Raw genomic sequence first — 55276 nt, forward strand, 5'->3', positions numbered from 1 at the left:
ACTGAGCAAGCCAATGGTCCGGGCATTGTCCCACTCCATCAGCGCCCAGAGGATGCTTCCTGATGCGAAGAGGATGAGTGATACCTCAATGGTCAGCAACTCCACCCCTGGCAGCCGGGCGCTGGTCCGCGCTGCCGGAACCGGAGCTCGATCCCACCATCCATGCCCGCGCCACTGCCGAGCTCCTGTTGGACCGATATGGCGTTGTCACCAGGGGTTCAGTCATGGCCGAGCAGATCCTGGGCGGCTTCGGCCTGATGTACAAGGTGCTGGCCCGGCTGGAGGAAGCGGGGCGCTGCCGGCGGGGCTATTTCATCGAGCATCTGGGGGCGGCCCAGTTCGCCGTGCCGGCCACGGTTGACCGCCTGCGCTCCTACGCCGAGGACACCCAGCTCGCCAAACCGGAGCCGGTTGCCCTGGCCCTCGCCGCCACGGACCCCGCCAACCCCTACGGCGCAGCCCTTCCCTGGCCCGCCCTCCAGGACGACGCCGGAACCGGCCACCGCCCGGGACGGAAGGCCGGGGCGCTGGTGGTCCTTGTGGACGGAGCACTTGTCCTCTACGTGGAACGGGGCGGCAAGACCCTGCTTGCCTTCAGTGATGATGCTGCCGTCCTGGCCGCCGCGGGCGCCGCCCTGGTGGGCGTCGTGACCCGTGGCGCTGTGGACAAGCTGGTCATGGAAAAGGTCAACGGGCACGGCATCCTGGACACCCCGGTGGCGGCCGCCCTGGGTTCCGCCGGAGCCTACTCCACCCCGAAGGGGCTGAGGATCCGTGCCTGAGGGCGATTCCGTGTGGCGGGCAGCCAACCAGCTGCACAAAGCCCTGGCCGGGCAGACGCTGCTGGCCTCCGACTTCCGTGTCCCCCGTTTCGCCACCCTGGACCTTGCCGGGTGGACGGTGGCCGAGGTGGTGCCCCGCGGCAAGCACCTCCTGATGCGGGTAGTGGGGCCGGACGGCAAGCGGCTCACCATCCATTCACATCTGAAGATGGAGGGCACCTGGCAGATCTACCCTCCGGGCGGCAGGTGGCGGAAACCCGGCTACACCGCCCGGTGTGTCCTGCGCACGGCGGCCGCGGACGCCGTCGGCTTCTCCCTGGGCATCGTGGAGGTGGTGGCCACTGCCAATGAAGACTCCATCGTGGGGTTCCTCGGCCCCGACCTCCTGGGCCCGGACTGGGACCTGGACGAGGCCGAACGCCGGATCCGTTCGGCGCCTGATGTTCCGGTGGGCGTGGCACTCCTGGACCAGCGGAACCTCGCCGGGATCGGCAACATCTACCGCTGCGAGGCCTGCTTCCTCTCCGGCGTCCACCCCGCCACTCCTGTTGCGGAGGTGGCGGACGTACGGACCATGATGACGGACGCCAAGCAACTGCTGGAGGTAAACCTCGGGCCCGGCCGCCGCGTCACCATCCTCAACGCCCGCGGCTTGCCGGTGGGACGGATGGCTGGCCGGCCCGGCTATTGGGTATACCGCCGCGAGCACCAGGCGTGCCTGAAATGCGGGATCCCTGTCCGGCGCGGACTGCTGGGCAAGCCGAACGGGGACGAGGAACGCGACATCTACTTTTGCCCCCAGTGCCAGCCGGAACCGAGGTAATCCAGGGCGGGCAAAGGGTTCAGCAAACGGTGGCAGGTGAAGCGCCGGCAGTCTTCGGCAGTGCGGCCGGAACCATGAACCGCGGCAGCAGCAGCTGCACCAGGGGTCCGATGGCCAGTGCGTAGACAACGGTTCCCACACCCACCGAACCGCCCAGGACCCAACCGACGGCCAGGACGGTCACCTCGATCAGTGTGCGGGACAGGCGGACGGACCAGCCGGTACGCCGGGCCAGGCCGGTCATCAGCCCGTCCCTGGCCCCGGGGCCAAAGCGGGCACCGATGTAGCAGGCGGAGGCGATGCCGTTCAGCAGCACAGCGCCGGCAAGCATCCCCACCTGGCCGAAAAGTTGGGACACGGCGGGGATCAGGGCCAGCCCGACGTCGGCGAAGACGCCCACCAGGACGGCGTTGCACAGGGTTCCGAAGCCGGGCCACTGCCGCAGGGGGATCCACAGCAGGAGGACCAGGAAGCTCACGATGATAACCACCATGCCGATGCTCAGCCCGGTCCGGTTCGCCAGCCCTTGGTGAAAGACGTCCCACGGGTCCAGGCCAAGCCCAGCCCGGATGAACATTGCCAGGGAAATGCCGTACATGGCGAGGCCGGTGAAGAGCTGGATCAGTCTGCGGGTCAACATGGAAACAACCCTCCCACGCAACTGGCTTTTGATTACATAGCCAGTTTGAGACACTGGCTGCATGGCCACTTCCCTGAGTTCAGCAGCGCTCGCCCGCCTTCTGGGGCCATGGAACCGCGGGGCCGGACCGGCGTACCGGGAACTGGCCGATGTGGTCCGGCTGCTCATCCTGGACGGCAGGGTGCCCCTTGACACTGCCCTGCCCAGCGAGCGCGCGCTGTCCGTGGCCCTGGATGTCAGCCGGACCACCGTTACGGCCGCGTACGCGATCCTCCGGGAACAGGGTTTCCTCAGCAGCGGACAAGGCAGCCGCGGCAGGACCCGGATCCCCGACCTGGACCCGTTCGGACCGGCGATTTTCGGCCCCGCCACACTCAAGGAAGCCAGTGGGACAGAGGCTGGCAGGACAGGGACTGGTGGAGCAGGGACGGGCCGGAAAAGGGCCGGGGCCATCTCCGCCCCGGGCCTGGCAGCGCCGGAAGGGCTGCTGGACCTGGCATATTCGGCGCTGCCGGCCAGCGGTGAAGTCGTTCACCGGGCTTTCGCCGCCGCACTGACCGAACTTCCGGCCCTGCTGCCGGGCTTTGGCTACGACGCCATCGGCCTGCTTCCGCTCCGCCAGGCGATCGCAGACAGGTACACAGCCACCGGGGTGCCCACCCATGCGGGGCAGGTGATGGTGACGTCAGGCGCCCAGCACGCACTGACCATAGTCCTCCGCACCCTGGCGGACCGTCAGGACCGGGTCCTCGTGGAACACCCCAGCTACCCCAACGCCCTGGACGCAATCCGGGCCGCCAGGTGCCGGCCCGTTCCCGTCGCCTTTGCACCCGGCGGCTGGGACCTGCCAGCACTGGAAACTGTCCTGGCCCAGCAGCGCCCCAAGCTCGCGTATATGGTGCCGGACTTCCACAACCCCACCGGCATGGCCATGCCCGACACCCAGCGCCGGAGGCTGGTCCGCGCCGCCGCGGCCACCGGCACGGTCCTGGTGGCGGATGAGACGCTCCGCGAACTGAACCTCGACGGCGTGGGCACCACTCCCCTGGCAGGCTTCAGCCCCAACGTGGTCACCATCGGCTCACTCAGCAAATCGCACTGGGGTGGCCTGCGGACCGGCTGGATCCGGGCTTCCGAAGCCATGATCGGGCGCTTGGCGGCTGCGCGCACCACCGTTGACTTGGGCGGTCCGATCATGGAGCAGCTCGCGGCCGCACACCTGGTCCGGGCCATGGACGAACCGCTCCCTGCCCGGTTGGCGGCGCTGCGGACCAACAGGGCAGCACTGCTTGAGCTGCTGCGCGAGCATCTGCCCGACTGGGAGACCCCCGTGCCCGCCGGCGGCCTGTCCGTGTGGTGCCGTTTGCCGGCTCCGTCCAGCACCGCGCTGACAGTCCTGGCACCGGAGTTCGGCATCCGGCTGGCCGCCGGGCCGCGGTTTGGAATCGGCGGAGCGTTCGAACGGTTCCTGCGGGTGCCCTTCACCTTGCCGCCTGAGCAGCTGGAAACTGCAGTGCTGGCATTGCGCGCCGCCCAGGACAAGCTCAACGCCGCTCCCCAACTCCGGCGCACCCTCACCACCGCCCCGGCGGTGGCGATCGCGTGAGCGCCACCCCAGGTAGCTAGCGCCAAGTGTCGTTTCGGACGCCCATCACGGTAGTTGGCGCTACCTGGTTGGGGAGGCAGGCAGCTGGGCTCCTGCTGCCGCCCGGTCAGCTGCCTTGTCATTCCGCGGGGCGGCACGGCCCATCCGCTGCTTTGCGGTATTGCTTCCGGGCCCGATGGGAACATGGCTGGTGGCTTTGGCCAGCCCGAACAGCGGCATGCCGCTGTAGACCGCCTCGATCCCGCCAGCGGGCACCTGGTACGTTTCGTGCCAAATGCCGACGTCGCCGCGTCCTGCCATCTCCTTCATGAAACGCCGCCAGGGTTCCAGGTGCGGGGCCTCCCGGTCCGCCGCGAACTTCCTTAGATGCTCGGGACTCTCCCAGTAGCTGACCAGGACCGTGGTCCGCCCCAGCCATTGCTCAAAACCAAGCATTCCGGACTGAGGGTCGGAGGCCAAGTGCCGGAGCATCGGCGGCATGGCCGAGGCGACCTTTCCGACGGCCCCAAGCTTCCACCAGCGGTTTGCCCGCATGCCGATCAGGAAAACAGTGACGGAATCACGGGCGGGGTCGGCGGTGTACCGGCCCGGAAAGACTTCCTGCGCCATGGGGGGCTCCTTCAAGGGGAAGCGAATGGATATTTTGACTCCCGCTGCATTTCATAACACTGTTATGTAACAAGGTTATGAAAGAATTGGGCCCATGGCAAGACCTGTAATGCACACCGATTCCCTCAAACAGCAACTGCTGGAAGTGACTGCCGATCTCGTGGACCGTGAAGGTCCGTCGCGGCTAACCCTCCGCGACGTGGCGGCCGCCGCAGGCACGTCCACTACAGCTGTTTACGCGCTGTTCGGGGGAAAATCCCAGCTGCTGACCGCTGTCATGGACCACGGATTCCGGTCATTCCGTGAGTCCCAGGAGCAGGCGGCCCAGGGAGGGCTCCGTGGGCTCGGAATTGCCTACCGGAGCTGGGCTCTGGAACATACCGCACTGTACCGGCTCATGTTTGGCGGAGCCATGGCGGCCTACGCGGACTGCAAGCCCAGCCCGGAAGCCGCGGCCGGGGCGATGGATCCGCTGATAGGGGCGGTCTCCGCAGCCCAGGCAGCGGGCACGCTGCGTCCTGCGCCGGCGGAGATGGTGGCCGTGGCCATCTGGGCGCAGGTCCACGGCCTGATCAGCCTGGAAGTGGCCCAGATGGGCCCGCCGGACGCACCCTGGGAGGCCGTCTACAGTCTGGCCCTGGAAGCCATCGGCCGCGGCTGGGCCGCCTGACCGTCCAACCGCTTTCGACGCGGCAATTCCTCCGTCCGGCGCAAATCACCTGCCGCGGCGGATACTTCCACTGCGCCAGGTAATGTGCGGGTCACATGGGGTTGTGCGCGTCGAAACCAGTCGGGCCGCCGCTACGCGTACACGCGCTCCAGGAAGCCGCTCCATGCCTTGGCGGTGGTTTCCGAATCCCCCGTGCCGCTGAAGTCGTGGACGGTCATCCCCACGGGGGCGCCCCAGGCGTTGCGGCCAAAGAACCGGAACATCGCGTCGGAGGTGCGCAGGCCCAGGAAGTGCTCGTTCGTGAAGTCCACTTCGCCCGTGAGCCGCCCCACGCCGTCGAGCTCCACATCCACGGCGGAACCCTGCCGGGCGGCTTCGACACCCAGCGCCTTGCGGAGCTGCTCGAACCCGTCCGGGACCTGGGAGGCGGCCGGCCCCTGGACATCGGTGAAGACCACCGGCTTGCCGTCGAAGTGCTGCAGGTACTGGCCCAGCGTGTGCAGGTAGAACTCCGTGTGGCGGCTGGCACCGTCGTACTGCTCGTCCCAGTTGTCCGCGAAGATTCCGCTGTGGACGTAGTGCAGCCGGGCGCGTCCGCCATCGAGGGGTTCCAGGACATGCTCCAGCTGGTTGAACCAGCCGTCGGGGCCGTCCATCCGGGACACCAGGTGGGCGGGGTATTCGTTCACGGTCTTGACGTCCGGCCACTGGTCCGTGGGAAACATCCATGCGGGGGTTCCCGTGGTGACGGCCTCCCACACCCGTTCTGGCGTACCGGGCAGTTCGGTGTCGTAGACGATCTCGAAGTTGCGGTTGTCAGTCATTGTCCTGCTCCTTGCCTGAGGGGGTTTGATTGGTTGTCTTGAGTGCCGGGTGCAAAGCCACCACCAGCCGGTGCCGCCGCCCGCGGGAGGAGGCGTCACCGTCATGGTATTTGTCCACCAGCTGCGTGACAGCCACGCCGAGTTCCTCAGCGAACGCGGCGCGCTCAGCGGCGGTACGGAAGGTGACCTCGCCGTCGATGGCGAATGTGGCGAGCTTCTGGCGGGCAGCCGCGGCCCCGGCGATCAGCTTTCCCACCTCCTGGACCATCCGCCCGGCGAGGGCGAGCAGCCAGAACGCCGAGAACCGGTCCGCGAAGCGGCGGGGGTCCGGGGAAACGGAGGCGAGCGCCGAGGGTGAGATGAGGTAGGAGGCGGCCGTGGCCTGGAGGACGCGTTCGGTCACGTTGCCCTTGCGCCGCTCCTCCACCAGTTCCACCAGTCCGTGCCTTTCGAGGGCCTTGAGGTGGTAGTTGACCTTCTGCCGGGGCAGCCCCACCTTCACGGCCAGCTGCGTGGCGGACCCGGGCGTGCCCAGCTCCCGAAGGATCCGGGTGCGAATGGGATCCAGCGACGCTTCGGCCGCCGCCGGGTCCTCGATCACTTCGATGTCCAACATGCATCCATCCTCTTACCGACAATTTTTATTGTCAAGAATTTTTTTATCGTCGGTCGCGGAAAGGGGATTGGGGCCCGCAAAGTAGAATGGACGGGTGATGCAATCCCCCCTCCCCGTGCGCGACGGCGTCAACGCCACCCGCCTGCGCCTTCCCGAGGAGGGTCCTTGGGACACTGCGATGGACTACATGATGCACCGATGGGGCCACGTCGACCCGCAGGGCATCGAGGACCGCTTCGACGCCGGCGAGATAGTGGGCGAAGGCGGTGTCCCGCTGCACCGCGGCACTCCCCTGCAGGACCACACCTTCATCTGGTACTACCGCACGCTCCCGCCGGAGACCCGGATTCCCGTGGACATCAGCATCCTGCACCAGGACGAGCACCTGCTGGTGGTGGACAAGCCGCACTTCCTGCCCACCACCCCCGGCGGCACGTACATCCAGGAGTCGGCCCTGGTGCGGCTCCGCAACCAGCTCCGCCTGCCGGACCTCATTCCCATGCACCGGTTGGACCGGATGACCGCCGGGGTGCTGCTGTTCTCCACCAATCCGCAGACCCGCGGGAAGTACCAGGTGCTCTTCGAGAAGCGGCAGGTGCAGAAGGAATACGAGTGCGTGTCCGCTGCCGAGCCCGCTCCCGGGCATCCCGCCGTCGAATTTCCCGTTGTGGTGCGCAACCGGATGACCAAGTCCCGCAGCTACCTCCTCGCGGAGGTGGTCGAAGGCGAACCCAACGCCGAAACGCGGATTGAGCGGCTGGAAACGTTCGACGGCGGCCCTGCGGCGGGTGCTCCGGGCACCGCGCGTGGTGGCCGGCTCGCCAGGTACCGTCTGGAACCGCACACCGGCAAGACGCACCAGCTGCGGGTACACATGGCGTCCCTGGGACTGGGAATTGTCAACGACGCCTTTTATCCGGACCTGCTGGACAAAGCCCCGGACGATTACACCAGGCCCCTGCAGCTCCTGGCCCGGGGCATCAGGTTCGTAGACCCGGTCTCAGGGAAGCCGGTGGAGTACCGCAGCGGACTGGAACTCAGCGAGGCCGTCCGCGCACGCGCCTGACGGCCAGACCAGGGCCACTCGCTGCCCGCAAGCGGGAGCGGTCAGTCCGTGGGGTGGTGTCCGTGCCCCATTCGCGGTAGACCAGTCCGTGAAGGAGCGTGGCGAGCATGGACACATTGATCGAGATCCCGGGTGACCGCACAGCCGCCAAATTCGCCTATGCCGCGGCTGGCCTCGGCGTCGTGGGCGTAGCCACCCTTGGGGCGATGTACGCCGTGGAGGTGCCCAAGGGCGGCCCCTTCGTCTTCGGAACGATCAATGACGCCGTGGGCGGAGTCTTCAACCTGGCGGTGATCCCGGTCATCCTCCAGGTGCACCGCCGGATACCGCCCGGCCGCTCCGCGGAAGCAGGCAAGTGGCTGGTGCCGGCAGCATGCGCCGCCGGATCCGCGAGTTCATTCCTCCTTGTGATGAAGAAGCTCGATTTCACTCCCTCGACGGCAATATCTCTGGCCGCGATGACGGTGCAGGGCGGCTGGCTCCTGCTCGCGAACCGTGCCCTGCTTTCGTCAAAGGGCTACCCCGAGGACCTCGCCAGGCTGGGAACCGCCATCGGCGCCGGACTCCTGGGGGCGCTGCCCATAGCAGGCCTTGCCTTCGCGGAGCAGCTTCCGCGCTGGCTCCGCTACCGGGTTGGCGGAGCCGGCGTCGCGGTAGGTGCCGCTGCCTGGACCGCTTGGCCTTACTGGTACTTCCTCGCAGGCAGGCACATGAGCCACGTCCCGGCTGGCCAGCGGAGGCGGCGGGTCGGTCCCTTGCGGCCGAGCGGCTGAGCCCCCTTCGGCAGGGGCCCGGAGTGCGGTACGTTGTGGCCATGGACTTCGGCAGCGCTGCGAGCTGGGGAACGGCCATCTACTTCTGGATCATCCCCATGGTCCTCGGCGACGCCATCTTCCCCCTCATCCCCTCCGAGATGGTGGTGATCACCGGCGGGGCCCTGTCCGCGGATGGCCGGACCAACGTATTCCTGGTGGGGTTCCTTTCCGCAATGGCTTCCTGGATCGGCGACATGGTGGTGTTCCAACTCTTCCGGCGGCGGCTGAGCCACGTGCTGGACCGCTGGGCGTGGGGCCGCCGTGTCCACCGCGGTATCCACGACGCCATAGCCAGGGCCGGGCGGTCCTCAACATATGGGACCATCATCGGCGCCCGGTTCATCCCCGGCGGCCGCCTTGCCACCTCCGCCGCCGCCGGCATCGCCAACGTTGGGGTCCGGGGTTTCAGCCTGTGCGCGGGACTGGGTGCCCTGCTGTGGGCGTGCTGGTTGGTGGGCCTGGGCTACTTCACGGGCTCGGCAACCGGTCTGCCGTTCTGGGCCAGCTCCCTCATTGGGGTTGTGCTCGGCCTGGTGGTGGGGGCCGTCGTCGGGATCATTGCCACCCGCCGGCGGGGGAACCCTTCCCCGGTGGAGGAACCCGAACCGCCGATCGCCTGAGTGAGTCTAGACCGGCAACCACTTCCCGCGGCTGCGGCGGAGCACGCTGAGCTGGCCGGTGAGGGCGACGCGTTCGACGGCGTCGCGCATCATCGCTGCCGATTCCCGCGCCTGCTGGTTCTCGCCCCTGTCCTCGGTCGCCTCCACGAGGAACCGCAGGTTCAGCTGCGGCACCCCGCCGGCGATCTGCAGCTGGTGGGACTCGACGTGGTGGCGCGTTCCGAGGACCTCGACGGCGGTTTCCATGACCGATTCCGGCGGGTTGCCGGGCCGGAGCCCGGTGATCTTCAGGCGCGTCTGGAACGAAGGCATGCCCTCCACCCTATCCAAACCCTCGCGCACTTCTGGCGGCGGATCGAGAGACGCGAGCTCACTTGTGGCGGCCAAAGAACAACGCCCGCTCACTCCCCGACGTGGGAGTGAGCGGGCATTGCCGGGAAACACGCCAGAAGTGAGCGCGGGTTTAGCCGGTGTTGCGCAGGCCGGCGGCCACCCCGTTGACCGTGATGAGCATGGCACGCTGGAGCCGTTCGTCGATCTCGGCCCCGCTGATGCTTCCACTCTCGGCCCGCACGCGGCGCAGCAGCTCCACCTGAAGGTAGCTGATGGGGTCCAGGTACTGGTCGCGGACTTCGAGGGACCGCTTGAGCGTGGGCTGGGCGTCCAGCAGGACGTGCTCGCCGGTGAGGTTCTGCACCTCGGCGACGGTCAGTTCGTACTCCTCCCGGATGGTGCGGAAGATGTGGTGGAGTTCCTTTGGCACCAGGGTGTCCACGTAGTAGCCGGCGATGTCCAGGTCCGTTTTGGCCAGGGTCATCTCCACGTTGGACAGCACGGACCGGAAGAAGTGCCAGTGCTCCATCATCTCCGCGAGCTGCGCCGCGTTGCCGGCTTCCCGGGCGGCCTTCAGGCCGGAGCCGACGCCGAACCAGCCGGGCACGATCTGGCGGGACTGGGTCCAGCCGAACACCCACGGGATGGCCCGCAGGCCGCCCAGGCCCGCACCGGAGTCGGGGCGCTTGGACGGGCGGGATCCGATATTCAGGGATCCGAGCTGCTCTACCGGTGTGGATGCCATAAAGTAGGCCGGCAGGTCCGGGTGGTCAATGAGCTTCCGGTACCGGTCGAACGCGGCGTCAGAGATCGTCTCCATGACGTGCGCGTACCGTTCCCGCTGGTCCTCGGAGGTGCGCGGGTCCCGATGCAGGGCAGAACCCTGCAGCACGGCGGCCAGGGAAAGCTCCAGGTTCTCCCGGGCCAGCTCGGGCAGGGAATACTTGTCCGAGATGACTTCGCCCTGTTCGGTGAACTTGATCTCGCCCTCCAGGACGCCGTTGGGCTGGGCCAGGATGGCGTCGTAGGTGGGCCCGCCACCGCGGCCCACAGAGCCGCCGCGGCCGTGGAACAGGCGCACCCGCACCCCGTGCTTGGCTGCCACGTCGCGGAGCTTGCGCTGGGTCTTGTGGATCTCCCACTGGCTGGTCAGCACGCCGGACTCCTTGTTGGAGTCCGAGTAGCCCAGCATCACTTCCTGGATGTCGCCGCGCAGCCGCACCAGTTCACGGTAGGACGGGTCCGAGAGCAGCTGGTCGATGATCTCCGCCGAGGCGCGCAGCTCCTCCACGGTCTCGAGCAGCGGCGCGAATCCGATCTTTGCGTAGGGCTTGTCGCCGAACAGGTTGACCAGGCCGGCTTCGCGGGCGATGACTGCGGCAGCCAGGACATCGTCCGCGCCGCGGGTCATGGAGATGATGTAGGTCTCGATGACGTCCGGGCCGTACATGCGCAGGGCTCGGCGGATCTCACGGAAGACGTCGTACGTGCCGTCAGCGGCGCCGTCGAGCTTGATCGGGTGGCCGGACAGCGGCCGGCGGGAGGCGAGTTCGGAGCCCAGCACCTCGAAGCGTTCCTTGCGGCTGAGCTCGGCATAGCGGAGCCCGGGCCCGCCGATCCGGTCCATCAGCTGGCCGACGGCGTCGTGGTGGTGGTCTGCGTGCTCCCGGATGTCCAGGGTGGCCAGGTGCAGGCCGAAGGATGCGATGGCACGGCGGACCCGGGCAAGCGCGCCATCCGCGGCAAGGGAGGCGGAGTGGTTGCGGAGCGAGAGTTCCAGCAGCTCAAGGTCGGCCAGCAGTTCGCCGGTTCCGCTGTAGTCCCGGCCGTGCTCGTGGTTGGAGTTGGCGGCCACCCGCTTGCCGGTGTTGATGAGCTTGGCCTTGATGCAGGTCAGCTTCAGCCGGTACGGCTCCTGCGCATTCAGTTCCAGGACCCGCTTGTCCAGGCCGGGCAGCTTCTTCAGGTCGGCGTCGATGGACTCCAGCAGTTCCCGGTCCGCTCCGGCAAGGGCCGTGGAATTGGACAGGATGGAGATCAGCTCGTCGATCATGCCGATGCTGATCCGGATGGCGTGCTGGTTCTGGATCTGCAGAATCTCCCGGGTGACGGCCGCGGTGACGTTGGGGTTACCGTCGCGGTCACCGCCGATCCAGGAACCGAAGCGGATGGGCGCGTCCTTGGACGCGAGCGTGACGCCGTGGTCCCCCAGCAGTTCGGCCAGTTCGGTGAGCATCTCGGGCATGGCGTCGGTGAGGATGCCGCCCAGGTAGTAGATGGCGTTGCGGGCTTCGTCAACGGGGGTGGGCCGGACCTGGCGCAGCTCGTCGGTCTGCCACATCTGGTCGATGATCTCGGCCAGCTGCCGGTCCTGCCGGCGGCGGGCCGTGGTGCCTTCGGCGGTGGGCTGGGCGAGGACGTCGGAAAGCTTGCGGATCTTGTCCAGCACGGAGCGGCGGGACGCTTCCGTGGGGTGGGCGGTGAAGATGGGCCGGACATCCAGCCCGTTGACCACTTCCTGCAGCACAGCCGGCCCGGCCTGGCCGGCGATCTCGGCAACGGTCTTGGCCAGCCAGCCGTCCTTCTCGGCGCGGGTCCGCAGGCCGCGGACGCGGTGGACCTGCTCGGCGGCATTGGCGAGGTGGAAGTAGAACGCGAAGGCGCGGACCAAGTCGGTTGCCTGCTCGATGGGCAGGGAGCCGAGGAGTTCGCGGACCTGGGCGACGACGTCGTGCGCGCTCCAGGGCCCGGTGGCGTCGGCGCCGCCGCGGGCTGCCTCCTTGGACTCCTTGGTGAGGAGCCGGACCTGCTCCACGAGGTCCAGGAGTTCAGGCCCGTGCTGGCGGACCAGGGATTCACCCAGCAGCGTGGACACACGCCGGACGTCCGCCCTCAGTTCGGCGGCAAGGTCGGTTTCGGGATTTGTTGCAGTGTGAGCCATGGAAGCAATCTCTCGAGGGTTTTGGACTTGGCTCGTACACTGCGCTGGATACTGTGAGCCACGTTACTAGCTAAAGATGGTACCCGCAGGGCACGTCGACACGGCAATTTGTCTCAGATAATGTCATCTGCCGGGTAACCTACGTGGCGCTTCACGCGCTCCAGTTCGGCGCGCAGATCCGCCAATTCCGTACGGGCGGCAGCTGCCTCCGCATGACGACGGCGGGACACCGCCGCGTTCACGGCAAGCACCGCTGCGCCTACCGGGACCAGGAGGGCCAGCGCCCAGCCGGCCGCGGCGAAATACTCCAGGGCCACGGGAAGCGCCGCCCGGAAGTCCACGAAGTCATTCACGCCGTCGGCCATTGAGTTCAGCGCCCCGTCCAGCGGGCGCAGGAACTCCCCCACCACCGGGGTCCCGGAGAGCTCCGGCGGGTCCAGCCGGGCTTCCTGGTCTCCACCCCAGCGGCCGTCACCCAGATGGTTCAGCACGTAGATGCCCGCGCCCGTGCTGGCGGCCACAAACGTGACGACGGCAGCGAGCGCCGCCAGGTCCGGCCGGCGCGGCCGCCACAGCAGTACGGCAACACCACACACCAGCGCTGCGATCCAGGTCAGCGCCTTCAACCATTCACTGTTGATTCCGGCAAGAATGTCCACGCAGCCTATTCAACCCCGCGGACCACTTTTATGTTGAAGACCGCCGTGCCCAAAACGCCGGAAAGCCGCAGCCAGAGGGGAAGCCACATTTCCGCTCCCCGGGCCGTGGTGATGTCACCGAGGTCGATGATGTCCCGGTGTCCAAAGGACTCCAGCAGTTCCCGGACAGTCTCCTTGGCCGAAGCGTCGTCGCCGGACAGGAATACCGAGTGGTCGCCGCCGGCCAGCCGGCCGGGATCCACCATCAGGGCGGCGTTCATGGTGTTGAGCGTCTTCACCACCCGCGCGCCGGGGAACGCCTGCTGGATCCGCTCGGCCAGGCTGTCGGTGTTGACCGGGTTCAGGACCGGCGGCACCGAGCGCCGCCAGGGTCCCCGCCCCGCTGGTGGCATTCACCACCAGTTCAGCGGCCTCTGCGGCGCCGGCAAAATCCGCCAGGCCAACATCCGGATGCCTGGCCTGCCATTCGCTGAAAGGGGGCCTGCCCATCCGGTCCGGCCCGGTGCGGGAGGCGGTTTCGCCCGGATCCCGGGTCCCCACCGTCACCTCATGCCCCCGTTCAACCAGGGCGCCCGCCAGCGCGCGTCCCACCGTTCCGGTGCCAAAGACGGCAATCCGCATGTCATCTCCCTCTGTTTGCCGGGCCGCTCCAGACGGCCCGGCACTTGCCCCGTGACTGCTGGTTCTGAGGGTACTCCGCCCGCCGCCCGCGGCAAGCAGGAACGTCCCCCTGCCGCGGAATGAACGGACGCAGGCCGCAGTTGTAGCCGGGGCAGGACAACCGGAAGGAACCATGAACATCCCCACCGCCTCCATCGAGCGCTGGCAGCGCTTCCGCGCCAACCGCGACAAGGCCCTTGCGGCCCGCCACGGCTGGCTGACACTCACGTCCTTCCAGTGGCTGGAGGACGTCCCCTCCGCCGTCGACCTGGCTCCCGGCCTGTGGTCAACGGACGGCACCGGGTCCAGCCAAGGCGCGACGGCGTCACTCACCGCGGTGCCGGCCGACGGCCTGGCGCTCGTGGAGACCGGGGAGCTGCTGGACGGCACCGTCACGGCCGCGCTCGCCGACGAGGAATCGCTGATGTGGGTCCGGTTCGGCGGACCGGACGGTGACCAGGTGGTGGTGGAGCTGGCCATGCGGGCCGGGCGGTACGCGATCCGGACCAGGGACTCGGACTCCCCGGTGCTCGCCGGGTTCGACGGCGTTCCCACCTATGCCTACAACCCCGGCTGGGAGGTGACGGGCCGGTTCGAGCCCTACCCGGAGCCGGTGGATGTCCCCATCGCCACCGCCAACCCGCTGGTGGACGGCGTCCACCGGAGTGTTGGTGAGGTGGTGTTCCGGCTTCCCGGGAGCCCCCATGAATTCCGGCTGCAGGCAGAGGAGGAGAAACTCGGCGCGCTGACGGTCACGTTCCATGACGAGACCAACGGGGACACCACCGACGACTGGCGCAAGCTCTCCACACCCCGGCCGCGGCCCGACGGTTCCGTGGTGCTCGACTTCAACCGGGCCATCAACTACCCCAGCGCCTTCACCCCCTACGGCACCTGCCCCATGCCCGCGAAGAACAACAGCCTGGACATCCGTGTGGAGGCAGGCGAGAAGCTGCCGTATCTGCTGGAATCCTAGGCGATGGCGGACATGCCGGTCACCGCGCGGCCGGCAATCAGGGTGTTGATTTCGAAAGAGCCCTCATATGTGTAGATGGCCTCGGCATCGGAGAAGATCTTCGCCATCCGGTAGTCCGTGACAATGCCGTTGCCACCCAGGATGGACCGGCCCAGCGCCACGGTTTCGCGCATCCGGGCGCTGAGGTAGGACTTCGCCAGGGCAACCTGGGGCATGTCCGCGGCACCTTGGTCCTGCAGCCGGGCGAGCCCCGCCATCATTCCCATGCTGGCCACGGCGTTGCCCAGCATGGTGACCAGTTGCTGCTGGATGAGCTGGAACTGCGCCAGCGGGCGGCCGAACTGGTGCCGTTCGACGGCGTACTGACGGGCGACGTCGAACGCGGCCAGCTGCTGCCCCACGGTCTGCCACGCCACCATGATGCGCGAGCTGCGGAGGAGTTCCTTGGTGTCGTCGAAGCTGCTGATGGCGGCGAACCGGTCCGCTTCGGCCACCCGGACGTCCGTGAACACGATGTCCGCGTTCTGCACCGTCCGCAGCGCAATCTTGTTCTCGATCCTGGTCCGGCTGATTCCGGGCAGGGTGGCGTCCACGATGAACCCGCGGACGGCCCCGTCTGCCTCATCCCGAGCCCACACCAGCATGTAGTCGCAGAACGTCCCGTTGCCGATCCAGCGCTTGGCGCCGTTCAGCACCCAGGTGTCCCCGCCGTCGTCGGTCCTGCCGGTTGTTGACGATATCCGGCGGGCACGGGTTTCCATCCCGCCCGCAACGTCCGAGCCGTGCTCCGGCTCAGTAAGGGCGAAGGCACCTGTGATGCGAAGGTTTGATGCATCGGAGAGCAGGCGCTGCTGCTGTTGCTGGCTGCCGAACGCGTAGAGGGACTCGACGAAGAGGTCGTGGTGGACCAGGAAGAACGTGGCGAGGGACGTATCCACGCGGGTGATCTCGGCGATGACCAGTCCCGCGAACAGGTTGCTGTAGCCGCGCTGGGCCGGCGTGCTCAGTTCGAGGGCGGCCAGTTTGGGCAGGATGTGGGCGGGAAATTCCGCCTTGTTCCACCAGTCCACGGCATACGGCGCGACTTCCGCGGACAGGAACGCCCGCAACTCGGCCAGCTTGTCCCGTTCCGGCTGGTTCAGCAGGGACTCGACGTCGAAGAAGTCGGCTGCGGGCAGGTCCACCTTGCCTCCTGAGGGGGCGGTCACTTTGGCCCCATGCGGATAGCACCGTCCAGGCGGATGGTCTCACCGTTGAGCATCGCGTTGTCGACAATATGGGCCACCAGCCGGGCGTATTCCTGCGGCCGGCCAAGCCTGGACGGATGCGGAACCTGCGCGCCCAGCGAGTCCTGCGCCTCCTGCGGAAGGCCGGCCATCATCGGGGTTTCGAAGATTCCGGGTGCGATGGTGACCACCCGCACCAGCGAGCGCGCCAGTTCCCGGGCGATGGGCAGCGTCATCGCGGCCACCGCACCCTTGGACGCAGCGTACGCCGGCTGGCCGATCTGGCCTTCGAACGCCGCCACCGAGGCGGTGTTGATGATGACGCCCCGCTCTGGACCGCCCAGTTCGGTGACGACGGGCTCGGTGGCCACCATGGCTGCGGCGGCCAGGCGCAGGACGTTGAAGGTGCCCAGCAGGTTGACCTGGACAACGCGGTTGAACGCCTCCAGCGGAAGGATTCCCTCGCGCCCCAGCACCTTGCCGGGAGTGGCGATTCCTGCGCAGTTCACCACGATCCGCAGGGGCCCGAGCCGGCCGGCAGCGTCGACGGCGGCCTGCACCTCCGCTTCATTGGTCACGTCCGCGGGGGCAAAGACGGCGGATTTGCGGGTGCCGCCCAAGCCGCCAGGGCCGCCAGGGCCGCCGGGGCCTGGCCCGGCTTGCCCGGCGTCGGCCGTGGCAGCAGCCTTGTTCAATTCGTCCGCGAGGGCGGCCCCGGCGGAGGACGGTAGGTCAAGGATCACCACGGAGGCACCGGCGTCGAACAGGGTGCGGACGGTGGCGGCACCAAGGCCGGACGCACCTCCGGTGACGAGCGCGACGCTGCCTGCAATGTCCATCCATCCTCCTTGATGTGGCCCCTCAACCGCGGGTGCAGCCGCAGCGTATCAGTTAGTGAATGTTAACTGAAGAGCCGGTCGGTGCGCACCACCCGCCGTTCCCGCCCGGTCCGTGCGCGCCCCGTTAGGGTGGAACCCATGACCTCCCGCCATACCGCTGGTTCGGCCTGGCAGGACCGCGCCACCCATGCCGCACGGTCCGTCACGGCGCTCTTCGGCCGGAAACTGCTCTTCCTGCCAGGCACGCACTTGGCCGCCGTGGCATGGAACCCCCGGCCGCCCGTAGAGACGGGCCCTGCCTGGCGGCATGTCCTGCGGCGGCTGGCCTCCGGCGCCGCCCTGGCCAGCCCGTGGCACTACTGGTGGCAGGCCCATTACGTGGACTGCCTGGTGGACACCGGCCGGCGGGAACTGGGCAGCGGGCCAACACCGGCGGCACGGTTCGACGGCCCGCGCAACCCGAGCGCCGGGCAGCTCGCTTCCAGGCTGGTGACCGGGATCCGGCTGCGCAACGCATTCACCTTCGTCAACAACTACTACGACGACATGGCCTGGCTGGCCCTGGCGACGCTCCGCCTGGATGCCCTCGCCGAGGAGACACGGAAGCCGGGCCGCCGCCGGAATGCCAGGGTCCGCGAAACCCTGGCGCTCCAGTTTGACGCCGCGAGCACGGATGACCTGGGCGGCGGGGTGTTCTGGAGCAAGAAACGGGACTTCAAGAACACGCCCGCCACGGCTCCGGTAGCGCTCTTTTACGCCCGCACCGGGCAGCGCGCCACGGCACAGTCCCTGCTCGACTGGCTGGACCGCACCCTCTTCGACCCGGAGCAGCGCCTGTACCTCGACGGCGCCCGCCTTGATGCCTCCGGGAACGTGACGGTGGACCGGGCTGTCTACACCTACAACCAGGGGCCCGTGCTGGGCGCCCTCCTGGAACTGGGCGGCGATGCCAACCTAGCCCGGGCGGCGGAACTGGTAGACGCCGTGGACCGGCACCTCACCGTGCCGGCCCTGGATGCGGGCGACGCCGGACCCCGCACGGTGCTGCGCTGCGAAGGGACGGGCGACGGCGGCTTGTTCACCGGGATCCTCTGCCGCTACCTGGCCCTGGCCGCAACCGACAGCAGGCTTCCGGAGGCTGCCCGCGCAACGGCGGCGCGCCTGGTGACGGACAGCGCCCAGGCGTTCTGGGACGGACGGCGCACGCTGGACGCCGGAGCAGCGCCCGGCAGCCATCCGGGCCGGAGCGTCTTCTCCGTGCATGCCGCACGGCCGGCGGAGCAGACGTATCCGCCGGGCGCCGCCGTCGAGCTTTCCACCCAGCTGCAGGCCTGGATGACGCTTGAGGCTGCTGCAGCCATCACCGGTTCCTAGCGGATCCCAGCCAGCGGCGTCACGGAACCGCCCTTGAGTGACATCTGCCCGCCCTCTGCTGCCAGCCGCGCTTCCTTCGCCCCGTCGGGCGGGAACACCAGCGACGTCAGGGTTTGCCGGCCGCCGTCCACGAACACTTCCACGGAGGAGCGGTCAACGTAGACGGTGAGGCGGACAGTGTCGCCTGTGGAAGGACCTTCAACCGCCCGCACGTCCCGGTACACGGGATCCACCGCGCCCTTGCCCGCCGGCAGGTCGTCCCTGTCCTTGATGGTTGCGGACACGGCATCGTCCCGGACCACGAAGGCCTTGCCGCTGGCAAAGTCGTAGCCCACGGTGGCGTAGGTCCTGCCGCCGCTTCGCAGGAGCATCCGCGCCTCTCCAGTGTTGGCTGCAGGCCGCTCAAATTCGAACTCGGCCTTGTAGGCGCCGCTCTCCGGTACGGCCAGCGCGGATTCCTCCGTCAGCGGCCCGGCCGGCACCTGCGCCGCTTCGCCTTCCAGCGACCGCAGCGCGGAGGTGGGTGTGGACACCAGGGCCGGGCGGCCGCCGTCGGACTCCAGCCGGAGGTCACGCACCACGGAGGCCGCCCCGAACCAGTTGTCCGTGGGCAGGTTACGGGCGTAGGCCCAGTTGTTCATCCAGCCGATGGCGTGCCGGGAGGCCTTGCGTTGACCGTCCGTCAGGCGCGGATCGTCCCAGGTGACGGCGGCGTAGAAGTCCGATCCGCCGTCGAGCCACTGGTGCCCTCCGTCCGGTGTGAAACCCTTCCCGTCAAAGTCGCCGGTCCAGTACGCCAGGCCGGTGGTCCGGCCCTCGTCCGCGCCGTTGGCGCTGGCGGCCAGCACCCAGGTGCGCTTGGCGGGGTCGCCGTCCACGTCCATCTGGAAGAAATCCGGGCATTCCAGGATGCCGAGGCCGTCCCGCTCAAACGCGGAAACGTAGGTCCAGTCCTTGAGGTCCTTGGACGTGTAGAAGCCGATTTTGTGGCCCTCGGCGAGCAGCATCAGCCACTGGTTGTTGGCCTCATCCCGCACGATCCGAGGATCCCGCCAGTGCTCGGCGCCGGGGTTCTCCATGACCGGATTCTGTTCGTAGTTCTGGAAGCTGTAGCCGTTGTCCGTGGAGTAGAACAGCGACTGCCGCTGGACGCCGTCATGCTGCTGGGTGAGGACGGCGATCACGGCCCCTTTGCCGAAGCCCGCGGTGCCCTCCGTATCCACCACGGCGGACCCCGTTTCAATGTCCCCGAGGCCGTTGCGGAACTTCTCGATAGCCACGCCCTCGTTGTTCCAGTGCACCAGGTCGGTGCTGGTGGCATGGAACCACTCAGTGCCATTCCCCTCGGGGTAGTCCACGTTGTAGAGGTAGTAGTAGTGCCAGAGCCCGTCCAGGAAGAACGGCCGCTGGGGGTCATTCATCCAGCGCTGGTCCGGCGTCAGGTGGTAGGCGGGACGGAACCCGGGGTCCTCCTCCGGCACCTCCAGTGCCGAAGCTTCCGGTTTCGGCCAGGACTTGCCGGCGCCCAGGTCCGTGAGCAGGGCATCGCGGGCTTCCGGGCTGATGCACTCGGGGAGCCGGACTGCCTCAGCGTCCTCTTCCACCTGATCGGAGGCGGCGCTGCTCCGCAGGAAGACCTTGCCTTCCACGCGGACACCAGCCAGCCATCCTGTCCCGCACTCGATGGCGCGGACATCCTCGGCGCCGTCTGCCGGAACGGCCGCGCCGCGTTCAGAGAGGGTCGCATCATTGCCCTGGAGCCACAGCGAGGCGTAGCCGCCGTTGCGGTCCATGGCGGCGGCCTGGGCGGCCGCCACCCCGTCAAGCACGCGTCCGGCTGTGGCGGCAGGGCCAGGCCTGGCGTTGCCGGCGAGCACCAGCGAGACTGCCAGGGCGAGGACAGCCGCGGCAGCTGCCGTCCACACCAGGAGGCGGCGGTTGGCGGCGAAGCGCTTGAGGGCGGGAAGTACCGGTCCGAGGGTATGTCGGGGCATGAAAATTCAATCCGTCGCTGAACGCGCAAGTGCCGTCCCCCGGCTCGGGGAACGGCACCAGTGCAAGTGAGCCATCAATGTTACCGGTTCGTTATGCGGAACCCCAATCGTGACGCACACACCCCTCCCTCAGGGGAGGAGCTTTTGTCCAGATATGGCGGCCTTCGGGCACTGGAAGTCGCCAAATCTGGACAAAAACTCAATAAGGGTGGGGGTTTACCCGGCTCCGCCTGGGCGCTGCTTCTGCGGGTACGGGGCCTCACCGCGGGCCAGCATTTCCACGAAACCCGCGATTTTGCGCTCACGGGTGGCCGGCTGCTTCACTGAGTTCGTCCGGTAAATCAGGGCGAACCGGTTGGTCCTGGTGAGGACATCGAACATGGCCTGGGCTGCCGGAACTGCGGCGATGGCAGCCGCCAGGTCCGCGGGGACTTCCGCCGTCGCCTGCCCCGCGTATGCTTTGTCCCACCGTCCGTCGGCCTTGGCGGCGTCGACGGCGGCCCGGCCGGCGTCGGTCATTTTTCCCGCTTCCTCCAGGCGCGCCACGTAGGTGACGTTCCGGGCCGACCATGCACTGCGGGGACCGCGCGGCGTCATCCGCTGGTAGGAGCTTTCGTCATCCCGGCGCCGGGCCTGGCCGTCGATCCAGCCGAAGCACAGCGCTTCATCGAGGGCCGCGGCGTAGTCGAGTTCGGTGACCTGCCCGCCCTTCTTGTGCAGCACCAGCCACACTCCGGGACTGCTCCCGTGGTTCGCCTCCAGCCAGCTCCGCCAGGCGGCAGCATCGGGCACCAGCAGTTCCTCGAGTTCGATGGCCATGCGCCTATTCTGCCCGTGCTTTGCCGGCGCACAAGCCCCATCCCCTTCGCGCCCCGCCCGTGGCATCATGGGGCTCATCGCACTGTTGCCGAGATGAAGGACAAACCGATGCTCCGCGTCCGTCCCCTGCATTACACGTCCAACATCGAGTCCTGGGACCGGCTGCTGACCGCCCTGGGCCTGGTCCTGACGGAGGGCGACGGCGGCTTCCGTGTCTACGACGCCGGGGCCGGCAGGCTGGCCCTGCACGAGGTTCCCCAAGGGGCTGCGGAAGACGGGACCACGGCGCTGGCAGTGGAAGCCGGCGACCTGGCCGAGTTCGCCCGCCGCACCAACCTCGCGGCCCAGGACGACGGAACAGCACCCGCCGAACTGGTCACCGAATCCCACGGCGATGCCTGCCGGATCACGGGGCCTGACGGGTTCACCTTCCTGGCGGACAAAGCCGCCACCGTTGAGGGTGACACCGGCGCGGACCCGGCGCTCGCCGTCGTCGGGGTCTGGTTCACGGAGGAGGCCGACGCCGCCGCCCGCACCCTGCGGCACATCGGCGCCCGGCCGCGGCCGGTGCCGGACAACGACGAAACCGCGGACTTCACTGCGAAGAACGGCGGCGTCCTCCTGGTGCGCCCGGCGTCCGGGCCGCCGCGGTCCGGACTGGGCTTCGAGTACGACGGCGGCCTGGCCCCGCTGCGGGACCGGCTTACCGCCGCTGGACTCGAGGCAAGCCTTACCGAGGAGGCTTTCGGGAGCACCCTCCATGTGGCCAACCCGGACGCGGCCAGGCCCGGCGCGCCCTCCGTGCCCGCGACAGTCTGGATCTCCCAGCACCGTTCCATGGGGTAGAAATAGACCATGAACGTGCGCACACCTGATCCGAATCCCGGCTGGCTTTCCGAAGAAGACCTCTTTGAGGCGCGCGGGCGGCTGCCCATGGTGTACGTGGAGGCCGTGCCGGTCAGGCTGGATCCGCTGGGCTACGTGAACGAAGTGGGCACCTTGCTGCAGGCCGACGAGGACGGGACCATGGTCCGTTCCTTGGTGTCCGGCCGCGTTATCTACCGCGAAACCATCCGCGCTGCCCTCCTCCGGCACATGGAAAAGGACCTCGGGCCGCTGGCGTTCCCGCAGCTGCCCATCAGCCCGGTCCCCTTCACGGTGGCCGAATACTTCCCTGCCCCGTCCCAGACCGGCTTCACCGATGACCGGCAACACGCCGTATCGCTGGCCTACGTGATTCCTGTGACCGGAGAATGCGAGCCGCGCCAGGATGCCCTGGAACTGACCTGGATGACCCCCGAGGAAGTCCTCAGCCCCGGCGTCCAGATGGAGTTTTCCGGCGGCCGCGGCGGCCTGATCCGCCAGGCCCTGGCATTCGCCGGCGTCGGCTCCTGACAACCCCGCCGGAACCTGGGGGTCCCGCGAATAAGCCGTCCGCCTTTGTAGACTGGACGGCGGACCGCAAGAGAACTTAAGGACTCCCATGACCGAAACACCAGCCGCCCGGAACCATCGTGAGCTGCAGGCTGGATCCCTGACCACCGGCAGCCTCATCCTCCTGCCCGACGGTGAACGGACGGCGGAGATCCAGGCGGTTGAGCTGGAACGGGACGATTTCGGGTCTCCCGCGCTGGTGCTCGCAAGCCTCGCCGGCGGCGGAACCCTGCGGATCGCCGTGGGCGCCACCGTCACCACCGTCGAGCCAGGTTCCGCAGCAGCGTCCGACGGCGTCACACACCTTTCGCTGGCCGCCGCGCCGGGGGAGGGCGCGCCCGCGGAAGAACCAGGTCCACAGGCCGGGCTGGCGCACCTGGCCGAAGCCGGACAGGAGCAGTCCGGCGGCGAGGCGGCAACCGCGGCTGCAGCGCCCGCCGTCGTCGTGCCTCCCCTGCCGCCGGTTCCGCCGGCGGCCAACGTTCCCAGCGAAGAAGAACTCGCTTTGATCCCGGCCCCGGACGGCACCCCTGAGTCCGTCGTGGAAGCCGCCGCGCATGCGCATCCGGACGCCACCGGAGTCCAGTTGCTGACCGACCGGTTGTCCAAAGGCGTCAATTTCAAGTCCGGCAGCTGCCTGAAGGACCTCAGCGACCTCGCGCACGAACTGTTCGTCACCCTCAAGGATGCCGAGGGTGCGCTGGCGGTTGCCGACCTCCTCACTGTCCTCCCGTACGACGGAAACCCCGGGCGCTGGACATCTGTGGAGGCCTCCCTGGCGCTGGCCAGCTACATCTGCCGGCAGGACGGCCAGAATGAGCGGGCAGCTGTTTACGAAAAACTGATCCGGACGCCCGAAAGCCATGAAACGGACCCGTTCAAGGCACGGATGGCGGCCAAGGTCCGGCAGCGCTCCCTCAACGAGCCCAACCTGTACGACAAGGAAATTTTCCGGTCCATTGACAACTCGAACCACGACGCCGAGCGGGAATGGCGGTTGCTCCGGCTCGAATCCCTGCTGTTCCTGAGGGCGCACGGCGGGTCCGAGACCATCGGCATGGGCGAGCTGGAGCGACGGATCAGCAACGAACTTGAGGCCGTCCGCTCCTGAGCAAATTGCCCCTACCCGGGGCCGGGCCGGAGTTGTACATTCGGGGCTATGACGAACAATCTCAGCGTAGTGATCAACGCCGATGCACCGCAGGTCTGGACCATGCTGCGTGAACCGTCCAAGGTGGCCCAATGGCACGGCTGGCAGGCCGAGGACCTGGATGCCGAAATCAAGGAGATCTACTTTTCCGGCGACGTGGAAGAAGCCCCGGACCACACCAGCCTGACCGTGCACGGCGGCGACACGTTCGAGCTCCATCCCGTTCCGGGCGGGACCCAGGTCAGCGTGACGCGCGGGGCGCTGGACCACAACTCGGAGTGGGCGGCCTGGGACGAGGACATCACCCAAGGCTGGCTGACGTTCCTGCAGCAGCTTCGGTTCGCGCTGGAACGCCACCCGCACGGCAAGCGCCACACCCTATTCCTGCACCTGACCGAGGGCCAGGGGTCGGCGATCGAAAAGCTCGGGCTGTCGGACCTGCCGGCACCCGGTGAGCCATACCAGCTGCGCCTGGGCACCGGCGAGGAAGTCAGCGGCAAGGTCTGGTACCGCACCAGCCACCAGGTGGGGCTCACCGTCCACAACTACGCGGAACACGGCGAGGGGCTCCTGGTGGTGGCGGACCATCCCGCCATCAAGGACGTGCGTGAGGAGGGTGAAGGGTCCATGGTCATCGTCTCCACCTATGACCTTGGAGCTGCAAAGCTTGATTCCATCCGTTCGTCCTGGGAATCCTGGCGGGCCGAAAACTACTCCGCGTCCGAGCCGGTGAGCTAACGGACCTGGCTGGTTTTCCGGCGCCCTACTGACTGCTGGCGCTGCATGGATCGCCGGCGCCCCCGCTGATTGCTGGCACTGTACCGATTGCTGGCACACTGGTACGGTGCCAGCAAACCCCAGTTCCGCTCCGTCTGCGGCCTCCGCGCCGCCCCCCGTACACCTGCCGGAGCAGTCCGGGTTTTCCTTCAAAGTGGGCACCCGGCTCGCTGAATCCTGCCCGCCCACTGCCGCCCAGGTGGCGGACAACGGCGGTGAATTCCTGGGCCGCACCGGCACCATCACCACTCCCCACGGCGAGATCCAGACGCCAGCCTTCATCGCCGTCGGAACCAAGGCCACGGTCAAGGCGGTGCTGCCGGAATCCATGGCGGACCTCGGGGCGCAGGCACTGCTGGCCAACGCCTACCACCTCTACCTGCAGCCCGGTGCCGATATCCTGGACGAGGCCGGCGGGCTGGGCGCCTTCATGAACTGGCCCGGGCCCACCTTCACGGACTCCGGCGGGTTCCAAGTGATGAGCCTCGGCTCGGGGTTCAAGAAGGTCATCGACATGAAGTCCGTGGACGCCTCGGGGCCGGACGACGCCGTGGCGCCCGGCAAGGAGCGGCTCGCCCATATTGACGACGACGGCGTCTGGTTCAAGTCGCACCTGAACGGGGACCGGCACCGGTTCTCCCCCGAAATCTCCATGCAGGTCCAGCACCAAATCGGTGCGGACATCATGTTCGCCTTCGACGAGCTGACCACGCTGCAGAACTCCCGCGGCTACCAGGAGGAGTCCCTGGAACGGACCCGGCTGTGGGCGCTGCGCTGCATCGACGAGCACTTCCGGCTCACCACCGAACGGGAGGGGAAGCCGTATCAGGCCCTGTTCGGCGTCATCCAGGGCGCGCAGTATGAGGACCTGCGCCGCAAGGCCTGCCGGGACTTGGGCGCCATGCCGTTTGACGGGTACGGGATTGGCGGTGCCCTGGAGAAGGAGAACTTGGGCACTATCGTCCGGTGGTGCAACGAGGAACTGCCGGAGGACAAGCCGCGCCACCTGCTGGGCATCTCCGAGCCGGACGACATTTTCACCGCCATCGAGAACGGCGCCGACACCTTCGACTGCGTCTCCCCCACCCGGGTTGCGCGGAACTCCGCTTTCTACACCCCGTACGGGCGGTTCAACCTGTCCGGGGCGAAATACAAGCGCGACTTCGGGCCGCTGCAGGAGGGCTGCGACTGCTATGCCTGCACCCATTACTCCCGGGCGTACATCCACCACCTGTTCAAGGCCAAGGAGATGCTGTCCGCCACCCTGATCTCCATCCATAACGAGCGGTTCGTGGTGAAGATGGTGGACGACGCCCGGCTGGCGATCGAGGCCGGGACGTTCTTCGACTTCAAGGCGGAAACCCTGGCCCGGTACTACTCCTAGGCCTCGCTAACGAGCTGCCTTCCCGCTTTCCCCTCATCGAGATCGCCGGAACGCTGCCATCCTGCTGGAGCGCTCCGGCGACCTGGATCCGTTCCAGCGAGCAGGGTTTTCCACATGGCGACCGCGGCGCCTGCCAGAACCAGCCACGGCCCAGCAGTCTGGATGGATGATGCAGTCCCAGCCAGTCCCGCTTCCTGCGCTTCCGAACACCGGAAACATGTGGCGCACCGCCCAGTTGCACGAAAAGGGCCTCAATTCGCGGGCCATCAAACTATTACTGAAACACGGGAAGCTGGTCCGGCTTCGTTATGGCTGCTACATCCGTGGAGAGCTGTGGGACAGGCAGTCGGCCCCGCTGCGCAGCCTGCAGTTGATCTACGCCCACGCGCACGGAACGCTCACGACGTCGTCGGGAGACTATGTCTACAGCCACACCTCGGCCGCGCGACTCCACCGTTTATTCCTCTGGAACGTCAGCGATGTGGTCCATGTCCTGCTGCGGGTCCAGCCTTCCAGCGAACGCCTCGGTCCAGATGTCCGCGGGCACACCATGCCTTACACGGACGCCGACGTTATGGTCATGGAGAATCTGCGGGTCACGTCGCTCGAGCGGACCGTGGTGGACTGCGCGATGATGCTGAACTATCCGCAGGCCCTGGTGCTCATGGATCACGCCCTGAGGCTAGGCGCGGATCTGTCGCTAATCCATGGCATGGCAGAGGGACTCCATGGGCGCCGCGGTATAAGGAACCTCCGTAAGGCACTGGCCAACGCCGACCCTAGGTCCGAATCGGCTGGTGAAACGCTTACCCGCGAACTCATTTCCCGCCTGAAACTGCCTGCTCCCGAACCGCAGGTAGAGGTCAGTACCCGGGCAGGCCGGTACCGTCTGGACTTCGCGTGGAAGGAGAAGAAGGTTGCCCTCGAATTTGACGGAAAAACCAAGTACTTCGATTACAAGCCGACGGCCGATGTTTTGTTCCTGGAGCGGCAGCGGGAGAATGCCCTGACGGAGGACGGCTGGAAATTCGTGCGCGTGAAATGGCAAGACCTCTTTCGCGAGCAGGAGTTCAAAGTCCGGATCCTGACCGCGCTCCGGCGATAGCCCCGTCGTCGAAATCGCCGGATTGCCACGAGCCCGCCGGAGCCGCCCGGCGGGCTGGGCGCTTTCCGGCGATCTCGCCGAATCAGGAGGCGGAGGGCTTACGGGACGATCTTGGCCACCCCGTAGCTGGGTTCCCGCTTCTTGATCCAGCGGATCACCAGCGATGTGACCGGGACCAGGATGAACTCCACCAGGGTCTTGTACACGAAGCCCGCCACCACGTAGTTCACGAACGTTCCGAGGTCGGTGATTCCGATGACCGACGCTGCGATGCTGCAGAAGATCAGGGTGTCCACGAACTCGCCCGCCACCGAGGAGCCCATGATCCTGGCCCAGAGGGACTTCTCCCCCGTACGGGCCTTCATCCGCACCAGGATCCACGAGTTGATGGTCTGGCCGGCAAGGAACGCCAGCAGCGAGGCCAGCACGATCTGCGGCACCGGGCCCAGGGCACCCTCAAGGGCGGCCTGCTTGGAGGCGCCGAACTCGTCGTCGAATCCGGGAAGGGCGATGATCACCCAGTAGCAAAGCGAGGCGAACACCGAGAGCGCAAACGTGGTGACGATGGCTTTCCGTGCCACCCTGAAGCCGTAGACCTCGCTGATAACATCGCCGAGGATGTACGCCAGCGGGAAGAGGAAGAAGCCGCCGTCCGTGATGATCGGCCCCAGGACCACTCCTTTGGAGGCACCGATGTTGGACAGGATCAGCACCACCGCCATAATTGCAAGCATGACCCCGAAGTACGGGGACCCAATGGAGGCGAAGCGCGCGGCGCCTGGAGCGGCGGAGGTTTCGGGCAGGGCATTCTGGCCGGAGGCAGATGGCATGGGAAGTCCGTTTCGTAGTGGTTCGCTCGGCGTCCGGAACTGCTAGCGGGACACCGGCTGTATTAGCACTGTCGCCCCATTCTCCCACCTGTACGCATGCAGGTTCGAGCCGAACTGACCCCCCGTTTGAAGCTCGGGTAGGCCGGCTCCCTTGTCCCCCTGAACACCCCCGGTCAGCCGCCGCTGTACTGCCACACAAGGAAATCCGCCGACGCCGGATGGCAGGATGGGTGCATGACTTCCGTTTCCGCTGATGCAATGCCGCACGTCACCAGCCCGGCCGTGGTGCTCACCATTGCCGGCTCCGAAGCAACCGGCGGTGCCGGTGCGCAGGCCGACCTCAGGACCTTCCAGGAGCTTGGCGTCTTCGGCATCGCCAACCTGACCTGCATCGTCTCCTTCAATCCCGCCGAAAGCTGGAACCACCGCTTCGTGCCTGTGGACCAGCAGGTGATCGCCGACCAGCTGGAGGCAACCACCGCCGCTTACGGGCCGGCCTCGGGCGCGCCGTCCGTGCTGGACACGGTGAAGATCGGGATGCTCGGCAGCCCTGCCACCATCGCCACTGTTGCCGGTGCACTGAAGGACAGCGACTTTGGGAATGTGGTCCTGGACCCGGTCCTGATCTGCAAGGGCCAGGAGCCGGGCCACGCCCTGGACACGGACCAGGCCCTGAAGGCGCAGATCCTGCCGCTGGCCACGTTCGTGACGCCGAACCACTTCGAGGCGGAGTCGCTGTCCGGGCTGGAAATCACCGACGTCGAATCCCTCAAGGCAGCCGCCGTGCGCATCCATGAGCTCAGCGGCGCGGCAGTGCTGGCCAAGGGCGGGGTGCGGCTGGCTGGCCCGGACGCCGTCGACGTCTTTTATGACGGCCAGACGCTGGAAATCCTGAGGGCGCCGAAGGTGGGCGATGTGGCCGTCTCCGGTGCGGGCTGCTCGCTTGCCGCCGCCGTCACAGCGGAACTGGCCAAGGGTTCGTCACCGCTGGAAGCAGCGCGTGCCGCCAAGGAATTCGTGACGGCCGGGATCCAAAACCGCGTGGCGTCCGGCGCGCCGTTTGACGCCCTCTGGCAGGGCGGCCCGCGCTAACCGCCGGCCCGGCCCGGTCACGAACGCGGGTCGGCCACCTTCCCCATGAAGAGCGGCAGCCCCGTTCCGCTGTGGACGATCTGGTAGTGGAACGGCCGGTCGAAGGCGATCGACACGGCGGGCTCGGGCGGTGCACTGACGGCCCGTCCATTCAGCTGCGTGACGGCGGCCGCCACAGTCCCCTTCTCCGCGACGGTGATGTTGGCGGCCTGGGCGGCTTGCGTCAGCTTCAGCCCCGGCTGGATCGCGTCGAAGTCCGTCTCCGTGGTGAGCGTGCGGGACAGGCCCATGGCTTCGAGGACCTTCCGAAGGTCGAAGCTGCTCTTGTGGTCCCAGCGGGGCAGCGTGATGCGGACGGGCTGGGCAGGGGCGGGCTCCAGCGCCTCACCAATCCGGGCCAGCTCATCCGCGGACGGCCCGGCGGGGGTTCCGGCCGCCGGCAGCACCAGGCGCATCACGGCTCCCTCCGCATAGGGAAGGTCCACCGCCCGCCACCGCTCGCTCTCGGCGTACTTCATTCCCACTGCCTGGCTCATTGTTGGGACACTCGCCACGTCGCCGTTTCCGGTGGTGAAAGGCCTGTCCGTGGTGTCGGCAGGGTCGAAGGGGGTGTTCCAGGCCGCGGCGAAATAGATGGCATTGAGGAGGCTGAAGGTGTTCCTGGGGTCGAACTTGGCCGGGGCTTTCTTGATGCGCCCGCCCGTGTTCCTGTCCACCCATGCGTCGATGGCGGGTTCAGTTGCGGTCCGGTCACGGAAATCGACCATGTGGACGCCCGCACCGTAGTGCAGGGCCAGGCCGGCCAGGTAGTCCTCGCCCACTGGGGTGTGCCTGTCCAGGAAGAGCCCGTTGGCAAGGTGGATGACGGGCTTCCGGGGCCGATTGTCTTCGTCAACGGCGCCGGGATCGCCGTCGTATATTTCGACGGCGGCGAGCAAGGCATTCGCTGCCTCGTCGCGGCGTGCACCGGGAAGGGCAAGGACCCGGTCAAGTTCCGCGGCCGCCTCGCCGCCCGCTCCGGACCGAAGCATCAGCAGCGCTGTAAGGAGGCTTCCGGGTGCGGCGACGACGTTACCGGCGGCGCCGTCCCCGCCGTCGGCAAGGAGGGCCGCACCCAGCGTGTATGCGGAAGCGCGCAGGGCACCAATTTCAGCAGGATAGGCAGCGGCGTCCAGCGAGACCCGCTCCACCCCAGGTGCCGTCACCAGCTCCGGGGGCGCGGCCGCGCAAGCGGGAAGCATAGCCACAAGCCCCAGCATTGCCAGCACCGCACGCCGTGGAACGTTCATGTCTTCCCCTGTGCTTCCCAGGCAGGTAGGCCGCGGCAGTACCGCCACCCAAGGACCGGATGGTTCCAGTAGAGCAGGGGGCCGGTTGCCGGACGATGCCGGAAGGGTCACGGTTTGCGGTCGTTTCGGTCACGCCCTGGACGGGCACCTGGTCAGCGGTTGGATGCCTCGGGTAGGGGCTTGGCCTCCGCGAGCAGCGCCTCGGCCATCAGGGTGTGGCCGTACGCACAATTAGCGTGCGACGCCGCCACCGTGGAACGGACCGTCCAGCTGCTGGTGCGCCACGCCGGCGAACTGATCCCGCAATCCAGCCTGGGCGTCCAATTCCTCAGCCCGGAAACCCTGATCAACACGGCCGGCATCCCGCTCCATCCGGCCGCGGCTGACGCCTACCGGGCGCTGCACGGATAAAGGGCGCCAGCTTTTCCACATACGCATTTCCGGGCATCGCCGGCCAGGCGAGACCTCCCTACTGTTTGAGATACCCCGAACAGCGAGCAAAGCGAGGATCAATGTGGGCAGGAATCAGCGCCGGCGGGCGGCACGAACCAACCACTTGCGGAACCAACCCGGAGACCCGTTTAAGAACGCCAACCCGGACGTGGTGCGCCCCTCACCCAGCAACGTTCGCGAGTTGGAAGCCCTGGCTCCGGCTTTTACTAGCTGGTACGGCGAACACCCCTTCATCGCCGATGTCGGAGCCGTGCTGGAAAACCTGAAGAACTTCTTTCGCTACTACCCTGCGTTTGACGAAAACCGGGCCATCACCGCCCTCGACCCGTACGAGGTTGCGGCGAAACTCGCGTCACTCATTATCAACGCCGTTTACGAAGGCCTCGCGGCCACCTATTCACTGATGCAATTCCTGAAATTCCTCCACGATTCTGGCCGGTGGTCCGGCAGCCCGGAAGCTTACCGGGCAGTGAACGGCATCCTGACAGACATCATCTGTCTAGACATGAGCGCCAGACTGCGCGCCATGCAAATGTAGACGACGTTACCGCCACTTCCGCTGACCAGCTCAGCTGCCGGAGTGGGCCTGCAGGAAGCTGTACACCTCCGTCTCGTCCACGCCGGGAAAGGCCCCCGGCGGCATGGCGGCCAGGAGGTGCGAGTGGGCGCGGGCTGAAGGCCAGGCGTTACCGGCCCATTCGGCGGTGAGGGCCTCTGGCGGACGCTTGCAGCACGTGGGGTCGGGGCAGTTGGAGGTGGCCCGGGCGGTGGTTTCGCGCCCGCGGAACCACTTCACGTGCTGGTAGGGCACCCCGATGCTCAGCGAGAACTCGCCGGTGGCCGAGCGTTCCGTGCGGGCCGTGCACCAGTAAGTGCCCGAGGGGGTGTCCGTGTACTGGCTGTAGGCGCTGAATTTGTCCGGCACATCGAACACGGCGCGCGACGTCCACGCCTTGCAGGACGGCTGGCCCTCGATGGCGCCGGTATGGTCCTGCGGGAAGTTCACGCCGTCGTTCTCGTAGGCCTTGTAGATGATGCCGCTCTGGTGCGTCTTCTGGAAATGGGTGGTGATACCCAGGTGTTTGGTGGCGAGGTTGGTGAAGCGGTGGGCAGCGGTCTCGTAGGAAACGGCGAAGGCGTCGCGGATGTCCTCCACGGCGATTTCCTTGGCAGCTTTGGCTTTTTGCAGAAATTCCACCGTTGCCTGCTCGGGCAGGAGCAGGGCGGCGGCGAAATAGTTGGTTGCCACCCTCTGTGCCAGGAAATCCCCGTAGTTGCGGGGTGTCTCATGGCCCAGAACGTAGTGGCCCAGCGCCTGGAGCAGGACCGAGCGTGGATCGTGGTCCTGCCGCTGGCTCTGCGTCAGGTAAATTTTGCGGTTCTTCAAATCGGTCACGGAGCGCGTGGAATGTGGCAGGTCGCCGACGTGGTGCAGGGTGAAACCAAGGTGCGCGGCAATGTCGGCAATGACGTGCTGGCTGAGCGGACCCGTGGTGTAGCCCACCTCCTTGAGGACCTTCTGCGCCTCGGCTTCATACTCCGGAAAGTAGTTGCCGCGCTCCCGCATCATCGCCCGCAGTTCCCCGTTCGCGCGGCGCGCTTCTTCCGGGGTTGCCACCTGCTCGTTCATCTTGCGCTCGAGTTCCTGCAATAGGCCCACCTGGGCTTCCAGGACATCCAGCGGCAGCCGCGAACTGATGCGGATTTTGGGCAGGTTCAGGGACTCATAGAGGGGGCCGCGCTGGTACCGTTCCAGCTCGATTTCCAACGCTGCGCGGCGGCTCGGGGGCTCCGCTCCGAGCAGCTGGTCAATGCTCACGCCGAGGGCGCCGGCAAGGTGCTGGAGCAGGCTGAGTTTGGGCTCGCGCTTTCCGTTCTCGATCAGGCTCAGCTGGCTGGGCGCGGTCCCGACGGCGGTGCTCAGGTCATCGAGCGTCAGCCCGGCCTGTTTGCGCAGATGGCGGACACGGCGGCCCAGGGAGATGACATCAAGGTCCGTGGACACGGAGGACGAAGGCTGGGAAACGTCCCTGTTCCAGCTTGAAGGCGACATTTCTGCAGAATACGCGAAGAAGTGGATTTCTTTCCACCCTTTTTGTCTAGAAAGGGGGTTGAAAGTGCTGAAAAGTAGTTCCCACGGAAAGAACACCGCACCGGAAAACCGGTGGGAACCTCAACGACGAGGTTCCCACCCACCGATTTCCGGAGCTCAATCTAGGAGATCAACGATGACTGCAGCATTTGAGCCCACCCAGCAGACGCCCGAACAGCAGGCCGCGGCACTGGAGCTTGAGTGGGCTGCCAACCCGCGCTGGGAAGGTGTGACCCGTGACTACTCAGGTTCCGACGTCGTCCGCCTCCGCGGCCGCGTCTCCGAAGAGCACACCCTGGCCCGCCGCGGCGCCCAGAAGCTGTGGAAGCAGCTCACCGAAGAGCACAAGGCCGGCGGCTACACCAACGCCCTGGGCGCCCTGACCGGGAACCAGGCAGTGCAGCAGGTCAAGGCCGGCCTGCGGGCCATCTACCTGTCCGGCTGGCAGGTCGCCGCAGACGCGAACAACTCGGGCCACACCTACCCGGACCAGTCCCTTTACCCGGCCAACTCGGTTCCCACCGTGGTCCGCCGGATCAACAACGCCCTGCTCCGCGCCGACCAGATCGAGTTCGCCGAAGGCGTCCAGAGCGTCGAGGACTGGCTGGTCCCGATCGTCGCCGACGCCGAAGCCGGCTTCGGCGGCCCGCTGAACGCCTACGAGCTGATGAAGTCCATGATCCAGGCCGGCGCCTCCGGCGTGCACTGGGAGGACCAGCTCGCGTCGGAGAAGAAGTGCGGCCACCTGGGCGGCAAGGTCCTGATCCCCACCCAGCAGCACGTCCGCACCCTGAACGCTGCCCGCCTGGCCGCCGACGTCGCGGGTACCCCCACCGTCGTCATCGCCCGCACAGACGCCGAAGCAGCCACCCTCATCACCTCCGACGTCGACGAACGGGACCGCGAGTTCATCACCGGTGAGCGCACCGCCGAGGGCTTCTACAAGGTCCGCAACGGCATCGAACCCTGCATCGCCCGCGCCAAGGCCTACGCCCCGTACTCCGACCTGATCTGGATGGAGACCGGCACCCCGGACCTGGAGCTGGCCCGGAAGTTCGCCGAAGCCGTCAAGGCCGAGTTCCCGGACCAGATGCTTTCCTACAACTGCTCGCCGTCGTTCAACTGGCGCAAGCACCTGGACGACGCCACCATCGCCAAGTTCCAGCGCGAACTCGGCGCCATGGGCTTCACGTTCCAGTTCATCACCCTGGCCGGCTTCCACGCCCTGAACTACTCGATGTTCGACCTCGCCCACGGCTACGCCCGCGAGGGCATGAGCGCCTACGTCGAACTCCAGGAAAAGGAATTCGCCTCTGAATCCCGCGGCTACACCGCAACCAAGCACCAGCGCGAAGTCGGCACCGGCTACTTCGACACCATCTCCACCGCGCTCAACCCGAACGCGTCCACCCTCGCCCTGGTCGGATCGACCGAAGAGGGCCAGTTCCACTAGACAACTTACGACGGCGGTTGTCGCCCCCGGCCTTCGGACCGGCATCGCTCTGCCTGCTATTCCCCACGTCCCGGTTTGGACCTCGCTGAGCGAGGCCGACCGGGACGCAGGGCCCCTTTTACGCAGGCTGCCGCGACACCGGCTCCTCGGCCTCGCGCCTCAGTCGCCACCCCGCCGCCTACCGCCGTCGAACTTCCCTTTTCGTCTTTAAGGAGACTTGAAATGAACAGCTTTACTGACAGCTTCACCATCAATGGCATCACCATGACTGCGCAGCCCGTGTGCCGGCAGAATGAGGTGCTGACTCCGGACGCCCTCGAGTTCATTGCCAAGCTGCACCGGGCCACGGCTGAGCGGCGCAAGGAACTGCTGCAGGCGCGGCGGGCACGGCGGGCCGACATTGCCGCCGGCGCGGATCCCCGTTTCCTGCGGGAGACCGAGCACATCCGCAACGATCCGTCCTGGCGGGTCGCTCCCCCTGCCCCGGGGCTGGAGGACCGGCGGGTGGAGATCACCGGGCCGGTGGACAAGAAGATGACCATCAACGCCCTGAACTCCGGCGCCAAGGTGTGGCTCGCGGACATGGAAGACTCCTCCACCCCCACCTGGCGGAACGTGATCAAGGGCCAGCTGAACCTCACCGACGCCCTGGAACGCCGGATCGACTTCACCACCGAGGAAGGCAAGGAATACAAGCTGCGCCCCGCCCGGGACCTGCCCACCATCGTGGTCCGCCCCCGCGGCTGGCACCTGCCCGAAAAGCACATGCTCATCGACGGCGAGCCCGTCGCCGGCGGCATCGTGGACTTCGGCCTCTACTTCTTCCACAACGCCCGCCGCCTCCTGGCCCAGGGCAAGGGCCCGTACTTCTACCTGCCGAAAATCGAAAACCACCTAGAAGCCCGGCTCTGGAACGACATCTTCATCCTCGCCCAGGACCTCCTCGGCATCGACCAGGGCACCATCCGCGCCACCGTGCTGATCGAGACCATCACCGCAGCGTTCGAAATGGAGGAAATCCTCTACGAACTGCGGGACCACGCTGCCGGCCTGAACGCCGGCCGCTGGGACTACATCTTCTCCATCATCAAGAACTTCCGCACCCGCGGCCCCCGCTTCGTCCTCCCCGACCGCGGCCAGGTGACCATGACCGCACCCTTCATGCGCGCCTACACCGAACAACTCGTCCGGGCCTGCCACAAGCGCGGCGCCATGGCCATCGGCGGCATGGCAGCGGCCGTGCCCAACCGCAAGGACCCCGAAGCGAACGCCAACGCCCTCGAGAAGGTGCGTGCGGACAAGACCCGCGAGGCCAACGACGGCTTCGACGGCTCCTGGGTGGCCCACCCCGACCTCGTCCCGGTATGCCGCGAGGTGTTCGACACCATCCTCGGCGAAAAGCCCAACCAGCTCGGCAAGCTCCGCGAAGACGTCACCCCGGACGACCGCGCCCTGATCAACATCGCCTCACTCCACGGCACCATCACCGAACAGGGCATCCGGAACAACATCGAAGTCGGGATCCGCTACATCGAGTCCTGGCTCCGCGGCAACGGCGCAGTAGCCATCCACAACCTCATGGAAGATGCCGCCACCGCCGAAATTTCCCGCTCCCAGCTCTGGCAGTGGATCTACGCCCGGGCCATCACCGACCATGGCGAAATCATCACGAAGGAATGGGTGGAGCACATGCTGGAAGAAGAGTTCGCCCGGCTTGAGCGCTTCGACGGCGACCGCTTCGAAGACGCCCGTGACATCTTCGAAGAAGTCACTCTCGCCCAGGACTTTCCGTCCTTCCTCACCCTGCCCGCCTACGCCCGCTACCTCACCGAAGCCCGCGAAAAGGCCACCGTTGAGGAACTCGCCGCAGCCTGACAAAGTTTCCGTCCGCCGGGTCGGCACGCCCTATCGCAACAGGCACCTCCGAAATCCGGAGGGCCGGCCCGGCGGCGGAGCAACCCTTTCGGACCGTCTCTCACTCAATGCAAGAAAACCCGTGACGCTCTCTCACTTTTCTCAACAAGTGAGAGAGCGTCGGCCGTTAAGCTGCGATAAGTGAGAGAGCGTCCGGGGGGAAGGGCAGAAAGAATGACGACGACGGGACGAACCTCAGCGTCCGCGCGGCACCTTCCGCACGGAGAGTGTGGTCCCAAAGCAGAAAGCGAGCACCGAGGCCAGAATGACCAGCAGCGCCGGAGTCCAGGAACCCGAAACGTCGTGGACGAAACCCAGCAGGGGCGGCGCCACGGCGGCGAGCGCGTAGCCCAGGCCCTGGACCGTGGCGGACATCTTGCCCGCGGAGGCCTGGTCGCGTGCCAGCCGGATGATGGCGATGAAGATGACCGTTATGCCTCCGCCCTGGGCGATGCCGCCGAAGACGGACCACAGCCACCACAGCTGTGGCGCCAGCAGCAGCCCCACCGGAACGGTCAGCCATAAGGCACCCACGGTGACCGCCACCGCCGTCGGGCCCCAATATTTCGCGGCAAACGGGACGCCCAGCGCGCCCACGATGGCAAGGATCTGGAAGATGGAGGACGCGGCGCCGGCCTGGGCCACGGACATGCCAAGCTCGTCGTGCAGGTAGCTGGGGAGCCACGCGGTGACGCCGTAGTAGGAGAAGGCCTGGCCGCCGAATCCGGCCGTCAGTCCGGCGGTAATCCAACCGAGTCCGCTGACGGGCGGCCGCCTGGTGTCAGTGCCGTCCGCGCCGGAAACCAGGAAGGCGTTGCGGGGCCCTACAGCAAGGGTCCAGATGACAATCGCCGCCACGGCCAGGACGGCCACCGCACCGAGCGCAAACCGCCACCCGGCCAGGTCCGCGAGCGGTGCCGTCACCACGGAGGTGAGGAACGAACCCACGTTCAGCGCCGCCGTGTAGATCCCCATCGCGGTTCCCTGCCGGGCCGGGGCAAAGTCCCGCCGGATGATCAGGGGCGCCGCAATGTTCCCCACGGTAATGGCGGCGCCGATCAGCACCGTTCCGGCCACCACCAGTGCCGGGCCGCCAGCCGAGCGGACCAGGACGCCTGCCAGGACCCCGAGGATGGTCAGCGTCACCGCGAATTCGGCACCGAACTTCCTCGCGGCGAGGGAAGCCAGCGGCGCGGCCAGCGAGAAGCAGAGGACGGGGATGCTGGTCAGAAGCCCCAGCATGACCGGTGAAAATGCCAGTTCTGCCTGCATCAGGCCGACCACCGGGGCGACCGCTACGAAGGGGCCCCGCAGATTCAATGCGAGGAGACCGATGCAGGCAAGCAGGATCCAGCTGGCGGGAATGCGGGCGAGGGACCGGCCGCTCATGCGGCAAATTGCTGGGTAACCGGGGGTTTCATCACTCCCATTGCTATCACGCCCCACCGGTGCGCGGTTTCGGGCCGTGCCGAGGGCGCCCTGCCATACGATGAACATCACGCCAGGAACTTCGGGATTAAGGACACCGCCATGCAGCACCGCCTTGCCATCCTTGACGACTACCAGGACGTGGCGCACGGCTTCGCGGACTGGGCAGCGCTTGAAGCCGAGGGCGTCTCCGTTACCACGTTCCGGGAGCCCTTTGCCTCGCGCGACGCCCTGGTCTCGGCGCTGGCTGACGTGAGCATTGTGGTTGCCATGCGTGAGCGGACGGCATTCCCGCGTGAGGTGTTCGAGAAACTGCCTGCCCTCCAGCTCCTGGTGACCACGGGGATGGCCAACGCGTCCATTGACGTTGCCGCCGCCACGGACCACGGGGTAACGGTGTGCGGCACGCCCGGCTCGCCCACCGCCGCCCCCGAACTGACCTGGGCCCTGCTGCTCGCCGCCGCACGGCACCTGCCGGCGGAGGAGAACTCGCTGCGGGCCGGAACCTGGCAGTCAACCGTGGGGTTTGAGCTGGCGGGCAAAACGCTGGGCATTGTGGGGCTGGGGAAGATCGGGCGCCGGGTGGCCGGGTACGGGCGGGCGTTCGGGATGGACGTCGTGGCGTGGAGCCAGAACCTCACCGCCGGGGCGGCGGAAGAGGCCGGGGCGCGGCTGGTGTCCAAGGAAGAGCTGTTCCGCGCCTCGGATGTGGTGACGCTCCATCTGCGGTTATCCCCGCGCTCCGAGAAAACGGTTGGAGAAGCGGAACTGCGGCTGCTGGGCCCCGAGGGGACCCTGGTGAACACCGCCCGCGGTCCGCTGGTGGACCAGGATGCATTGATCCGGGCGCTCAGCCAGGGCTGGATCCGCGGTGCGGCCCTGGACGTGTTCGACGAGGAACCGCTGCCCGCGGGGCATCCGCTGCTGGCCGCCCCCAACACCGTCCTCTCGCCGCACCTTGGGTACGTCACCCAGGAAAGCTACCGGGAGTTTTACGGCGGAGCGTTCGAGGATGTGACCGCCTGGCTGGCCGGCTCCCCCATCCGCACCATCAGCGGCTGACGCTGAAGTACCTCGTATGACGACGGCCGGGCGGGGATCCGCACGTCGACGCTGTCGGTGCCGCGGGGGCCAAGCGGGTTCCGGCGTATCCTGCCAGCGAGCAGACGGTCCGCTCATCGACGTGCTGATGGCGCCGTAGCCGCTGCTCAGCCGGCAGCGGCTGTTCCCGCAAGCGTTGCCTCGATGGCCGCCGGCGAGAGAACGTACTCGGTGACCATCCGGCTGGCACCCAAAATTGCCGCCTGGTCCCCGGCGATTGAGATGGCGATCCGCAAGTGCGAGGTGGCCAGTGGCTGCGACCGCCGGTACACCACTTCCCGGATGCCGGCCACCAGGTGTTCCCCTGACGCACCGATGCTGCCGCCCACCACAATCACAGACGGGTTGAGGAGGTTCACCACTGTGGCCAGCACCTCACCGACATCCCGGCCCGCCTGGCGCAGGGCCTGGATGGCCTGAAGGTTGCCGTCGGAGGCGAGCCGAAGGACATCAGAGCCCTTTGCCGCATCCAGCCCCTGTTCCCGCAAAACGCGGGCAATGGCGGGGCCTGACGCCAGGGCTTCGAGGCAGCCATAATTCCCGCACGCGCATTGCACGTCTACGCCCCTCGCCAGCTGGACATGTCCCAGGTCTCCGGCCGTGCCGTTGGCGCCGCGCTGCAGTTCGCCGCTGCTGATAATTCCGGAGCCAATGCCCGTGGCCACCTTCACGAAAAAGAAGTTGCCGTGCTCCGGCCAATGGGCGGTCCGCTCCCCCAGGGCCATGATGTTCACATCGTTGTCCACCAGTACAGGGACGCGGAGGGACTGCTGCACGTAGCCAACCACGTCGAAGCCGTCCCAACCCGGCATGATGGGAGGCTTCACCGGCTTTCCCGTATCGTGCTCCACCGGGCCGGGCAGGCCGATGCCCACGCCCGCAAGCCCGCCTGCCTTCCGCCCTGCCGAGGCGAGCAGTTTCCTGCCCTGCCCCACCACCTGGTCCAGCACCGCCTCCGGGCCGTCCGACACCTGCCGGGCAAGCCGTTGTTCGGCGAGGATCTTCCCGCCCAGGTCGGTGACGGCCACGATCACGTGGCTTGCCCCGACGTCGACGGCCAGGACCACGCGCGACGAGGGGTTGAAGGCAAAGCGCGACGGCGGCCTGCCGCCACTTGAGCTCGCCTCACCGGCGGGCCCAACCAGGCCGGACAGCATCAACGTTTCGATCCGGGATGCCACGGTGGAACGTGCAAGGCCGGTGCGTCCGGCAAGCTCAGCCCTGGTGCGTGCCTTGCCGTCCCGCAAAAGCTGGAAAAGGTCTCCGGCCCGCCCCTGGGACGCCGGGTACTCGAGGAGGGCAGCCCCTTCTCCATGGCTTTTGGTCATCAACCATAGATAACACGGCCACTTCCTGCTGTCACGTCAACAACTTTTGCTTGACGTCCGTCAAAAGTCCTTCTAGCTTTGCACTAGGCCGCCTCGCCCCTTTTTATGCCGAATGCCCGCCACCGACGCCAGGAGCACCATGTCCTACGCACTGCAGCTGTACACCGTCCGCGACGCAATCTCGAAGGACTTGCCGGGCACCATCAGAAGGGTTGCCGGGATCGGCTTTTCCCAGGTGGAGCCGTACAACTTCGTTGCCACCGCCAAGGAACTTGGCGCCGCCCTCAAGGAGAACGGCCTCACCGCGCCCTCCGGCCACGCACCGCTGCTGAGCCAGGACCAGGACGAAATCTTCGCAGCGGCCAGGGACCTCGGCATCCGGACGGTCATCGAACCCTACATTCCGGCGGAGCGGTGGCAGAAAGAGGAGGACATCCAGCAAACAGCAGCGCAGCTGAATGCCGCCGCCAGGAAAGGCGCGGAATACGGTGTCCGGGTGGGCTACCACAACCACGCCTGGGAGCTGGAGTCCATCATCGACGGCAGGACCGCACTGGAATACTTCGCGGACCTGCTCGATCCGGAACTGGTCCTGGAGGTGGACACCTACTGGGTGGCAGTCGGCGGCCAGGACCCGGTAGAGATCCTCACCAAACTCGGGGACCGGGTGAAATTCATCCACATCAAGGACGGACCCCTGACCACGGACACCAAGGCCCAGCAGCCCGCCGGGCAGGGGAAGGTCCCGGTCATAGATGTGATCGCCGCCGCAAAGTCCCTGGAGGTGGGCGTGGTGGAGTTCGACGACTACTCCGGGGACATCTTCGAGGGCATTAACGAAAGCCTGTCGTTCCTGCTGGCATCGGGCGAAGGGATCAAGGCATGAGCATCCCCGCAACCGCAGCCTCTTCCCGCCGGGGTCCGGTGGGTGTCGGCGTCATCGGCGCCGGCAATATCAGCAAGCAGTACCTGGACAACCTCACGGTTTTCCCGGACCTTAAAGTCCACGTCATCGCGGACTTGTTCGAGGAGGCCGCCGAGGCCCGGGCCAGGGAATACGGCATCCCCGAGTGGGGCGGCGTGGAGAAGGCGCTGAACCACCCCGGCGTCGAAATCATCGTCAACCTCACCATCCCGGCGGCCCACGTCGAGGTGGCAACGGCAGCCGTGAACGCGGGCAAGCACGTCTGGACCGAAAAGCCCATCAGCCTGGACCGGGACTCCGGGCTGGGCCTGCTCAAGGCCGCCGACGCTGCCGGGATCCGGCTCGGTTGCGCGCCCGACACGTTCCTGGGCGCCGGCCTGCAGACCGCACTCCGGCTGATCCAGCGCGGCGACATCGGCACCCCGTTGACCGCGATGACCACGTTCCAGACCCCGGGCCCGGAGTCCTGGCACCCCAACCCGGCCTTCCTCTTCCAATCCGGGGCAGGCCCGCTGTTCGACATGGGCCCCTACTACCTCACCACCCTGGTCCAGGCCTTCGGCTCCATCCGCAAAGTTGCCGCCGTCGGTTCCAAGGCCAAGGAGGTCCGCGTCATCGGCTCCGGCCCGAAAGCCGGCGAGGAGTTCAGCGTGGAGGTGCCCACCCACGTCTCGGCCATGGCCCAGTTTGAGTCCGGCGCTTCCTCGCACAGCGTTTTTTCCTTCGAATCCCCCCGGGCCCGGATGGGGTTCGTTGAAATCACCGGTACCGAGGCCACCATCTCTTTGCCGGACCCCAACAACTTCGACGGCGACACCAGGCTCTGGCGCGCCGGTGACGAGGACTGGACCACCATCCCGGCCACCGGTCCGGCCAACGGCCGTGGCATGGGAGTGCTGGACATGGCCCGCTCCCTCCGCGCCGGCGTCCCCCACCGCGCCACCGGGCAGCTGGCGTACCACGTCCTGGACAGCATGGTCTCCATCTCCGAATCCATCGCATCCGGCACCTTTGTCGACGTCGAAAGCTCCGCCCCCACGTCCGCTCCCCTGCCCGAGGACTGGGCACCGGAAACCCAGACCCTTGGCGGCACCGCATGAGCCAGGTGTCAGTGCCCATGGATCCAGGCACAAAGGGTCCGCTGGGCATCGCCGCCATCGGCTATGCCTTCATGGGGAAGGCCCACTCCAACGCGTGGCGGAACGTTGCCAGTTTCTTCGACGTCCCGGCAATCGAGCAGAAGGTCCTGGTGGGCCGGGATGCAGGGCAGGTGGCGGAGGCGGCCGGGAAGTACGGCTGGGCCGAGTCCGCCACGGACTGGCGCGATGTGATTGCCCGGGACGATATCCACATCGTTGACATCTGCGCACCGGGCTGGATGCACGCCGAGATCGCCATCGCCGCGCTCGAGGCGGGCAAGCACGTCCTGGTCGAGAAGCCCCTTGCCAACACACTCGCCGAGGCCGAGGCCATGACCGCGGCTGCGGCGGCCGCACGCGCCCGGGGTGTGCAGTCGATGGTCGGCTTCAACTACCGGCGCGTGCCCGCCCTGGCCCTGGCCAGGGAACTCATTGCCGAAGGCCGGGTGGGAGCGGTACGGCACGTCCGTGCCGCCTACCTCCAGGACTGGCTGGCCGACGACCAGGCACCTATGACCTGGCGGCTCCGTAAGGAGACCGCAGGGTCCGGGGCCCTCGGGGACATCGCCTCCCACGCAGTGGACCAGGTCCTGTTCCTGCTGGGCGGCCAGGTCACCGAGGTCACCGGCCGGCTGCAGACCTTCGTGGACCGCCGCCCGGGCCCGGACGGCCCGGAGGACGTAACGGTCGACGACGCCGCCTGGGCAACGCTGACCCTCGCCTCCGGAGCCATCGCCTCGGTAGAGGCGTCCCGGGTGGCCACCGGTCAGAAGAACAGCCTGAAGATCGAAATCTACGGGGACAAAGGCAGTATCCACTTCGACCTGGAAAACCTGAACGAACTTGGCTTTCTTGACACCACCGCCCCGGCACGTGAACAGGGCCTCCGGCGGATCCTGGTCAGCGAACCGGACCACCCCTACCTGGACGCGTGGTGGCCGCAGGGCCACATCATCGGCTGGGAGCACACCTTCACCCATCAGATCCGCGACTTCCTCACCGCCATCCAGGAGGGAACCCAGCCCTCGCCGTCGTTCGAGGAAGGGCTGAACGTCCAGTACATCCTCGACGCCGTGGAGGAATCCGCCGCCGCGAAAAGTGCCCTCGTCCATGTTCCCGCCAGAACCTCCAAAGGAGCCTGACATGCCCCGCCCATTCACCCTGTTCACCGGCCAGTGGGCCGACCTGCCCTTCGAGGAAGTCGCAAAACTGGCTTCCGGCTGGGGCTACGACGGCCTGGAAATCGCGGTCTCCGGCGACCACCTGGACGCCTGGCGCTGGGACGAACCGGGCTACGTCGCATCCAAGCTCGCCGTGCTGGAGAAGTACAACCTCAAGGTATGGGCCATCTCCAACCACCTCACCGGCCAGGCCGTCTGCGACGACCCCATCGACTTCCGCCACCAGGGCATCGTCCGGTCCAAAGTCTGGGGCGACGGCGATCCCGAAGGCGTCCGCACCCGCGCCGCCGAGGAAATGAAACACACCGCCCGCCTGGCCAAGGCACTCGGCGTGGACACCGTCGTCGGCTTCACCGGCTCCGCCATCTGGCAATACGTGGCCATGTTCCCGCCCGTTCCGCAAAAGGTGATCGACGCCGGCTACCAGGACTTCGCAGACCGCTGGAACCCCATCCTGGACGTCTTCGACGAATGCGGCGTCCGCTTCGCCCACGAAGTCCACCCGTCCGAGATCGCCTACGACTACTGGACCACCGTCCGCACCCTCGAAGCGATCGGCCACCGCGAGGCGTTCGGGCTGAACTGGGACCCGTCCCACATGATGTGGCAGGGCATCGACCCCGTCTCCTTCATCTGGGACTTCAAGGACCGGATCTACCACGTGGACTGCAAGGACACCAAGATCCGCCAGACCGGCCGGAACACCGTCATGGGCTCCCACCTGGCCTGGGGCGACCCCCGGCGCGGCTGGGACTTCGTCTCCGCCGGCCGCGGCGACGTCCCCTGGGAAGCGTCCTTCCGCGCCCTCGCCGCGATCGGCTACGACGGCCCCATCAGCGTGGAATGGGAAGACGCCGGAATGGACCGCCTCCACGGCGCCCCCGAAGCCCTCGCCAACCTCAAGAAATTCGATTTCCCCGCCTCCACCGCATCCTTCGACGCCGCCTTCAGCAGCAAGGACTAGGGCCGTGACGAACCACAGCAGCGGCACTTCCGACGGCCGGCTCCGCTGGGGAATCCTGGGCACCGGCTTCATCGCCGACCTGCAGGTCCGCGACCTCCTGGACAACGGGTTCGCGGTGCAGGCCGTGGGCTCCCGATCCATGGAAACGAGCCGGGCATTTGCGGCGCAGTTTGGCATTCCCACGGCACACGGCAGCTACGAGGACCTGGCGGCCGACCCGGATGTCGACGTGGTGTACGTTGCCACTCCCCACGTGTTCCACCACGAAAACGCCCTGCTGGCCCTGAACGCGGGAAAGCACGTGCTGGTGGAAAAGGCATTCACCATCAACGCCCGGCAGGCACAGGAGATCGTGGACGTTGCCGCCCGAAAGGGGCTGGTGGCGCTGGAGGCGATGTGGACCCGCTTCCTGCCTCACATGGCGCGGCTGCGCGATATCGTGGCCGACGGGACCCTCGGCGAGATCCGCAAGGTGGTGGCGAGCCACAACCAGGACCTTCCCAAGGACCCCGCGCACCGGCTCAATGATCCGGCCCTGGGCGGCGGCGCCCTCCTGGACCTGGGCATCTACCCCATCGCCTTTGCCTTTGACGTCCTCGGCGCACCGCAGCGGATCCTTGCGAGCGCTGCCATGACCGCAACCGGGGTGGACCGGCAGACGGCGGCCATCTTCGAGTATGCGGACGGGCAGCAGGCGATCGTTGACTGCGCGCTGGACATGGCGGGGAACAACCGGGCAGCCGTCATCGGAACCGGCGGCTGGGTGGAGATTGATTCCGTTTGGTACAACCCCACCCCGTTCACCCGGTACGACGTTTCGGGAAACATCGCGGAGCGCTTCGACGAACCCGTGCAGGGCCGGGGCATGCAGTACCAGGCCGCGGAACTGGAACGGCTCGTCAGCGACGGGCTGACCGCGGGCAGCCTGCTGCCGCCCGGCGAGAGCGTGGCCATCATGGCCGCCATGGACGAGATCCGGCGCCAGATCGGGCTCATCTACGACGCCGACCGGCAGCCTTAGGATAGGGCACCGTGAGCCACACCATCCGCAGGGCAACAACGGACGACGCCGGGGCGCTGGCTGCGCTGGCGGCGGTCACCTTTCCACTGGCCTGCCCGCCGTCGTCGTCACCCGAAGACATTTCGGCCCACCTGGCCAATACGCTCAGCGAGCGTCACTTCCGGGGCTACCTCGCCGATCCGGACATCACCATCCTGGTGCTGGACTCCGGCGGCCCGCTCGACGGGTACAGCCTGCTGGTCAACCGCCCGGCGGCTGACCCGGAGGTGGCCGCCGCGCTCACCCTGCTGCCGTCCGTGGAGCTCAGCAAGTGTTATGTCCACCCCGGGCACCATGGCCTGGGCGCGGCAGCCGAGCTGATGCACGCCAGCCTCCAGGCCGCCGCTGCCGCCGGCGGGGCCGGGGCCTGGCTGGGCGTCAACAGCCAGAACGCCAGGGCCATCCGCTTCTATGAGAAGTCAGGGTTCCGCAAGGTGGGCACCAAATCCTTCCAGCTGGGCAGCACCGTGGAACACGACTTCGTGCTGGAGCGCGAGGTCCCCTAGTTCCTCAGTAGCCCTCCAGCGGGTAGGCCAGGGGCGGGCGGGGAACCGGCAGCAGCTTCACGCCCGGCGGCAGCCCGTCGATGCTGCCGCCAGTCCCGCGGGCCTTGATGGTGATCCGGGACGTGTCCAGCAGAACGTTCTCGGCCCGGAACTCGCCCACGGATTCCGGCAGGATCGGCGACAGATGCACTAGTCCATGGGTGTAGACGGGATCGAAGCGGAGCAGCACGCGGGCCAGCTGCACCGGCGCAGCCGCAGCCCAGGCCTGCGGCGAGCAGGCAGTGGGATAGGGCACCGGCCCCGGGAACTCGCCCCGGTCAAAGCCGCAAAAGAGTTCAGGCAACCGGCCATCGAAGTGCTCAGCGGCGTCGAAAATCCCCTCGGCCACCCGTTTGGCCTCTTCCACGAAGCCGTACCGCATCAGTCCGGTGGCAACCAGCGCGGTGTCATGGGGCCAGACGGAGCCGTTGTGGTAGCTGACGGGGTTGTATGCTCCCATGTCGGAGGCCAGCGTCCGGATCCCCCAGCCGGTGAACATCTGCGGCGACATCAGGTGTTCGGCGACGGACGCCGCCTTGTCCTCGTCCACGATCCCGGTCCAGAGGCAGTGGCCCATGTTGGAGGTGCAGGCATCCACCTGGCGCTTGTCCTTGTCCAGTGCCACGGCAAAGTATCCCTTGTCCGGCAGCCAGAACTTCTCGTTGAAGGCAGCTTTCAGCTCGGCTGCACGCTCCGCCCAGTGGTTTTCCAGCGCCACGTCCCCGTCCCAGCGGGCAAGCAGTGACCGGCCGATGTAGGCGGCGTAGACGTAGGCCTGTACTTCGCACAGTGCGATGGGGGCTTCCGCCATGGTGCCGTCGGCGAAATTGATGCCGTCCCAGGAGTCCTTCCAGCCCTGGTTAACCAGGCCGTGGTCATTGGGCCTGCAGTACTCCACAAACCCGTCGCCGTCCCGGTCTCCGTACTTCTCAATCCAATCCAGTGCCCGGTCCGCATGCGGCAGCAGCGGCCGGATGACATCGCGGGAGAGCCCCCAGCGGCTCAGTTCGCCCAAAAGGGCAACGAAGAGCGGGGTGGCATCGGCCGTTCCGTAATAGGCGGTGCCGCCCAGGGACAGTCCGGCGGTTACGCCAAGCCTGACCTCGTGGGGGATGCGTCCGGGTTCCTCCTCGGAGTCCGGGTCAATCTTCTTCCCCTGGATCCCCGCCAGGGTCTGGAGCGTACCTGCGGCCAGGTTGGGGTTGACCAGCAGGCTCATGTAGGACGACAGCAGGGAGTCCCGGCCGAACAGGGCCATGAACCAGGGGGCGCCGGCGGCAACTGCCGCGCGTTCCGGATGGTGGGCGTCGAAGATGCGCAGCGCGCCCAGGTCCCGCTGGCTCCGGTTGAGCAGTTCCTGCAGCTTGACGTCCTCGATGCTGAGCCGCGGTACGCCTTCTTCCCAGTCCAGGTGCCGGCGGACGCCCTCGCGGTGGTGCGGCAACTGCCCGTCGCGGAATGGTTTCTCAGGCGGCAACCCGTTCACCAGCGGCACCACGATGATGCTGACGGTCCATTTGCCCCGGGCCGGGATGGTGGCCCGGAAACGGAGCCCGTCCGTGCTGACGTCCGCGCCTTTGGCACCGACCACCGTTCCGCGCTGCTGGCCGTGCCGGGTGGCTTCGATGACCAGCCGGCCGTCCACTACTTCCCGGGTCGCGTCGTCAATGCCGGTGGTCCGTGCACCCTTCACGTCGAAGAGGTCCGCCTGGTCCGCATCCACCAGGAGCTCGATGTCGCATTCCACCGGTTCGGCGGCAAAGTTCTCCAGCGTGATGTCGTCCTGGAGTCCCGGCCCGATGTGGCGGATCTGCCGGACCACCAAGGGGCTGTCAAACCGGCCGCCGGGCCAGGTTGCCCTGCCCACGAACGTTGCTTCGAAAGGATGCGGCCGCTGCGCCACCAGAGGTTCGCGCAGGGCGCCGTTGATCCGCAGGACCCAGGCGGAAATGATGCGGGTGTCCTGGAAGAACACCCCGTTCGCGCTGCCGTCGGGGCTGATATCACCGCTTCCGGACGAGATGCAGAACGACGAGCCTTCCAGGATAGTTACGGAGCCGGAGCCGGACACGGATGCCTCGTTGTCTTCGTTCCAGGCGGTCATGGAAGGACTCCCTATCTCCAACGGCGGGTGCTGCCGGGACCGGTTGCCCGCCCGCCCTTAACGATTCTGGTGCAGCCTGATCGCATCCGGAACCCCCGCCAGCACCTTCCCTTCGAGGAGCTCTGTGAAAAGCATCAGGTGTTCGGCCACCATGCGTTCCATGCTGAACCGGTCCACAACAGCCTGGCGGCACTGGTCCCTCCTGATGTCTGCCGCGGCTTCCACGAACCCGGCCAAGTCGCGTGTGGGCCCCAGAAAACCGGTGCGGCCATGCTCAATGATTTCAGGGGCGGAACCAATCGGCGTACCAATCACCGGCGTGCCGGTCGCCAGAGCCTCGATCATCACCAGCCCGAATGGCTCCGGCCATTGGATCGGGTTGAGGAACGCCAGCGCCTCGCCCATCAGTTTGAACTTGGAGTCGTCGTTGACTTCCCCCACAAACTCTTCGTTCGGCCCGAGCATGGGTTCGATGACGTCCTGGAAGTAGCGAATCTCGTCCTGCTCCCGCATCTTCACTGCGATCTTTAGCGGCATTCCGGCCTGACGGGCGATCGTGATGGCCTCCACCAGTCCCTTGTCCGGGCAGGCTCGTCCCACAAAGCACAGGTAGTTACCCTGACCGCTGCCCACCGGCACAACCCCGACCTCCATGCCATGGTGGATCACACGTGTGACAGGGAGAGAGGGTGCGTGAGAGGTTTGGTCCCGGGAGATGGCGATAATGGAAGCGCGCTGGGCTATGGCCCTGTAGATATCCACCGCCTGGCTGTGAAGCGGCCCGTGGATGGTGGTAACCAGTGGAATCCCGGCCGGCCGGTGCATGTACAGCGGGCCTGCCAGCGTATGGTCGTGGATGATGTCCACGTCCCGCAGGCCCTCGTAGGCCCTGATCACGTGGCTGAACTCGGAAATGGTCAGGCCCATATCCTCCCGGGCTGACGGCTGCATCCCGGCGACCAGAGGAACGGGGCAGGTGCTGTCCGACGGGGCAGCCAGCAGGACCTCATGCCCGGCTGCCGTGAAGCCCCTGGCCAGGGTGTCCACAACCCTTTCCGTGCCCCCGTATGCCGGCGGGGGAACCGGAATCCACGGTCCTGCAACAAGTCCAATCCGCATTCCTGGCCTCCAGGTGATGTGGCCGGGCTTCCCAGCTAAACCAGGCAGTTAGTTAGCACCGCGGGGACGCTCTAGCTATCCACTTGCGGTGTTTGAACTATCGACGGCCTCTGCATGACCTACATCAGACTATTGCCCACGATCCGTCCGGCCACAAGACCTACTGTGGGGTATCTAACACGGCGGCACGGAATGGCTGGCACCGCCGGCTGGTTGTTCCTGGCATGAAGATTGAGATCTGGTCCGATGTCGCATGCCCTTGGTGTTTCATCGGCAAGCGCCGTTTCGAGGCCGCCCTGGCCGCCTTCCCCCACCGCGGCGCAGTGGAGGTCACGTGGCGGAGCTACCAGCTGGACCCCACCCTTCCGGAGCACTATGACGGCACGGAGCAGGAGTACCTGAGCACCCGCAAGGGCATCGCGCCGGAGCAGGTTTCGCAGATGTTCGACCATGTTGCGCAGCAGGCCAGGGGCGAGGGACTGGACTACCACTTCGACAAGGTGGTGGTGGCCAACAGTTTCGCTGCGCACCGCCTGATCCACCTCGCTGCCGCCCACGGCCGGCAGGATGAAGCCAAGGAGCGCCTGCTCAGCGACCATTTCGAGCACGGCAAGGACATCGGCAGCCGGGAGTACCTGGCAGCGCTGGGCAAGTACCTGGGCATCCCCGCCGGCGAGCTGGAGGAACTGTTCACCACGGACAAGTACGCCGACGACGTCCGCTTCGATATCGAAGAGGCACGGTCCCTGGGCATCAGCGGTGTCCCGTTCTTCGTCATCGACCGGAAGTTCGGCCTCTCCGGGGCCCAACCCACAGCGACTTTCACGGCGGCGCTCAACCAGGCCTGGCAGGATGCCAACCCGCTGGTGCTGGTGAACTCCGGCGAAGGCGATGCCTGCGGCCCCGGCGGCTGCACGGTCTGAATTTGGGCACGTCCGGCACCAGGTTTACTGACACACAGCGGTAAAGTGTCTGTATGCCAAGGATTTCAGCGGCCAGCAACGCCGAGCAGCGCGCGGACACCCAGCGCCGCATCCTAACGGCCTTCGGTGAACTCCTCTTCTCGCACGGGCTCCCCGGCCTGACCATGACAGACGTGGCCCGGCACGCCGGCGTGGGGCGGACCGCCGTCTACAACTACTACGCGGACATCGAGGAACTGCTCATCTCGTACGCCCTCGACGAGACGGAGAAGTTCCTCACGGAACTGCGCGACGCCCTGGACCGGCTGGACAACCCGGTGGAACGGCTGGCTCTGTACGTGCGCGCCCAGGTGGTGGACCTCTCCCGCCGCCACCTGCCCCCGGGCCCCGCCATGGGCGCCGTCCTGTCGCCGTCGTCGTTTGCAAAATTGGCCGACCATGTTGGCGAGCTGAGCGTGCTGCTGCAGGGCATCCTGCGCGACGGGATGGCCCAGGGCTACCTGCCGGTGGCGGACATCGGGCAGCAGGCGCAGCTGATCCTGGGAACGCTCTCCTCCAGCGCAGCCCGGGGCAGTGACGAGCCGGCGGAACTGGAGGCGCGCGTGGCCAGGACGGTGCGATTCATCCAGCTGGGCGCCGGGGCAAGGTTCGACGACGAAGGCCACCCGGTTCGGATCGCCCCACTGCCCGCCGTGGCCGGCTAAGTACCGGAAAGCGCCAGGCCAGGAAGCCGCGGTTCAGGAGGCCGGCGCCGCCGACGGCATGACCGGCCACCTGTCATCATCGGCAACGCGGCGGCTTTCCCGGGGACAGCTGAGCTTTCCGGGCGTCTGGTCCACGAGGTCGGGCGGGGCCAGCGCCGTGTAATCCTGTGACAGGATCACGTCCACGCTGCCGTCCGTCCTGCCGTCCTGGAAGTAGTCCGAACCCGGCAGGTTACGCTGGACACTGAAAGCGGCAGCTTGTCCAGCTGCACCGGAGATCACTGCGGCTACACCCCGGTAGCCTGCGTCGACGTTGCCCACATCCCCCACCACGAACTTTCGCGCCAGGAACTCGTCCGCCACGGACCGGGCAAGGCCCGGCCTGCTGGTGGAGTTGAAGACATTCAGATTGATCTGTTCCGGCAGCGTGTAGTCGAAAGTGGCCGCGGGGCACGTGGAGACTTTTTCCTCGGCCGGTTCAGCCGTGGGTATGGTGAACTGTCCGTTGATGATCGCCAGGGCAGTGATGATGCCCGCGGCGATCACGCCAATGAGGAGCACCAGCACAATGCCGTGGAGCACCCTGCGGCGCACCCTGGCCGTATCGTCCGCGTCCCGGGCCGCCGCGCCGAAGGTGGCCCGCAGTTCCGGGCCGCTCACCACGTGGTGGCCGTGCAGGATGCTGGCATCCTGCACCTTCCTTTTCCTAGCCATCGAGCACCAGGACCCGGGCATGGATCGCGGTGCGCTGGTGCAGTGCCGTCCGCACGGCACGGTGCAGGCCGTCCTCCAGGTACAGGGTCCCCTGGTACTGCACCACGTGCGGAAAGAGGTCGCCGAAGAAAGTGGAGTCCTCGGCCAGCAGGGCCTCCAGGTCAAGGGTGCGCTTGGTAGTCACCAGTTCGTCCAGCCGCACCGGCCGCGGCGGCAGCGACGCCCACTCCTTGGGCGTGCTGTAACCATGGTCGGGGTAAGGGCGGCCCTCGCCCACAGCTTTGAATATCACCCTGCAACCCTAGGCATCCCGGCAAGCTGAGCGAAAGTGCCCGGCCGTGCCGCCGGCAGGTTGTAGCCAAACAGTGACCATGTCACAGCCGGTGATCTTCGGCTGCCGGTTCAGGAACTGTCCGGCGCTGCTGAAAGAATGGGCCCCATGACAGCTTCCGAGTCCCCCGCCATGCCCGTGCCCGGTGTCCACGCGCCGTCCACACCACCCCTGGCGCTCCTGCTCGACGTTGACGGCCCGGTGGCGAGTCCGCTCACGCGCGACGTCAAACCGGAGATCATCAGCGACCTGGTGGCGCTCGCCACCGCCGGTATCCCCGTGATCTTCAACACGGGCCGCTCGGACGCCTTCATTCGTGAACAGGTCATGGCACCCATGATCGAGGCCGGAATCCCCAGCGGCACCATCATCCACGCAGTCTGCGAAAAGGGTGCCGTCTGGTTCAGCTACACCTCGGCCGGTCCCGGCCCCATCCACGTGGACCGTGAGCTCGCCGTACCCGCGGCTTACGGGGACGACGTCCGCCGGCTGGTGGCCGAGGACTACGCGGCGCACATGTTCTTCGACGAGACCAAGCGGGCCATGGTGTCCGTGGAGCAGCACATCGAGGTCCCCAGCGCCGAGTACCTCGCGGAACAAAAGCTCTTCGACGCCGATGCCGTGGGCCTGATGACACGGCACGGGCTGGGCGTGGTCCGGCTGGACCACCATGCCCCGAATTCCGACGACGAGGTGGACTACCGCGTGGACCCCACCATCATCTCCACGGACATCGAGTCCGTTCGCCTGGGCAAGGACCTCGGTGCCAGCCGGGCGGTGGAACTGCTGGCCGCGCAGGGCATCACCCCTGAGGCCTGGCGGACAGTGGGCGATTCCCGCACGGACTATGCGATGGCGGACTGGCTGCACCACAACGACCATGCGGTGAAGCACGTGGACGTCCGTCCCGCCGATGGTGTTCCGGCCAAGCCGTACGAGGTCCTCACTGCGGCCGACCTCGGGCTTGACGCCACGGTCATCCATGACGACGCCGGCGGCGCTTTCCTGCGGAGCTGGCGGGAGGCGCTGGGCGTCTAGGGCCGTGGCCGGCGGCCGGCCGGAACCTGCCGTTTCCCGGGCGGGGCTATCATGCAGGTAGGAACGCATAATTCACCAGCACGGAGATAACCATTACAGAAGCACCGGTTCAGGACGAAATCTACTTCGGTGGCCAGGCGTCCGTAGAGGAACAATTTCACGAGGAGGCGACCTCCGCTGCTGCGGAGCGTCGCCTGAAGCACCGCCCCGACGTCATCAGGCACAAGGGCCGCTATGCCCTGATCAACTACAACAGGACCCACTACCAGGCCATGGTGGAGGACCTGCTGTTTCTGCGGAATGTCCTCGCGGATTCCGGCCTGGCCTACCTGCTGGTCCGCGGCAACAATGACCGTCCGGTCATAGCCCTGGACTGGAGGGACAGGAAGAAGCTGCGCGCCGCCTTGGTGGAGGCCTGCCGGGACGAGCCCTTCTACTCCATGACGGTGGATGCCAAGAAGAAGACCGCCGTCCTCGTAGCCGACGGCGAGCTTTCAACCAGCCGCCAGGCACGCATCTTCCGGTTGTACCGGCCGCGGGTTGAACCCGGGGGCGGCTTTGATTTCGGTGCCTCCGCCGGCGTGCAGATCGAGCTCTGGTCCTTCGAGGGCGAGGAGATCATCCTTCCTATCGAGAACTCCCTGACGCGCCGGACCCTGCTGCGCCAGGACGCGGTCCGCGGGACTGTGGAGCGCTACGGGCACACCTGGCCCACCATCGAGAACATGTTCGCGGACCACGCCAGCGACATCAGCTTCGACATCGACCTGGTGTTCTCCTGGGTGGACGGCAGTTCCCCGGAGTACATTGCCGCCCGGCGCGCCCAGCAGAAGGGCCATGTCCTGGGCGAGGGCGACGACCATGAGGCACGCTTCCGGCAGATCAATGAACTCAAGTACGCACTGCGGTCCGTGTACATGTTTGCACCGTGGATCCGCCGCATCTTCATCGCCACGGACTCCCCGGCCCCGGCGTGGCTGGCGGACCACCCCTCCGTGACGATCGTCCGGAGCGAGGAGTTCTTCAGCGATCCGTCGGTGCTGCCCACGCACAACTCGCAGGCTGTGGAATGCCAGCTGCACCACATTGAGGGGCTCTCGGAGCACTTCCTCTACTCCAACGACGACATGTTCTTTGGCAGGCCCGTCAGCCCGGACCTGTTCTTCACCCCGGGCGGGATTACCAAGTTCATTGAGGCGGAAACCCGGATCGGCCTGGGCGAGAACGCTGCCGAGCGCAGCGGCTTCGAAAACGCCGCCAGGGTTAACCGAAAGCTGCTGTGGAACCGGTTCGGCCGGATCACCACGCGGCACCTGGAGCACTGTGCTGCACCGCTCCGGCGGAGCGTGGTGGCCACCATGGAAGAGGAGTTCCCCGAGGAGTTCCGGAAGACTGCGGCCAGCCGGTTCCGTGCCGCGGACAACATCTCCGTCACGAACTCCTTTTACCACTACTACGCGCTGCTGACCGGCCGTGCGGTCACCCAGACGGCCGCAAAGGTCCGCTACGTGGATACCACCATGCGCGCCGGCTTGACTTACCTTCCCAAGCTGCTGGCCAAGCGGAACATGGACTTCTTCTGCCTCAACGACGGCAGCTTCCCCGAGGTGGATGCTGACGAGCGGGCCGAAGTGGTGACCGACTTCCTGGAGAAGTACTTCCCTGTCAAGGCGCCCTGGGAGAAATAGCACACCACGGTCCCAGCACGGCAGCAAATGCAGGAGGCCGGTCCCGACGGGACCGGCCTCCTGCTTTTGCTTTTTTAGCTATTGGAAGGCACGCCCAGCCGGGCCCCGCTGCGCTGCTTGGTGGTCTCAGGAATCCGGACCCCTGCTGCCTCGAGCCGTCGCGCGGTCTCTTCGGGGGTCACGTACTCGCCCACCGTCGTCGACCTGCCCAGCGGAACCACCGAGTGGACAATGGTGTGCTCATAGACGTGCACCAGGTTGAATGCCTGCCCGCCGTCCTGCCCGCGGGTGCCGCCCACCGGGACGTTGAGGTCCTGGGTGTAGCAACTTGCCGAGGCCACCGAGACAGGGATGCCGGCAAACGTTGCCGTGGTGGAGTAATGCAAGTGGCCGGCCAGGATGGTCCGGACGTCCGAGTTGCGCACCACGGACGCCAGCGAGGCCTGGTCCCGCAGCTCCACCAGCACTGAGAGGTCCAGGACCGACGGGACCGGCGGATGGTGCAATGCCAGGATGGTGCCGTCAGGAGCGGGGGTCGCCAGTTCGCGGGCCAGCCACTCCAGCTGCGACCCGCTCAGCTCGCCGTGATGGAATCCGGGAACCGAGGTGTCCAGGGTGATGACGCGCAGGCCGTTGATGAAGTAGCTGTGGTCCACGGGGGCGTCGTTGCTTGGCTGGTCCAGCAGGCCCTTCCGGAAGTTCGCCCGGTTGTCGTGGTTGCCCATGGCCCAGATAACCTGCGAACCCATCTCCTGACATGCGGGCTCCACGATGGCGCGCAGCTTCCGGTACGCCTCGGGATGGCCTTTGTCTGCGAGGTCACCGGTGAAAATGACAGCCTCAGGCCGCGCCCCGGACGCCTTGACCTCGTCAAAGAGCTGGATGAGGCGGGCTTCGCTGTCAACAACGCCGTACAGGGGATCCGGACCCCCCAACAGATGGGGATCGCTCAAGTGGAGTAGGAAGTGGCGTGGCCGGGGATGTTCGGCCTCGATGTGCTCCATTGCTACCTCTGTGGTCGGTGGGAAGCGGCTCTTCCCTGGTACCCTTCAGTAATATTTATCCAACCAGACATTTGGCAAACTTTGGGCAAATCGCCGTAGCCGATGTGGAAAAAGA

Annotated in this window: 51 protein-coding genes and 3 pseudogenes; 31 read left to right on the top strand and 23 right to left on the bottom strand. The window is 66.9% G+C overall.

The window, feature by feature from the left end; genetic code table 11:
- Nucleotides 1-98: 98 nt before the first annotated feature.
- A pseudogene (locus tag AC5RTT_RS05950) lies at nt 99-782 on the top strand (Lhr family helicase); the annotation flags it as partial.
- A complete protein-coding gene (locus tag AC5RTT_RS05955; protein ID WP_494144432.1) occupies nt 775-1605 on the top strand; it encodes a DNA-formamidopyrimidine glycosylase family protein in 831 nt (276 codons plus the stop codon). The pseudogene AC5RTT_RS05950 and the gene AC5RTT_RS05955, both read left to right, overlap by 8 nt.
- 19 nt (nt 1606-1624) lie before the next feature.
- Here AC5RTT_RS05955 and yczE read toward each other — a convergent pair whose 3' ends face one another.
- Nucleotides 1625-2245, bottom strand: coding sequence for a membrane protein YczE (gene yczE / locus AC5RTT_RS05960; RefSeq protein ID WP_494144433.1), 621 nt, complete (start codon nt 2243-2245; stop codon nt 1625-1627).
- Nucleotides 2246-2306: 61 nt separating this feature from the next.
- Between yczE and yczR the strand changes: the two genes are divergently transcribed.
- On the top strand, nt 2307-3851 hold the full coding sequence (gene yczR / locus AC5RTT_RS05965; RefSeq protein ID WP_494144434.1) for a MocR-like transcription factor YczR: 1545 nt from the start codon (nt 2307-2309) through the stop codon (nt 3849-3851).
- Between the two features lie 60 nt (nt 3852-3911).
- Here the strand turns inward: yczR and AC5RTT_RS05970 are convergent, their stop codons facing one another.
- Nucleotides 3912-4460, bottom strand: coding sequence for a DUF4188 domain-containing protein (locus AC5RTT_RS05970; RefSeq protein ID WP_494144435.1), 549 nt, complete (start codon nt 4458-4460; stop codon nt 3912-3914).
- A gap of 94 nt (nt 4461-4554) precedes the next feature.
- Here AC5RTT_RS05970 and AC5RTT_RS05975 point away from each other — a divergent pair, with 94 nt between their 5' ends.
- Entirely contained in the window at nt 4555-5130 is a 576-nt protein-coding gene (locus tag AC5RTT_RS05975) for a TetR-like C-terminal domain-containing protein (RefSeq protein ID WP_494144436.1), read from the top strand.
- A 131-nt stretch (nt 5131-5261) separates the two neighbouring features.
- Here AC5RTT_RS05975 and AC5RTT_RS05980 read toward each other — a convergent pair whose 3' ends face one another.
- Both AC5RTT_RS05980 and AC5RTT_RS05985 read right to left on the bottom strand, forming a co-directional pair.
- Nucleotides 5262-5954 carry an SRPBCC family protein gene (locus AC5RTT_RS05980; protein ID WP_494144437.1) on the bottom strand — a complete coding sequence of 231 codons (693 nt, stop codon included), beginning with the start codon at nt 5952-5954 and terminating at the stop codon, nt 5262-5264.
- Nucleotides 5947-6570 carry an ArsR/SmtB family transcription factor gene (locus tag AC5RTT_RS05985; RefSeq protein ID WP_494144438.1) on the bottom strand — a complete coding sequence of 208 codons (624 nt, stop codon included), beginning with the start codon at nt 6568-6570 and terminating at the stop codon, nt 5947-5949. Before AC5RTT_RS05985 ends, AC5RTT_RS05980 begins: the two co-directional genes overlap by 8 nt.
- Before the next feature lie 97 nt (nt 6571-6667).
- On the opposite strand from AC5RTT_RS05985, the gene AC5RTT_RS05990 reads away from it, so the two are divergent.
- From AC5RTT_RS05990 to AC5RTT_RS06000, 3 genes are all read left to right on the top strand, one after another.
- Nucleotides 6668-7636, top strand: coding sequence for an RluA family pseudouridine synthase (locus tag AC5RTT_RS05990; protein WP_494144478.1), 969 nt, complete (start codon nt 6668-6670; stop codon nt 7634-7636).
- Between the two features lie 107 nt (nt 7637-7743).
- Nucleotides 7744-8409 carry a hypothetical protein gene (locus tag AC5RTT_RS05995; RefSeq protein ID WP_494144439.1) on the top strand — a complete coding sequence of 222 codons (666 nt, stop codon included), beginning with the start codon at nt 7744-7746 and terminating at the stop codon, nt 8407-8409.
- 41 nt (nt 8410-8450) lie between these two features.
- Nucleotides 8451-9071 (top strand): DedA family protein, encoded by a 621-nt coding sequence (locus tag AC5RTT_RS06000; protein WP_494144440.1) that lies wholly within the window; start codon nt 8451-8453, stop codon nt 9069-9071.
- Nucleotides 9072-9077: 6 nt separating this feature from the next.
- Here the strand turns inward: AC5RTT_RS06000 and AC5RTT_RS06005 are convergent, their stop codons facing one another.
- From AC5RTT_RS06005 to AC5RTT_RS06025, 5 genes and pseudogenes are all read right to left on the bottom strand, one after another.
- The gene (locus AC5RTT_RS06005) at nt 9078-9383 is read right to left on the bottom strand and encodes a hypothetical protein (RefSeq protein ID WP_494010806.1); all 306 of its coding nucleotides are present in this window, start codon (nt 9381-9383) and stop codon (nt 9078-9080) included.
- A gap of 151 nt (nt 9384-9534) precedes the next feature.
- Nucleotides 9535-12345 (bottom strand): phosphoenolpyruvate carboxylase, encoded by a 2811-nt coding sequence (gene ppc, locus AC5RTT_RS06010; protein ID WP_494144441.1) that lies wholly within the window; start codon nt 12343-12345, stop codon nt 9535-9537.
- Between the two features lie 113 nt (nt 12346-12458).
- Entirely contained in the window at nt 12459-13004 is a 546-nt protein-coding gene (locus AC5RTT_RS06015) for a hypothetical protein (protein WP_494144442.1), read from the bottom strand.
- Nucleotides 13005-13009: 5 nt separating this feature from the next.
- On the bottom strand, nt 13010-13396 hold the full coding sequence (locus AC5RTT_RS06020; RefSeq protein ID WP_494144481.1) for an NADPH-dependent F420 reductase: 387 nt from the start codon (nt 13394-13396) through the stop codon (nt 13010-13012).
- A gap of 169 nt (nt 13397-13565) precedes the next feature.
- Nucleotides 13566-13820 (bottom strand): annotated as a pseudogene (locus tag AC5RTT_RS06025) (hypothetical protein); the annotation flags it as partial.
- Here AC5RTT_RS06025 and AC5RTT_RS06030 point away from each other — a divergent pair.
- On the top strand, nt 13798-14640 hold the full coding sequence (locus AC5RTT_RS06030; RefSeq protein WP_494144443.1) for a DUF1684 domain-containing protein: 843 nt from the start codon (nt 13798-13800) through the stop codon (nt 14638-14640). The pseudogene AC5RTT_RS06025 and the gene AC5RTT_RS06030 sit on opposite strands and share 23 nt — an antisense overlap.
- On the opposite strand, the gene AC5RTT_RS06035 is transcribed toward AC5RTT_RS06030, so the two are convergent.
- Nucleotides 14637-15848, bottom strand: a complete 1212-nt coding sequence (locus AC5RTT_RS06035; protein ID WP_494144444.1) for an acyl-CoA dehydrogenase family protein — start codon at nt 15846-15848, stop codon at nt 14637-14639. The two genes, AC5RTT_RS06030 and AC5RTT_RS06035, sit on opposite strands and share 4 nt — an antisense overlap.
- Nucleotides 15845-16705 (bottom strand): SDR family NAD(P)-dependent oxidoreductase, encoded by an 861-nt coding sequence (locus AC5RTT_RS06040; protein WP_494144445.1) that lies wholly within the window; start codon nt 16703-16705, stop codon nt 15845-15847. Before AC5RTT_RS06040 ends, AC5RTT_RS06035 begins: the two co-directional genes overlap by 4 nt.
- A 138-nt stretch (nt 16706-16843) precedes the next feature.
- On the opposite strand from AC5RTT_RS06040, the gene AC5RTT_RS06045 reads away from it, so the two are divergent.
- Nucleotides 16844-18079 carry a glycoside hydrolase family 76 protein gene (locus tag AC5RTT_RS06045; protein WP_494144446.1) on the top strand — a complete coding sequence of 412 codons (1236 nt, stop codon included), beginning with the start codon at nt 16844-16846 and terminating at the stop codon, nt 18077-18079.
- On the opposite strand, the gene AC5RTT_RS06050 is transcribed toward AC5RTT_RS06045, so the two are convergent.
- Both AC5RTT_RS06050 and AC5RTT_RS06055 read right to left on the bottom strand, forming a co-directional pair.
- Nucleotides 18076-20073, bottom strand: coding sequence for a glycoside hydrolase family 32 protein (locus AC5RTT_RS06050; RefSeq protein ID WP_494144447.1), 1998 nt, complete (start codon nt 20071-20073; stop codon nt 18076-18078). The genes AC5RTT_RS06045 and AC5RTT_RS06050 overlap by 4 nt on opposite strands.
- 216 nt (nt 20074-20289) lie before the next feature.
- Complete coding sequence (locus tag AC5RTT_RS06055; protein ID WP_494144448.1) at nt 20290-20892, bottom strand: YdeI/OmpD-associated family protein; 603 nt, start codon at nt 20890-20892, stop codon at nt 20290-20292.
- A 108-nt stretch (nt 20893-21000) separates the two neighbouring features.
- On the opposite strand from AC5RTT_RS06055, the gene AC5RTT_RS06060 reads away from it, so the two are divergent.
- The 6 genes from AC5RTT_RS06060 (at nt 21001) to AC5RTT_RS06085 (ending at nt 26742) form a co-directional block, all read left to right on the top strand.
- Nucleotides 21001-21738 (top strand): VOC family protein, encoded by a 738-nt coding sequence (locus AC5RTT_RS06060; RefSeq protein WP_494144479.1) that lies wholly within the window; start codon nt 21001-21003, stop codon nt 21736-21738.
- Nucleotides 21739-21747: 9 nt separating this feature from the next.
- The gene (locus AC5RTT_RS06065) at nt 21748-22287 is read left to right on the top strand and encodes an NUDIX hydrolase family protein (RefSeq protein WP_459793545.1); all 540 of its coding nucleotides are present in this window, start codon (nt 21748-21750) and stop codon (nt 22285-22287) included.
- Between the two features lie 88 nt (nt 22288-22375).
- Complete coding sequence (locus AC5RTT_RS06070) at nt 22376-23437, top strand: DUF6707 family protein (RefSeq protein WP_494144449.1); 1062 nt, start codon at nt 22376-22378, stop codon at nt 23435-23437.
- A 48-nt stretch (nt 23438-23485) separates the two neighbouring features.
- Entirely contained in the window at nt 23486-24214 is a 729-nt protein-coding gene (locus tag AC5RTT_RS06075; protein WP_494144450.1) for an SRPBCC family protein, read from the top strand.
- Nucleotides 24215-24320: 106 nt separating this feature from the next.
- Entirely contained in the window at nt 24321-25637 is a 1317-nt protein-coding gene (gene tgt, locus AC5RTT_RS06080) for a tRNA guanosine(34) transglycosylase Tgt (RefSeq protein ID WP_494144451.1), read from the top strand.
- A 169-nt stretch (nt 25638-25806) separates the two neighbouring features.
- Nucleotides 25807-26742: a type IV toxin-antitoxin system AbiEi family antitoxin domain-containing protein gene (locus AC5RTT_RS06085; protein ID WP_494144452.1), complete on the top strand. Its 936-nt coding sequence runs from the start codon at nt 25807-25809 to the stop codon at nt 26740-26742.
- Between the two features lie 98 nt (nt 26743-26840).
- Here AC5RTT_RS06085 and AC5RTT_RS06090 read toward each other — a convergent pair whose 3' ends face one another.
- Nucleotides 26841-27572 carry a queuosine precursor transporter gene (locus AC5RTT_RS06090; protein WP_494144453.1) on the bottom strand — a complete coding sequence of 244 codons (732 nt, stop codon included), beginning with the start codon at nt 27570-27572 and terminating at the stop codon, nt 26841-26843.
- A 234-nt stretch (nt 27573-27806) separates the two neighbouring features.
- On the opposite strand from AC5RTT_RS06090, the gene AC5RTT_RS06095 reads away from it, so the two are divergent.
- Entirely contained in the window at nt 27807-28664 is an 858-nt protein-coding gene (locus tag AC5RTT_RS06095) for a hydroxymethylpyrimidine/phosphomethylpyrimidine kinase (protein WP_494144454.1), read from the top strand.
- A gap of 17 nt (nt 28665-28681) precedes the next feature.
- Here the strand turns inward: AC5RTT_RS06095 and AC5RTT_RS06100 are convergent, their stop codons facing one another.
- Nucleotides 28682-29953, bottom strand: coding sequence for a serpin family protein (locus tag AC5RTT_RS06100; protein WP_494144455.1), 1272 nt, complete (start codon nt 29951-29953; stop codon nt 28682-28684).
- A gap of 240 nt (nt 29954-30193) precedes the next feature.
- On the opposite strand from AC5RTT_RS06100, the pseudogene AC5RTT_RS06105 reads away from it, so the two are divergent.
- Both AC5RTT_RS06105 and AC5RTT_RS06110 read left to right on the top strand, forming a co-directional pair.
- Nucleotides 30194-30364 (top strand): annotated as a pseudogene (locus AC5RTT_RS06105) (TAXI family TRAP transporter solute-binding subunit); the annotation flags it as partial.
- A gap of 103 nt (nt 30365-30467) precedes the next feature.
- The gene (locus AC5RTT_RS06110; protein ID WP_494144456.1) at nt 30468-30944 is read left to right on the top strand and encodes a hypothetical protein; all 477 of its coding nucleotides are present in this window, start codon (nt 30468-30470) and stop codon (nt 30942-30944) included.
- Between the two features lie 30 nt (nt 30945-30974).
- Here the strand turns inward: AC5RTT_RS06110 and AC5RTT_RS06115 are convergent, their stop codons facing one another.
- On the bottom strand, nt 30975-32486 hold the full coding sequence (locus AC5RTT_RS06115) for a helix-turn-helix domain-containing protein (RefSeq protein ID WP_494144480.1): 1512 nt from the start codon (nt 32484-32486) through the stop codon (nt 30975-30977).
- A gap of 148 nt (nt 32487-32634) precedes the next feature.
- Between AC5RTT_RS06115 and aceA the strand changes: the two genes are divergently transcribed.
- Both aceA and aceB read left to right on the top strand, forming a co-directional pair.
- On the top strand, nt 32635-33951 hold the full coding sequence (gene aceA, locus AC5RTT_RS06120; protein ID WP_494144457.1) for an isocitrate lyase: 1317 nt from the start codon (nt 32635-32637) through the stop codon (nt 33949-33951).
- 222 nt (nt 33952-34173) lie between these two features.
- Nucleotides 34174-35826, top strand: coding sequence for a malate synthase A (gene aceB / locus AC5RTT_RS06125; RefSeq protein ID WP_494144458.1), 1653 nt, complete (start codon nt 34174-34176; stop codon nt 35824-35826).
- A 234-nt stretch (nt 35827-36060) separates the two neighbouring features.
- On the opposite strand, the gene AC5RTT_RS06130 is transcribed toward aceB, so the two are convergent.
- Nucleotides 36061-37254 carry an MFS transporter gene (locus AC5RTT_RS06130; protein WP_494144459.1) on the bottom strand — a complete coding sequence of 398 codons (1194 nt, stop codon included), beginning with the start codon at nt 37252-37254 and terminating at the stop codon, nt 36061-36063.
- 141 nt (nt 37255-37395) lie between these two features.
- Between AC5RTT_RS06130 and AC5RTT_RS06135 the strand changes: the two genes are divergently transcribed.
- On the top strand, nt 37396-38355 hold the full coding sequence (locus AC5RTT_RS06135; protein WP_494144460.1) for a D-2-hydroxyacid dehydrogenase family protein: 960 nt from the start codon (nt 37396-37398) through the stop codon (nt 38353-38355).
- A gap of 146 nt (nt 38356-38501) precedes the next feature.
- Here the strand turns inward: AC5RTT_RS06135 and AC5RTT_RS06140 are convergent, their stop codons facing one another.
- On the bottom strand, nt 38502-39722 hold the full coding sequence (locus tag AC5RTT_RS06140; RefSeq protein ID WP_494144461.1) for an ROK family transcriptional regulator: 1221 nt from the start codon (nt 39720-39722) through the stop codon (nt 38502-38504).
- A 139-nt stretch (nt 39723-39861) separates the two neighbouring features.
- Between AC5RTT_RS06140 and AC5RTT_RS06145 the strand changes: the two genes are divergently transcribed.
- The 6 genes from AC5RTT_RS06145 to AC5RTT_RS06170 are packed head-to-tail and all read left to right on the top strand — an operon-like array spanning nt 39862 to nt 45497.
- The gene (locus AC5RTT_RS06145) at nt 39862-40608 is read left to right on the top strand and encodes a sugar phosphate isomerase/epimerase family protein (RefSeq protein ID WP_494144462.1); all 747 of its coding nucleotides are present in this window, start codon (nt 39862-39864) and stop codon (nt 40606-40608) included.
- Nucleotides 40605-41747 (top strand): Gfo/Idh/MocA family protein, encoded by a 1143-nt coding sequence (locus tag AC5RTT_RS06150; RefSeq protein WP_494144463.1) that lies wholly within the window; start codon nt 40605-40607, stop codon nt 41745-41747. The genes AC5RTT_RS06145 and AC5RTT_RS06150 overlap by 4 nt, the downstream gene beginning before the upstream one ends.
- A gap of 17 nt (nt 41748-41764) precedes the next feature.
- Nucleotides 41765-42928 (top strand): Gfo/Idh/MocA family protein, encoded by a 1164-nt coding sequence (locus tag AC5RTT_RS06155; protein WP_494144464.1) that lies wholly within the window; start codon nt 41765-41767, stop codon nt 42926-42928.
- A 1-nt stretch (nt 42929) separates the two neighbouring features.
- Nucleotides 42930-43931 (top strand): sugar phosphate isomerase/epimerase family protein, encoded by a 1002-nt coding sequence (locus AC5RTT_RS06160; protein WP_494144465.1) that lies wholly within the window; start codon nt 42930-42932, stop codon nt 43929-43931.
- A 4-nt stretch (nt 43932-43935) separates the two neighbouring features.
- The gene (locus AC5RTT_RS06165) at nt 43936-44952 is read left to right on the top strand and encodes a Gfo/Idh/MocA family protein (protein WP_494144466.1); all 1017 of its coding nucleotides are present in this window, start codon (nt 43936-43938) and stop codon (nt 44950-44952) included.
- 11 nt (nt 44953-44963) lie between these two features.
- Nucleotides 44964-45497 (top strand): GNAT family N-acetyltransferase, encoded by a 534-nt coding sequence (locus AC5RTT_RS06170; protein ID WP_494144467.1) that lies wholly within the window; start codon nt 44964-44966, stop codon nt 45495-45497.
- A gap of 4 nt (nt 45498-45501) precedes the next feature.
- Here the strand turns inward: AC5RTT_RS06170 and AC5RTT_RS06175 are convergent, their stop codons facing one another.
- Together AC5RTT_RS06175 and AC5RTT_RS06180 are read right to left on the bottom strand one after the other, a co-directional pair.
- Nucleotides 45502-47640, bottom strand: a complete 2139-nt coding sequence (locus AC5RTT_RS06175) for an amylo-alpha-1,6-glucosidase (RefSeq protein WP_494144468.1) — start codon at nt 47638-47640, stop codon at nt 45502-45504.
- Nucleotides 47641-47697: 57 nt separating this feature from the next.
- Nucleotides 47698-48759 carry a glycosyltransferase family 4 protein gene (locus tag AC5RTT_RS06180; RefSeq protein WP_494144469.1) on the bottom strand — a complete coding sequence of 354 codons (1062 nt, stop codon included), beginning with the start codon at nt 48757-48759 and terminating at the stop codon, nt 47698-47700.
- Between the two features lie 224 nt (nt 48760-48983).
- On the opposite strand from AC5RTT_RS06180, the gene AC5RTT_RS06185 reads away from it, so the two are divergent.
- On the top strand, nt 48984-49682 hold the full coding sequence (locus AC5RTT_RS06185; RefSeq protein ID WP_494144470.1) for a DsbA family oxidoreductase: 699 nt from the start codon (nt 48984-48986) through the stop codon (nt 49680-49682).
- 53 nt (nt 49683-49735) lie between these two features.
- Entirely contained in the window at nt 49736-50386 is a 651-nt protein-coding gene (locus AC5RTT_RS06190; RefSeq protein ID WP_494010842.1) for a TetR/AcrR family transcriptional regulator, read from the top strand.
- 33 nt (nt 50387-50419) lie between these two features.
- Here AC5RTT_RS06190 and AC5RTT_RS06195 read toward each other — a convergent pair whose 3' ends face one another.
- Nucleotides 50420-51100: a LytR C-terminal domain-containing protein gene (locus AC5RTT_RS06195; RefSeq protein WP_494144471.1), complete on the bottom strand. Its 681-nt coding sequence runs from the start codon at nt 51098-51100 to the stop codon at nt 50420-50422.
- On the bottom strand, nt 51093-51392 hold the full coding sequence (locus AC5RTT_RS06200; protein WP_009358464.1) for a type II toxin-antitoxin system VapB family antitoxin: 300 nt from the start codon (nt 51390-51392) through the stop codon (nt 51093-51095). The genes AC5RTT_RS06195 and AC5RTT_RS06200 overlap by 8 nt, the downstream gene beginning before the upstream one ends.
- A gap of 147 nt (nt 51393-51539) precedes the next feature.
- Here AC5RTT_RS06200 and AC5RTT_RS06205 point away from each other — a divergent pair, with 147 nt between their 5' ends.
- On the top strand, nt 51540-52469 hold the full coding sequence (locus tag AC5RTT_RS06205) for a hypothetical protein (protein WP_494144472.1): 930 nt from the start codon (nt 51540-51542) through the stop codon (nt 52467-52469).
- A 272-nt stretch (nt 52470-52741) separates the two neighbouring features.
- Nucleotides 52742-54157 carry a stealth family protein gene (locus AC5RTT_RS06210; RefSeq protein WP_494010845.1) on the top strand — a complete coding sequence of 472 codons (1416 nt, stop codon included), beginning with the start codon at nt 52742-52744 and terminating at the stop codon, nt 54155-54157.
- Nucleotides 54158-54231: 74 nt separating this feature from the next.
- Here AC5RTT_RS06210 and AC5RTT_RS06215 read toward each other — a convergent pair whose 3' ends face one another.
- Nucleotides 54232-55161 carry a phosphodiesterase gene (locus AC5RTT_RS06215; protein WP_494144473.1) on the bottom strand — a complete coding sequence of 310 codons (930 nt, stop codon included), beginning with the start codon at nt 55159-55161 and terminating at the stop codon, nt 54232-54234.
- Between the last annotated feature and the right edge of the window lie 115 nt (nt 55162-55276).

The organism is Arthrobacter sp. Y3221157 (assembly GCF_059089865.1).

Bases quoted from the DNA above. Each gene is read 5' to 3' on its own strand.
- yczE (WP_494144433.1), bottom strand. From the start codon at position 2,245: ATGTTGACCCGCAGACTGATCCAGCTCTTCACCGGCCTCGCCATGTAC.
- yczR (WP_494144434.1), top strand. From the start codon at position 2,307: ATGGCCACTTCCCTGAGTTCAGCAGCGCTCGCCCGCCTTCTGGGGCCA.
- AC5RTT_RS05970 (WP_494144435.1), bottom strand. From the start codon at position 4,460: ATGGCGCAGGAAGTCTTTCCGGGCCGGTACACCGCCGACCCCGCCCGT.
- AC5RTT_RS05975 (WP_494144436.1), top strand. From the start codon at position 4,555: ATGGCAAGACCTGTAATGCACACCGATTCCCTCAAACAGCAACTGCTG.
- AC5RTT_RS05980 (WP_494144437.1), bottom strand. From the start codon at position 5,954: ATGACTGACAACCGCAACTTCGAGATCGTCTACGACACCGAACTGCCC.
- AC5RTT_RS05985 (WP_494144438.1), bottom strand. From the start codon at position 6,570: ATGTTGGACATCGAAGTGATCGAGGACCCGGCGGCGGCCGAAGCGTCG.
- AC5RTT_RS05990 (WP_494144478.1), top strand. From the start codon at position 6,668: ATGCAATCCCCCCTCCCCGTGCGCGACGGCGTCAACGCCACCCGCCTG.
- AC5RTT_RS05995 (WP_494144439.1), top strand. From the start codon at position 7,744: ATGGACACATTGATCGAGATCCCGGGTGACCGCACAGCCGCCAAATTC.
- AC5RTT_RS06000 (WP_494144440.1), top strand. From the start codon at position 8,451: ATGGACTTCGGCAGCGCTGCGAGCTGGGGAACGGCCATCTACTTCTGG.
- AC5RTT_RS06005 (WP_494010806.1), bottom strand. From the start codon at position 9,383: ATGCCTTCGTTCCAGACGCGCCTGAAGATCACCGGGCTCCGGCCCGGC.
- ppc (WP_494144441.1), bottom strand. From the start codon at position 12,345: ATGGCTCACACTGCAACAAATCCCGAAACCGACCTTGCCGCCGAACTG.
- AC5RTT_RS06020 (WP_494144481.1), bottom strand. From the start codon at position 13,396: ATGCCACCAGCGGGGCGGGGACCCTGGCGGCGCTCGGTGCCGCCGGTC.
- AC5RTT_RS06030 (WP_494144443.1), top strand. From the start codon at position 13,798: ATGAACATCCCCACCGCCTCCATCGAGCGCTGGCAGCGCTTCCGCGCC.
- AC5RTT_RS06040 (WP_494144445.1), bottom strand. From the start codon at position 16,705: ATGGACATTGCAGGCAGCGTCGCGCTCGTCACCGGAGGTGCGTCCGGC.
- AC5RTT_RS06045 (WP_494144446.1), top strand. From the start codon at position 16,844: ATGACCTCCCGCCATACCGCTGGTTCGGCCTGGCAGGACCGCGCCACC.
- AC5RTT_RS06050 (WP_494144447.1), bottom strand. From the start codon at position 20,073: ATGCCCCGACATACCCTCGGACCGGTACTTCCCGCCCTCAAGCGCTTC.
- AC5RTT_RS06055 (WP_494144448.1), bottom strand. From the start codon at position 20,892: ATGGCCATCGAACTCGAGGAACTGCTGGTGCCCGATGCTGCCGCCTGG.
- AC5RTT_RS06060 (WP_494144479.1), top strand. From the start codon at position 21,001: ATGCTCCGCGTCCGTCCCCTGCATTACACGTCCAACATCGAGTCCTGG.
- AC5RTT_RS06065 (WP_459793545.1), top strand. From the start codon at position 21,748: ATGAACGTGCGCACACCTGATCCGAATCCCGGCTGGCTTTCCGAAGAA.
- AC5RTT_RS06070 (WP_494144449.1), top strand. From the start codon at position 22,376: ATGACCGAAACACCAGCCGCCCGGAACCATCGTGAGCTGCAGGCTGGA.
- AC5RTT_RS06075 (WP_494144450.1), top strand. From the start codon at position 23,486: ATGACGAACAATCTCAGCGTAGTGATCAACGCCGATGCACCGCAGGTC.
- AC5RTT_RS06085 (WP_494144452.1), top strand. From the start codon at position 25,807: ATGCAGTCCCAGCCAGTCCCGCTTCCTGCGCTTCCGAACACCGGAAAC.
- AC5RTT_RS06090 (WP_494144453.1), bottom strand. From the start codon at position 27,572: ATGCCATCTGCCTCCGGCCAGAATGCCCTGCCCGAAACCTCCGCCGCT.
- AC5RTT_RS06095 (WP_494144454.1), top strand. From the start codon at position 27,807: ATGACTTCCGTTTCCGCTGATGCAATGCCGCACGTCACCAGCCCGGCC.
- AC5RTT_RS06100 (WP_494144455.1), bottom strand. From the start codon at position 29,953: ATGAACGTTCCACGGCGTGCGGTGCTGGCAATGCTGGGGCTTGTGGCT.
- aceA (WP_494144457.1), top strand. From the start codon at position 32,635: ATGACTGCAGCATTTGAGCCCACCCAGCAGACGCCCGAACAGCAGGCC.
- aceB (WP_494144458.1), top strand. From the start codon at position 34,174: ATGAACAGCTTTACTGACAGCTTCACCATCAATGGCATCACCATGACT.
- AC5RTT_RS06130 (WP_494144459.1), bottom strand. From the start codon at position 37,254: ATGAGCGGCCGGTCCCTCGCCCGCATTCCCGCCAGCTGGATCCTGCTT.
- AC5RTT_RS06135 (WP_494144460.1), top strand. From the start codon at position 37,396: ATGCAGCACCGCCTTGCCATCCTTGACGACTACCAGGACGTGGCGCAC.
- AC5RTT_RS06140 (WP_494144461.1), bottom strand. From the start codon at position 39,722: ATGACCAAAAGCCATGGAGAAGGGGCTGCCCTCCTCGAGTACCCGGCG.
- AC5RTT_RS06145 (WP_494144462.1), top strand. From the start codon at position 39,862: ATGTCCTACGCACTGCAGCTGTACACCGTCCGCGACGCAATCTCGAAG.
- AC5RTT_RS06150 (WP_494144463.1), top strand. From the start codon at position 40,605: ATGAGCATCCCCGCAACCGCAGCCTCTTCCCGCCGGGGTCCGGTGGGT.
- AC5RTT_RS06155 (WP_494144464.1), top strand. From the start codon at position 41,765: ATGGATCCAGGCACAAAGGGTCCGCTGGGCATCGCCGCCATCGGCTAT.
- AC5RTT_RS06160 (WP_494144465.1), top strand. From the start codon at position 42,930: ATGCCCCGCCCATTCACCCTGTTCACCGGCCAGTGGGCCGACCTGCCC.
- AC5RTT_RS06175 (WP_494144468.1), bottom strand. From the start codon at position 47,640: ATGACCGCCTGGAACGAAGACAACGAGGCATCCGTGTCCGGCTCCGGC.
- AC5RTT_RS06180 (WP_494144469.1), bottom strand. From the start codon at position 48,759: ATGCGGATTGGACTTGTTGCAGGACCGTGGATTCCGGTTCCCCCGCCG.
- AC5RTT_RS06185 (WP_494144470.1), top strand. From the start codon at position 48,984: ATGAAGATTGAGATCTGGTCCGATGTCGCATGCCCTTGGTGTTTCATC.
- AC5RTT_RS06190 (WP_494010842.1), top strand. From the start codon at position 49,736: ATGCCAAGGATTTCAGCGGCCAGCAACGCCGAGCAGCGCGCGGACACC.
- AC5RTT_RS06195 (WP_494144471.1), bottom strand. From the start codon at position 51,100: ATGGCTAGGAAAAGGAAGGTGCAGGATGCCAGCATCCTGCACGGCCAC.
- AC5RTT_RS06205 (WP_494144472.1), top strand. From the start codon at position 51,540: ATGACAGCTTCCGAGTCCCCCGCCATGCCCGTGCCCGGTGTCCACGCG.
- AC5RTT_RS06210 (WP_494010845.1), top strand. From the start codon at position 52,742: ATGGTGGAGGACCTGCTGTTTCTGCGGAATGTCCTCGCGGATTCCGGC.
- AC5RTT_RS06215 (WP_494144473.1), bottom strand. From the start codon at position 55,161: ATGGAGCACATCGAGGCCGAACATCCCCGGCCACGCCACTTCCTACTC.